51 protein-coding genes and 1 tRNA gene are annotated in these 50,059 nt (G+C 64.4%); 37 read left to right on the top strand and 15 right to left on the bottom strand.

Annotation, left to right across the window (positions count from 1 at the left end):
* The 3 genes from G3N64_RS19380 to G3N64_RS19390 form a co-directional block, all read right to left on the bottom strand.
* Nucleotides 1-634 (bottom strand): DUF3106 domain-containing protein (locus G3N64_RS19380; protein WP_205785383.1); only part of this gene is annotated, 634 nt, incomplete at its 3' end.
* A 26-nt stretch (nucleotides 635-660) separates the two neighbouring features.
* On the bottom strand, nucleotides 661-1,086 hold the full coding sequence (locus tag G3N64_RS19385) for a DUF3619 family protein (RefSeq protein ID WP_039370552.1): 426 nt from the start codon (nucleotides 1,084-1,086) through the stop codon (nucleotides 661-663).
* The gene (locus G3N64_RS19390) at nucleotides 1,083-1,646 is read right to left on the bottom strand and encodes an RNA polymerase sigma factor (protein WP_048249338.1); all 564 of its coding nucleotides are present in this window, start codon (nucleotides 1,644-1,646) and stop codon (nucleotides 1,083-1,085) included. Before G3N64_RS19390 ends, G3N64_RS19385 begins: the two co-directional genes overlap by 4 nt.
* Nucleotides 1,647-2,001: 355 nt before the next feature.
* On the opposite strand from G3N64_RS19390, the gene G3N64_RS19395 reads away from it, so the two are divergent.
* The 6 genes from G3N64_RS19395 to G3N64_RS19420 all read left to right on the top strand — a co-directional run bounded on the left by G3N64_RS19395 (nucleotide 2,002) and on the right by G3N64_RS19420 (nucleotide 9,000).
* On the top strand, nucleotides 2,002-3,765 hold the full coding sequence (locus G3N64_RS19395; protein WP_027786860.1) for an acetolactate synthase 3 catalytic subunit: 1,764 nt from the start codon (nucleotides 2,002-2,004) through the stop codon (nucleotides 3,763-3,765).
* Nucleotides 3,766-3,876: 111 nt separating this feature from the next.
* Entirely contained in the window at nucleotides 3,877-4,368 is a 492-nt protein-coding gene (ilvN, locus tag G3N64_RS19400; protein WP_011352712.1) for an acetolactate synthase small subunit, read from the top strand.
* A gap of 95 nt (nucleotides 4,369-4,463) precedes the next feature.
* The gene (gene ilvC, locus G3N64_RS19405) at nucleotides 4,464-5,480 is read left to right on the top strand and encodes a ketol-acid reductoisomerase (protein WP_034190794.1); all 1,017 of its coding nucleotides are present in this window, start codon (nucleotides 4,464-4,466) and stop codon (nucleotides 5,478-5,480) included.
* Between the two features lie 127 nt (nucleotides 5,481-5,607).
* On the top strand, nucleotides 5,608-6,252 hold the full coding sequence (locus G3N64_RS19410) for a phosphatidylserine decarboxylase (protein ID WP_011352710.1): 645 nt from the start codon (nucleotides 5,608-5,610) through the stop codon (nucleotides 6,250-6,252).
* A 15-nt stretch (nucleotides 6,253-6,267) separates the two neighbouring features.
* Nucleotides 6,268-7,140 (top strand): CDP-diacylglycerol--serine O-phosphatidyltransferase, encoded by an 873-nt coding sequence (gene pssA / locus G3N64_RS19415; protein WP_205785384.1) that lies wholly within the window; start codon nucleotides 6,268-6,270, stop codon nucleotides 7,138-7,140.
* Nucleotides 7,141-7,455: 315 nt separating this feature from the next.
* Nucleotides 7,456-9,000: a 2-isopropylmalate synthase gene (locus tag G3N64_RS19420; protein ID WP_205785385.1), complete on the top strand. Its 1,545-nt coding sequence runs from the start codon at nucleotides 7,456-7,458 to the stop codon at nucleotides 8,998-9,000.
* Between the two features lie 69 nt (nucleotides 9,001-9,069).
* On the opposite strand, the gene G3N64_RS19425 is transcribed toward G3N64_RS19420, so the two are convergent.
* From G3N64_RS19425 to G3N64_RS19435, 3 genes are all read right to left on the bottom strand, one after another.
* Entirely contained in the window at nucleotides 9,070-10,620 is a 1,551-nt protein-coding gene (locus G3N64_RS19425; RefSeq protein ID WP_205785386.1) for a SulP family inorganic anion transporter, read from the bottom strand.
* Between the two features lie 36 nt (nucleotides 10,621-10,656).
* Nucleotides 10,657-11,298, bottom strand: coding sequence for a carbonic anhydrase (locus G3N64_RS19430; RefSeq protein ID WP_205785387.1), 642 nt, complete (start codon nucleotides 11,296-11,298; stop codon nucleotides 10,657-10,659).
* Nucleotides 11,299-11,679: 381 nt separating this feature from the next.
* The gene (locus G3N64_RS19435; protein ID WP_205785388.1) at nucleotides 11,680-12,192 is read right to left on the bottom strand and encodes a hypothetical protein; all 513 of its coding nucleotides are present in this window, start codon (nucleotides 12,190-12,192) and stop codon (nucleotides 11,680-11,682) included.
* A gap of 170 nt (nucleotides 12,193-12,362) precedes the next feature.
* Here G3N64_RS19435 and G3N64_RS19440 point away from each other — a divergent pair, with 170 nt between their 5' ends.
* From G3N64_RS19440 to G3N64_RS19575, 28 genes are all read left to right on the top strand, one after another.
* Complete coding sequence (locus G3N64_RS19440; protein WP_205785389.1) at nucleotides 12,363-13,622, top strand: branched-chain amino acid ABC transporter substrate-binding protein; 1,260 nt, start codon at nucleotides 12,363-12,365, stop codon at nucleotides 13,620-13,622.
* A gap of 107 nt (nucleotides 13,623-13,729) precedes the next feature.
* The gene (rpsO, locus tag G3N64_RS19445) at nucleotides 13,730-13,999 is read left to right on the top strand and encodes a 30S ribosomal protein S15 (protein ID WP_006398792.1); all 270 of its coding nucleotides are present in this window, start codon (nucleotides 13,730-13,732) and stop codon (nucleotides 13,997-13,999) included.
* Between the two features lie 290 nt (nucleotides 14,000-14,289).
* Nucleotides 14,290-16,437 carry a polyribonucleotide nucleotidyltransferase gene (gene pnp, locus G3N64_RS19450; protein WP_205785390.1) on the top strand — a complete coding sequence of 716 codons (2,148 nt, stop codon included), beginning with the start codon at nucleotides 14,290-14,292 and terminating at the stop codon, nucleotides 16,435-16,437.
* 151 nt (nucleotides 16,438-16,588) lie between these two features.
* Nucleotides 16,589-17,608 (top strand): NAD(P)H-quinone oxidoreductase, encoded by a 1,020-nt coding sequence (locus G3N64_RS19455; RefSeq protein ID WP_205785391.1) that lies wholly within the window; start codon nucleotides 16,589-16,591, stop codon nucleotides 17,606-17,608.
* Between the two features lie 136 nt (nucleotides 17,609-17,744).
* On the top strand, nucleotides 17,745-18,500 hold the full coding sequence (gene tpiA, locus G3N64_RS19460) for a triose-phosphate isomerase (protein WP_205785392.1): 756 nt from the start codon (nucleotides 17,745-17,747) through the stop codon (nucleotides 18,498-18,500).
* Between the two features lie 72 nt (nucleotides 18,501-18,572).
* Nucleotides 18,573-18,950 carry a preprotein translocase subunit SecG gene (secG, locus tag G3N64_RS19465; RefSeq protein WP_174915883.1) on the top strand — a complete coding sequence of 126 codons (378 nt, stop codon included), beginning with the start codon at nucleotides 18,573-18,575 and terminating at the stop codon, nucleotides 18,948-18,950.
* A gap of 112 nt (nucleotides 18,951-19,062) precedes the next feature.
* A tRNA-Leu gene (locus G3N64_RS19470) sits at nucleotides 19,063-19,147 on the top strand.
* A 153-nt stretch (nucleotides 19,148-19,300) separates the two neighbouring features.
* Nucleotides 19,301-19,660 (top strand): NADH-quinone oxidoreductase subunit A, encoded by a 360-nt coding sequence (locus G3N64_RS19475; RefSeq protein ID WP_006398798.1) that lies wholly within the window; start codon nucleotides 19,301-19,303, stop codon nucleotides 19,658-19,660.
* Between the two features lie 62 nt (nucleotides 19,661-19,722).
* Nucleotides 19,723-20,202 (top strand): NADH-quinone oxidoreductase subunit B, encoded by a 480-nt coding sequence (locus tag G3N64_RS19480; RefSeq protein WP_006398799.1) that lies wholly within the window; start codon nucleotides 19,723-19,725, stop codon nucleotides 20,200-20,202.
* Between the two features lie 21 nt (nucleotides 20,203-20,223).
* Nucleotides 20,224-20,826, top strand: coding sequence for an NADH-quinone oxidoreductase subunit C (locus G3N64_RS19485; RefSeq protein WP_006478264.1), 603 nt, complete (start codon nucleotides 20,224-20,226; stop codon nucleotides 20,824-20,826).
* A 9-nt stretch (nucleotides 20,827-20,835) separates the two neighbouring features.
* Entirely contained in the window at nucleotides 20,836-22,089 is a 1,254-nt protein-coding gene (locus G3N64_RS19490; protein WP_205785393.1) for an NADH-quinone oxidoreductase subunit D, read from the top strand.
* A 173-nt stretch (nucleotides 22,090-22,262) separates the two neighbouring features.
* On the top strand, nucleotides 22,263-22,748 hold the full coding sequence (nuoE, locus tag G3N64_RS19495; RefSeq protein ID WP_006750460.1) for an NADH-quinone oxidoreductase subunit NuoE: 486 nt from the start codon (nucleotides 22,263-22,265) through the stop codon (nucleotides 22,746-22,748).
* A complete protein-coding gene (gene nuoF / locus G3N64_RS19500) occupies nucleotides 22,745-24,055 on the top strand; it encodes an NADH-quinone oxidoreductase subunit NuoF (RefSeq protein WP_006478267.1) in 1,311 nt (436 codons plus the stop codon). Before nuoE ends, nuoF begins: the two co-directional genes overlap by 4 nt.
* An 82-nt stretch (nucleotides 24,056-24,137) precedes the next feature.
* Complete coding sequence (nuoG, locus tag G3N64_RS19505; protein WP_205785394.1) at nucleotides 24,138-26,468, top strand: NADH-quinone oxidoreductase subunit NuoG; 2,331 nt, start codon at nucleotides 24,138-24,140, stop codon at nucleotides 26,466-26,468.
* On the top strand, nucleotides 26,469-27,536 hold the full coding sequence (nuoH, locus tag G3N64_RS19510) for an NADH-quinone oxidoreductase subunit NuoH (RefSeq protein ID WP_027786869.1): 1,068 nt from the start codon (nucleotides 26,469-26,471) through the stop codon (nucleotides 27,534-27,536).
* A gap of 15 nt (nucleotides 27,537-27,551) precedes the next feature.
* Nucleotides 27,552-28,040 carry an NADH-quinone oxidoreductase subunit NuoI gene (gene nuoI / locus G3N64_RS19515; RefSeq protein ID WP_009691265.1) on the top strand — a complete coding sequence of 163 codons (489 nt, stop codon included), beginning with the start codon at nucleotides 27,552-27,554 and terminating at the stop codon, nucleotides 28,038-28,040.
* Between the two features lie 112 nt (nucleotides 28,041-28,152).
* On the top strand, nucleotides 28,153-28,803 hold the full coding sequence (locus G3N64_RS19520) for an NADH-quinone oxidoreductase subunit J (RefSeq protein ID WP_011545812.1): 651 nt from the start codon (nucleotides 28,153-28,155) through the stop codon (nucleotides 28,801-28,803).
* 18 nt (nucleotides 28,804-28,821) lie between these two features.
* A complete protein-coding gene (gene nuoK / locus G3N64_RS19525) occupies nucleotides 28,822-29,127 on the top strand; it encodes an NADH-quinone oxidoreductase subunit NuoK (RefSeq protein ID WP_059233607.1) in 306 nt (101 codons plus the stop codon).
* Nucleotides 29,128-29,144: 17 nt separating this feature from the next.
* Nucleotides 29,145-31,199, top strand: a complete 2,055-nt coding sequence (nuoL, locus tag G3N64_RS19530) for an NADH-quinone oxidoreductase subunit L (protein ID WP_205785395.1) — start codon at nucleotides 29,145-29,147, stop codon at nucleotides 31,197-31,199.
* A gap of 16 nt (nucleotides 31,200-31,215) precedes the next feature.
* A complete protein-coding gene (locus G3N64_RS19535; RefSeq protein WP_205785396.1) occupies nucleotides 31,216-32,706 on the top strand; it encodes an NADH-quinone oxidoreductase subunit M in 1,491 nt (496 codons plus the stop codon).
* Between the two features lie 36 nt (nucleotides 32,707-32,742).
* Nucleotides 32,743-34,197 (top strand): NADH-quinone oxidoreductase subunit NuoN, encoded by a 1,455-nt coding sequence (gene nuoN / locus G3N64_RS19540; RefSeq protein WP_205785412.1) that lies wholly within the window; start codon nucleotides 32,743-32,745, stop codon nucleotides 34,195-34,197.
* The gene (locus tag G3N64_RS19545; protein ID WP_205785397.1) at nucleotides 34,197-34,493 is read left to right on the top strand and encodes a DUF2818 family protein; all 297 of its coding nucleotides are present in this window, start codon (nucleotides 34,197-34,199) and stop codon (nucleotides 34,491-34,493) included. Before nuoN ends, G3N64_RS19545 begins: the two co-directional genes overlap by 1 nt.
* A 36-nt stretch (nucleotides 34,494-34,529) precedes the next feature.
* Complete coding sequence (locus tag G3N64_RS19550) at nucleotides 34,530-35,120, top strand: NUDIX hydrolase (protein WP_205785398.1); 591 nt, start codon at nucleotides 34,530-34,532, stop codon at nucleotides 35,118-35,120.
* Between the two features lie 136 nt (nucleotides 35,121-35,256).
* On the top strand, nucleotides 35,257-35,679 hold the full coding sequence (locus G3N64_RS19555) for a DUF1178 family protein (protein WP_043188814.1): 423 nt from the start codon (nucleotides 35,257-35,259) through the stop codon (nucleotides 35,677-35,679).
* A 99-nt stretch (nucleotides 35,680-35,778) separates the two neighbouring features.
* Nucleotides 35,779-36,975, top strand: a complete 1,197-nt coding sequence (locus G3N64_RS19560; protein WP_205785399.1) for an acyl-CoA dehydrogenase family protein — start codon at nucleotides 35,779-35,781, stop codon at nucleotides 36,973-36,975.
* Between the two features lie 19 nt (nucleotides 36,976-36,994).
* Nucleotides 36,995-38,128, top strand: coding sequence for an acyl-CoA dehydrogenase (locus tag G3N64_RS19565; protein ID WP_205785400.1), 1,134 nt, complete (start codon nucleotides 36,995-36,997; stop codon nucleotides 38,126-38,128).
* A gap of 37 nt (nucleotides 38,129-38,165) precedes the next feature.
* Nucleotides 38,166-38,627, top strand: a complete 462-nt coding sequence (locus G3N64_RS19570; RefSeq protein WP_205785401.1) for a MaoC family dehydratase — start codon at nucleotides 38,166-38,168, stop codon at nucleotides 38,625-38,627.
* The gene (locus G3N64_RS19575; RefSeq protein WP_205785402.1) at nucleotides 38,624-39,100 is read left to right on the top strand and encodes a MaoC family dehydratase; all 477 of its coding nucleotides are present in this window, start codon (nucleotides 38,624-38,626) and stop codon (nucleotides 39,098-39,100) included. Before G3N64_RS19570 ends, G3N64_RS19575 begins: the two co-directional genes overlap by 4 nt.
* A gap of 47 nt (nucleotides 39,101-39,147) precedes the next feature.
* On the opposite strand, the gene G3N64_RS19580 is transcribed toward G3N64_RS19575, so the two are convergent.
* From G3N64_RS19580 to G3N64_RS19590, 3 genes are all read right to left on the bottom strand, one after another.
* Complete coding sequence (locus tag G3N64_RS19580) at nucleotides 39,148-39,840, bottom strand: glutathione binding-like protein (protein ID WP_205785403.1); 693 nt, start codon at nucleotides 39,838-39,840, stop codon at nucleotides 39,148-39,150.
* A gap of 258 nt (nucleotides 39,841-40,098) precedes the next feature.
* Nucleotides 40,099-40,890: an enoyl-CoA hydratase gene (locus G3N64_RS19585; RefSeq protein WP_205785404.1), complete on the bottom strand. Its 792-nt coding sequence runs from the start codon at nucleotides 40,888-40,890 to the stop codon at nucleotides 40,099-40,101.
* Complete coding sequence (locus G3N64_RS19590) at nucleotides 40,887-41,078, bottom strand: hypothetical protein (RefSeq protein WP_205785405.1); 192 nt, start codon at nucleotides 41,076-41,078, stop codon at nucleotides 40,887-40,889. The genes G3N64_RS19585 and G3N64_RS19590 overlap by 4 nt, the downstream gene beginning before the upstream one ends.
* 14 nt (nucleotides 41,079-41,092) lie before the next feature.
* Here G3N64_RS19590 and G3N64_RS19595 point away from each other — a divergent pair, with 14 nt between their 5' ends.
* On the top strand, nucleotides 41,093-41,749 hold the full coding sequence (locus tag G3N64_RS19595) for a glutathione S-transferase (protein ID WP_205785406.1): 657 nt from the start codon (nucleotides 41,093-41,095) through the stop codon (nucleotides 41,747-41,749).
* A gap of 42 nt (nucleotides 41,750-41,791) precedes the next feature.
* Here the strand turns inward: G3N64_RS19595 and G3N64_RS19600 are convergent, their stop codons facing one another.
* Nucleotides 41,792-42,964, bottom strand: a complete 1,173-nt coding sequence (locus G3N64_RS19600; RefSeq protein ID WP_205785407.1) for a pyridoxal phosphate-dependent aminotransferase — start codon at nucleotides 42,962-42,964, stop codon at nucleotides 41,792-41,794.
* 33 nt (nucleotides 42,965-42,997) lie between these two features.
* Nucleotides 42,998-43,477, bottom strand: a complete 480-nt coding sequence (locus G3N64_RS19605) for a putative toxin-antitoxin system toxin component, PIN family (protein ID WP_205785408.1) — start codon at nucleotides 43,475-43,477, stop codon at nucleotides 42,998-43,000.
* A gap of 57 nt (nucleotides 43,478-43,534) precedes the next feature.
* On the opposite strand from G3N64_RS19605, the gene yaaA reads away from it, so the two are divergent.
* The gene (yaaA, locus tag G3N64_RS19610; RefSeq protein WP_043188790.1) at nucleotides 43,535-44,317 is read left to right on the top strand and encodes a peroxide stress protein YaaA; all 783 of its coding nucleotides are present in this window, start codon (nucleotides 43,535-43,537) and stop codon (nucleotides 44,315-44,317) included.
* A 137-nt stretch (nucleotides 44,318-44,454) separates the two neighbouring features.
* Complete coding sequence (locus tag G3N64_RS19615; RefSeq protein WP_205785409.1) at nucleotides 44,455-45,609, top strand: M14-type cytosolic carboxypeptidase; 1,155 nt, start codon at nucleotides 44,455-44,457, stop codon at nucleotides 45,607-45,609.
* A gap of 82 nt (nucleotides 45,610-45,691) precedes the next feature.
* Here G3N64_RS19615 and G3N64_RS19620 read toward each other — a convergent pair whose 3' ends face one another.
* The 4 genes from G3N64_RS19620 to G3N64_RS19635 form a co-directional block, all read right to left on the bottom strand.
* Nucleotides 45,692-46,348, bottom strand: a complete 657-nt coding sequence (locus tag G3N64_RS19620; RefSeq protein ID WP_205785413.1) for a hypothetical protein — start codon at nucleotides 46,346-46,348, stop codon at nucleotides 45,692-45,694.
* A gap of 139 nt (nucleotides 46,349-46,487) precedes the next feature.
* On the bottom strand, nucleotides 46,488-47,162 hold the full coding sequence (locus G3N64_RS19625; protein ID WP_085042078.1) for an energy-coupling factor ABC transporter permease: 675 nt from the start codon (nucleotides 47,160-47,162) through the stop codon (nucleotides 46,488-46,490).
* A gap of 75 nt (nucleotides 47,163-47,237) precedes the next feature.
* Nucleotides 47,238-48,074 carry a response regulator transcription factor gene (locus G3N64_RS19630; protein ID WP_205785410.1) on the bottom strand — a complete coding sequence of 279 codons (837 nt, stop codon included), beginning with the start codon at nucleotides 48,072-48,074 and terminating at the stop codon, nucleotides 47,238-47,240.
* Nucleotides 48,075-48,287: 213 nt separating this feature from the next.
* Nucleotides 48,288-49,505, bottom strand: coding sequence for a DUF2863 family protein (locus tag G3N64_RS19635; RefSeq protein ID WP_205785411.1), 1,218 nt, complete (start codon nucleotides 49,503-49,505; stop codon nucleotides 48,288-48,290).
* Nucleotides 49,506-50,059: the final 554 nt, after the last annotated feature.

Below are 50,059 nucleotides of genomic sequence, written 5' to 3' on the forward strand. Positions count from 1 at the left end.
TCGGTACGGTGGCCGCGCCGCTTGCCGGGTGTTCGTGCGAATTGACGAGGCGGCGGACGTCGCGGTCGGCGGCGGTCGGCGGCGCGCTGACGACGCTCGGCCGGCGGCGGCGCTCGGCGGCCGCGAGACGTTCCTTCTGTTCTTCGGGGAGTTGCTGGTACGCCTTCCAGGCACGCTCGCGCGCCTGTGCGGAAAGCTCCTTCGCGCTCTGGTAGTTCTCGCGGGCGACGCGGCGCTGCTCGGGCGTCATCCGCGCCCATTCGGTCATCCGGTCCTGCAGGCGCTTTTGATCATCAGGCGTCAATTTCGCGAAACGCGATGCGATCTTCAGCCATTTGCGCTTGCGGGCGTCGCTGAAGCCGTCCCACTGGTCGGCGAACGGCGCGAGTGCCGCGTGCTGCGCCGGCGTGAGGCGCGCCCACGACAGCGGGCCGGTAGCGGCCGGCAGCGGCAGGGGCAGCGGGGGGAGTTCGGTGGTCAGCCCGGTCGCGGCCGACGCGGGCGCGGCAGGGCTGCTGGCCGCGGCGGTGGTCGTCGCGGGGGCCGGGTGGAATCGTGGGTACGTGGCGACGTAGGAAACGGCGATCGCGATTACGCATCCGAAAAATACGGCCAGGCCGCGCTTCTGACTCACCCGTGCGATCCCCTCTTTATTGTCTGTTAGTGAGCGCGTGACAGATACGCGTTGAACCCGTGATCGAGATACGCGTTGAGCGGCAGGTCGTCGCTGAGCATCGCCGCGTCAATGTCGGCGAGTTCGGCGGTGCGCTGCATGTCTTCCCAGTAGGCGATGCCGACCAGCCCCGCGAGCAGCAGGGCCAGCGGCCACGCGCGCAGCAGGCGGCGCGCGAACGACGCCTGCGGGCGGCTCGCGGGCGCCGTGCCGTACGCACCGGCCGCGCCGGCGAAGGCCGGCACGAACACCGGCACGGTCGCGGCTTCGGGCTTCTTGCGCGCGAGCGCAGCCCGGCGGGCGACGGCCAGGCGGTCGGTGGTCGCGGCGGGCAGGTCGGCCGCGCGCTCGTCCAGCGCGCGGCGCACCTTCAGCGCGAATTCGTGTTCTCGATTTGCGGGAGCGGAGCTCATAGCGTGATTCCTTTGGCCTTGAGCGCGTGCGCCAGGGTGTGGGTGGCTCGCGAGCAGTGCGTCTTCACGCTGCCCTCGGAGCACCCCATTGCGGCGGCAGTCTCGGCGACATCCATATCTTCCCAATAACGCATCAGGAACGCTTCCCGTTGACGCGCCGGAAGTTTCTGGATTTCTTCGTCGATCAGGGCCAGAACCTGCTCTCGCTCGAGGCGGTGCTCGCTGCTTTCGACGCCCGCGTTGTCGTCCGCGGATTCGAGTGTTTCGAGCGGGTCGAAGTCGTCGTCGTCGGTGTTGTTCAGCGACGAGAAGAGCGTGACCCACGTATTGCGGACTTTCTGCCGGCGGAACCAGTCGTGGATCGCGTTCTGCAGGATCCGCTGAAAAAGCAGCGGCAGCTCGGCCGCAGGCCGGTCGCCGTACTTTTCCGCAAGCTTGATCATCGCGTCCTGCACGATGTCGAGCGACGCATCGTCGTCACGCACGGCGTATGCAGCCTGCTTGAACGCGCGCCTTTCGACGCCCGCCAGAAAGTCGGCGAGTTCCTTGTCTGATGCCATTCCGTGAAGGTATGCGCTGCGGGCCGCTGCGTGGTGAAAAAGGTCGAAAAATTTCGTAAAACCCGCGGATGCTATCAAATTTTCGCGCCGCTTGGCACCGGGTTGGGCGCCGCACGTTGCGCGCGAGCCGCGGCAGCGGGGCGCCGGGCGGTGCCCATGATGCGCTGCGGGATATTTTGCTTGACGGCCCATCTGCGACCCGCTATCGTCAACGATTCGCAACATGAAGTGATGGTCTCATTTGAGGCTGGCCCAAGAAGCCTGCCCTTCAAACTGGACGCGCCGCTTGAACCCGAGCCACAAGCCCGGCAGAGAGCACCCGATCAATTTTTTGCCGAAAATTCGAAAGGTCAAAATGAACATGCCCAGCGCGGAATTCTCCACGTCGGAACCCCTTTCCCCTCCCGATAGCGACTCCATCGGCGGTACCGTGCTCATGAAGGCACTGGCCGATGAAAACGTCGAATTCATCTGGGGCTACCCCGGCGGCTCGGTACTCTACATCTACGACGAGCTTTACAAGCAGGACAAGATTCAGCACGTGCTGGTGCGCCACGAACAGGCGGCCGTGCACGCAGCCGATGCGTATGCGCGTTCCACCGGCAATGTCGGCGTCTGCCTCGTGACGTCCGGCCCCGGTGTCACCAACGCGGTGACCGGCATCGCCACGGCGTACATGGATTCGATCCCGATGGTCGTGATCAGCGGCCAGGTGCCCACGGCCGCGATCGGCCAGGATGCCTTCCAGGAGTGCGACACCGTCGGCATCACGCGTCCGTGCGTGAAGCACAACTTCCTCGTGAAGGACGTGCGCGACCTCGCGGAAACCGTCAAGAAGGCGTTCTATATCGCCCGCACCGGCCGTCCGGGCCCGGTGCTGATCGACATCCCGAAGGACATCTCGAAGACGCCGTGCCAGTACGAGCCCGTCAAGAGCGTGTCGCTGCGTTCGTACAACCCGGTCACGAAGGGCCATTCGGGTCAGATCCGCAAGGCCGTGTCGCTGCTGCTGACGGCGAAGCGTCCGTACATCTACACGGGGGGCGGCATCATCCTCGCCGACGCGTCGCGCGAACTGAACCAGTTCGCGGACCTGCTCGGCTATCCGGTCACGAACACGCTGATGGGCCTCGGCGGCTATCGCGCGTCGGACAAGAAGTTCCTCGGCATGCTCGGCATGCACGGCACCTACGAAGCGAACATGGCGATGCAGCACTGCGACGTGCTGATCGCGATCGGTGCCCGCTTCGACGACCGCGTGATCGGCGACCCGGCGCACTTCGCGTCGCGTCCACGCAAGATCATCCACATCGACATCGACCCGTCGTCGATCTCGAAGCGTGTGAAGGTCGACATCCCGATCGTCGGCGACGTGAAGGAAGTGCTGAAGGAGCTGATCGAGCAGTTGCAGACGGCCGAGCACGGCCCCGACACCGAGGCGCTCGCGCAATGGTGGAAGGACATCGAGGGCTGGCGCGCGAAGGACTGCCTGAAGTACGACCGCGAAAGCGAGATCATCAAGCCGCAGTACGTGGTCGAGAAGGCATGGGAGCTGACGGACGGCAATGCGTTCGTGTGCTCGGATGTCGGCCAGCACCAGATGTGGGCGGCGCAGTTCTACCGTTTCAACAAGCCGCGTCGCTGGATCAACTCCGGCGGCCTCGGCACGATGGGCTTCGGCCTGCCGGCAGCGATGGGCGTCAAGATGGCGCACCCGGACGACGACGTGCTGTGCATCACGGGCGAAGGCTCGATCCAGATGTGCATCCAGGAACTGTCGACCTGCCTGCAGTACGACACGCCCGTGAAGATCATTTCGCTGAACAACCGCTATCTCGGCATGGTTCGCCAGTGGCAGCAGATCGAATACAGCAAGCGCTATTCGCATTCGTACATGGATGCGCTGCCGGATTTCGTGAAGCTCGCCGAAGCGTACGGCCATGTCGGCATGCGGATCGAAAAGACCTCGGATGTGGAGCCGGCCCTGAAGGAAGCGCTGCGCCTGAAGGACCGCACCGTGTTTCTCGACTTCCAGACCGATCCGACCGAAAACGTCTGGCCGATGGTACAGGCCGGCAAGGGCATCACCGAGATGCTGCTCGGATCGGAAGATCTGTAACGGCGCGACGCGCGCCTGAGCCCGATGCGGCCGCCTTCACGAAAGGCGGTGCGGCACGCGGCGGCGCGCGGCGCGAGTGAATCGACACGGCACATTCTGGAAGAAGCGAACATGAGACACATCATTTCCGTCCTGCTGGAGAACGAACCGGGCGCGCTGTCGCGCGTGGTCGGTCTGTTTTCCGCACGCGGCTACAACATCGAAACCTTGACGGTGGCGCCGACCGAAGACCAATCGCTGTCGCGGCTCACCATCGTTTCCATTGGCTCCGACGACGTGATCGAACAGATCACGAAGCATCTGAACCGCCTGATCGAGGTGGTGAAAGTGGTGGACCTGACCGACGGTGCACACATCGAACGCGAGCTGATGCTGATCAAGGTACGTGCAGTGGGCAAGGAGCGCGAAGAAATGAAGCGGATGGCGGACATTTTCCGCGGCCGCATCATCGACGTGACCGAAAAGACCTACACGATCGAATTGACGGGCGCGAGCGACAAGCTCGACGCATTCATCCAGGGGCTGGACGCGGGCGCGATCCTGGAGACCGTGCGCACCGGCAGCTCCGGCATCGGACGCGGCGAGCGCATCCTGAAGGTGTGATGCCAGACAGGCACGCCGGGTGCGCCGTCATGTCCCGGCTCGCAGTACTCCATCCGAACGAATTGTTGAATTTTTGAATTAGCGAAGGAACCATCATGAACGTTTTCTACGACAAAGACGCTGACCTCTCCCTCATCAAGGGCAAGCAAGTCACGATCATCGGCTACGGCTCGCAAGGCCATGCACACGCACTGAACCTGAAGGAAAGCGGCGTGAACGTGACGGTTGGCCTGCGCAAGGACGGCGCGTCGTGGAGCAAGGCCGAAAACGCCGGCCTGTCGGTCAAGGAAGTCGCGGAAGCGGTGAAGGGCGCAGACGTCGTCATGATGCTGCTGCCGGACGAGCAGATCGCCGACGTGTACGCGAAGGAAGTGCACGCGAACATCAAGCAAGGCGCGGCGCTGGCGTTCGCGCACGGCTTCAACGTCCACTACGGCCAGGTGATCCCGCGCGCCGATCTCGACGTGATCATGATCGCGCCGAAGGCACCGGGCCACACGGTTCGCGGCACGTACTCGCAAGGTGGCGGCGTGCCGCACCTGATCGCGGTTGCACAGAACAAGTCGGGCGCGGCACGCGACATCGCGCTGTCGTACGCGGCAGCGAACGGCGGCGGCCGTGCAGGCATCATCGAAACCAACTTCCGTGAAGAAACGGAAACCGACCTGTTCGGCGAGCAGGCCGTGCTGTGCGGCGGTACCGTCGAGCTGATCAAGGCTGGCTTCGAGACGCTGGTCGAAGCAGGTTACGCGCCGGAAATGGCGTACTTCGAGTGCCTGCACGAACTGAAGCTGATCGTCGACCTGATCTACGAAGGCGGCATCGCGAACATGAACTACTCGATCTCGAACAACGCCGAGTACGGCGAGTACGTGACGGGCCCGCGCGTCGTCACGGAAGAGACGAAGAAGGCGATGAAGCAGTGCCTGACCGACATCCAGACGGGCGAGTACGCGAAGAGCTTCATTCTCGAGAACAAGGCAGGTGCGCCGACGCTGCAGTCGCGCCGCCGCCTGACGGCCGAGCACCAGATCGAGCAGGTCGGTGCGAAGCTGCGCGCGATGATGCCGTGGATCGCGAAGAACAAGCTCGTCGACCAGACGAAGAACTAAGCTCCGCGCGCTGTTCCGGCCCTTCGAGTGGAGGGTCGGTATCAAAAAGCCGTCCGAAGGCAGCAGTGCCCCGGGCGGCTTTTGCTATCCTACGGGCTTTGCAATTCACCGAACACAGAACGAATCCATGAACTATCCTCATCCGATCATCGCGCGCGAAGGCTGGCCGTTCATCGCGATTGCAGCCGTCATCGCGCTGTTGATCCACGCCGTCGGGGGCTTCGGCTTCGCGTGGCCGTTCTGGCTGCTGCTCGTCTTCGTCGTCCAGTTCTTCCGCGATCCGCAGCGCCCGATCCCGGCGCAGCCGAACGCCGTGCTGTGCCCGGCGGACGGCCGCATCGTCGCGGTCGAGACCGCGCAGGACCCGTACGCGAACCGCGAAGCGCTGAAGATCAGCGTGTTCATGAATGTCTTCAACGTCCATTCGCAGCGTTCGCCGGTCGATGGCGCGATCTCCAAGGTCGAGTACTTCCCGGGCGCGTTCCTGAACGCGGCGATCGACAAGGCGTCGACCGAGAACGAGCGCAATGCGGTCGTGATCCAGACGGCGAGCGGCAAGACCGTGACCGCCGTGCAGATAGCCGGCCTCGTCGCACGCCGGATTCTCTGCTACGTGCGCGCCGGCGAACCGCTGTCGCGCGGCCAGCGCTACGGTTTCATCCGCTTCGGTTCGCGCGTCGACGTGTACCTGCCGCTCGGCAGCCGCGCGAAGGTGTCGATTGGCGAGAAGGTCTACGCGTCGTCGACGATCCTCGCCGAGCTCGAGCAGTAAGCGGCGGGGCGCACGATGGCCGCATTCAAACCGCGCCGGTCGCGCAACGGCTCCAGCCAGACGCCACGGCCGTTCCGTCGCAACAAGGTGATGGCGCCCGATCCGGCGCCGCTCGAAAGCCGCCGCGCCGCACGCCAGCGGTTCCTGAAGACGCGCGGCATCTACCTGCTGCCGAACGCATTCACGACCGCCGCGCTGTTCTGCGGCTTCTTCGCGGTCGTGCAGGCGATGAACGTGCGCTTCGAGATCGCCGCGATCGCGATTTTCGTCGCGATGGTGCTCGACGGGATGGACGGGCGCGTCGCACGCATGACGCATACGCAGAGCGCGTTCGGCGAGCAGTTCGACAGCCTGTCGGACATGGTGTCGTTCGGTGTCGCGCCTGCGCTCGTGATGTACGAGTGGGTGCTGAAGGATCTCGGCCGCTGGGGCTGGCTCGCCGCGTTCGTCTACTGCTCGGGCGCCGCGCTGCGGCTCGCGCGTTTCAATACGAACATCGGCGTTGTCGACAAGCGCTTCTTCCAGGGGCTGCCGAGCCCGGCCGCCGCCGCGCTGATCGCGGGCTTCGTGTGGCTCGCCACCGATAACCGCGTGCCGATGAAGCTCGGCTGGCTGCCGTGGGTCGCGTTCGTGCTGACGATCTACGCGGGTGTGACGATGGTGTCGAACGCGCCGTTCTACAGCGGCAAGGCGCTCGACGTGCGGCACCGCGTGCCGTTCGCGGCGATCCTGCTGGTCGTCGTCGCATTCGTGCTCGTGTCGTCCGACCCGCCGCTGATGCTGTTCTGCCTGTTCGTGCTGTACGGGCTGTCCGGCTACGTGTTCTGGGCCTACATGGCCGTCCGCGGGCGCGCGAATCCGGCGCGCTCGTCGCAGCGCGATCACTGACGCGCGTTTTTCGCCCGGAAACGGCGGCCTCGGGGCCGCCATTTTCTTTTGCCCCTTTTTCGAACCGGGCCGCCGGAAACCCCGGGTGCCGTCCGATTGCGCACCCAACGGAATGCCGCTATAGTCTTTGGCATGACTGCATTTTCCCGCCTCTCCCTCCTTCTAGCCGGTGCGCCGCTACGCGCGCTAGCTTTGGCGCGCCTGCCGCGCTGACCGTTCTCGCCCTCCGTCAAGCCTCGTCTGTTGTTGAGCGTCGCCAACGGTGGCGCGATCTCGTTACGTTTGACTTCCGTATAAAGAGCCCTGGAGCCCCCCATGACAGACAAGCTGATCATTTTCGATACGACGTTGCGTGACGGCGAACAATCGCCCGGCGCGTCGATGACGAAGGAAGAGAAAATCCGCATCGCGAAGCATCTCGAGCGGATGAAGGTGGACGTGATCGAGGCCGGCTTCGCGGCCAGCTCGAACGGCGATTTCGACGCGATCCACACGATCGCCGGTCTCGTGAAGGACAGCACGATCTGCTCGCTGGCGCGGGCCAACGACAAGGACATCCAGCGTGCGGCCGACGCGCTGAAGCCGGCCGAGAGCTTCCGGATCCACACGTTCATCGCGACGTCGCCGCTGCACATGGAGAAGAAGCTGCGGATGACGCCCGACCAGGTGTTCGAGCAGGCGCGCCTCGCAGTGCGCTTCGCGCGCAAGTTCACCGACAACGTCGAATTCTCGCCGGAAGACGGCAGCCGCTCCGACATGGATTTCCTGTGCCGCGTGCTGGAAGCCGTGATCGCCGAAGGTGCGACGACGATCAACATCGCCGACACGGTCGGCTACGGCGTGCCGGAGCTGTACGGCAACCTCGTGAAGACGCTGCGCGAACGCATTCCGAACTCGGACAAGGCGATCTTCTCGGTGCATTGCCATAACGATCTCGGGATGGCCGTCGCGAACTCGCTCGCCGGCGTGAAGATCGGCGGCGCGCGTCAGGTCGAGTGCACGATCAACGGTCTCGGCGAGCGTGCGGGCAATACGTCGCTCGAGGAAATCGTGATGGCCGTGAAGACGCGCAAGGACTACTTCGGTCTCGACGTCGGCATCGACACGTCGCAGATCGTGCCGACGTCGAAGCTCGTGTCGCAGATCACCGGTTTCGTCGTGCAGCCGAACAAGGCTGTGGTCGGCGCAAATGCGTTCGCGCACGCATCGGGCATCCACCAGGACGGCGTGCTGAAGGCGCGCGACACCTACGAGATCATGCGTGCGGAAGACGTGGGCTGGACCGCGAACAAGATCGTGCTCGGCAAGCTGTCGGGCCGTAACGCGTTCAAGCAGCGCCTGCAGGAGCTCGGCGTGTCGCTCGACAGCGAGAGCGAACTGAACGCCGCGTTCATGCGCTTCAAGGATCTGGCCGACCGCAAGGCCGAGATCTTCGACGAGGACATCATCGCGATCGTGTCCGAGGAATCGGCGCTCGCGCACGAGCACGAGCACTTCAAGTTCGTGTCGCTGTCGCAGCACTCGGAAACCGGCGAGCAGCCGCACGCGAAGGTCGTGTTCGGGGTCGAAGGCAAGGAAGTGACCGGCGAGGCGCGCGGCAACGGTCCGGTCGATGCGACGTTCAATGCGATCGAGAGCGAAGTCGGCAGCGGTTCCGAACTGCTGCTGTACTCGGTGAACGCGATCACGACCGGCACGCAGGCGCAGGGTGAAGTGACTGTCCGGCTGTCGAAGAGCGGGCGGATCGTCAACGGGGTCGGCACCGATCCGGACATCGTCGCCGCATCCGCGAAGGCGTACATCTCCGCACTGAACAAGCTGCATTCGAAGGACGACAAGCTCAATCCGCAGCGCTCGTAAGCACTCGCGCGCTGTGCATCCCTGAAACGCCCCGGCTGCCCTGCGCCGGGGCGTTTTTTCATTCACCGCTCATTCGGCGGCCGGCGCCCGGAACAGCCAGCGGCGTGTGGCTGCGCGCGGCGCCGGGCTGCGCCGCCGGAACTCCACCGCGATGCCGCGTCGCGGTGCATCGGCGACGAACGCGTCGAGCAGTTCGAGCACGTCGTGATCGATGTAGTCGGCGCGCGTCGCGTCGATGATCACCGCGGCCCGGTCGGGGATGTGCCGCAGGTGGTGCTTGACCTGCACCTTGCCGAGAAACGACACGTCCTTGCGGAACGACAGCAGGAAGTGGTCGTCGTGCTGTGCGAGCGTGACGGGGCTCTTCAGGTTCGCGACGGCGACTGCCAGCACGCTGCACGCGAGGCCGAGCGCGATGCCGAACAGCAGGTCGACCGCGAGCACGCCGGCGATCGTCGCGGCGAACGGCACGAATGCGGCCGGGCCCTGTTTCAACACCGAGCGGAACAGTGCCGGTTTCGCGAGCTTGATGCCGGTGTGGATCAGGATCGCGGCCAGGCTCGCGAGCGGGATCAGGTTGATCAGGCCGGTGAGCGCGAACACGCTTGCGAGCAGCAGCATCCCGTGGACGATCGCCGACATCCGGCTTTGTGCGCCCGCATTGACGTTCACCGAGCTGCGCACGATCACCGACGTGATCGGCAGTCCGCCGACCGCGCCCGCGACGAGGTTGCCGACGCCTTGGGCCTTGAGCTCGCGATCAGGCAGGGTCGGCCGGCGCTTCGGGTCGATCTGCTCGACCGCTTCGAGGCTCAGCAGCGTCTCGAGGCTCGCGACGACCGCGAGCGTGATCGCGACGCGCCACACGTCCGGATTGACGAGCTGCGCGAAGTTCGGGCCGAGCTCCGCATGCTTGAGCGACGCCGCGAAGGCCGCGAACGATCCGAGTTCGGGCAGCGTCACGCGATGGGCGGCGCCCGGCGCGACCGACGGTGCGACGACGCTCAGCACGAGCGTGGCGCCGATACCCAGCACGACCACCGCGAGCGGGGCCGGCACCGAGCGCACCAGCGCGAAGCGGCGCAGTGCGGGCGTGTCCCACGCGACCAGCAGCGCGAGCGATGCGAGTGCGATGGCCGTCGCGGCCCACGCGACCGGCAGGCCCGGCCAGTTTGCAAACGATTGCGCGGCCGAGCCGCCGATGCCGAACGCGAACGGAATCTGCTTCACGATCAGCAGCAGGCCGATCGCGGCGAGCATGCCCTTGATGACGGGCGACGGCACATAGGCGGCGAAACGGCCGGCGCGCAGCATGCCGAACCCGAACTGCAGTACGCCGGACAGCAGTACCGCGAGCAGGAACGCGGAGAAGCTGCCGAGTTGTGCGATGCCTTCGACGACGATCACGACGAGGCCGGCGGCCGGCCCGCTGACGGACAGCGACGAGCCGCTCAGCAGCGCGACGACGATGCCGCCGACGATGCCGGACACGAGCCCGGCGAACGGCTCGACGCCGGATGCATTCGCGATGCCGAGACACAGCGGCAGCGCGACGAGGAAAACGACGACGCCGGCGACGATGTCGCGCGGCAGGGTGGACAGGCGCTCGTTCAGTTTCATGGTTGGGGCGATTTCGTTGGCTTGGGGCGGGGGAGGTCAGCCGATCGCGCCGGCCGTCGCGGCCGGCACGGGTTCGACGTCGGCGGGCGGCGTGGTATAGCCGGAATCGAGTTCCTGCAGGCGGCCGTCGGCGAGCGAAAAGATCCAGCCGTGCACGAGCGGCGGCCGTTCGCGGCCCTGCACGATCGGGGATGCGCGCAGCAGCCGCACCTGTTCGAGCACGTTGAGTTCGGCGAGGCGGTCGGCGGCGGCGGTTTCGTCGAGCCCGTCGAGCGTGTCGCGATGGCGCCGTGCGAGCGCACAGAGCGGCGCAATGCGGCGCGCGACGTGCGGCAGATCCGACGGGGGCGGCAGCAGCGACGCGCGTACGCCGCCGCACCCGTAGTGGCCGCACACGATCACGTGGTCGACCTGCAGCACGCGCACCGCGTACTCGAGCACGCTGGCGGAATTGTCGTCGTCGGGATGGAACAGGTTCGCGATGTTGCGATGGACGAACAGCTCGCCGGGTGCGCAGTGCGTGATGGTTTCGGCCGGCACGCGGCTGTCGGCGCAGCCGATCCACAGCACGCGCGGGTTCTGGCCGCGCGCCAGCGCGTCGAAGAAACCGGGCGTGTATTCACGCGTTTCGCGGGCCCAGGCGATGTTGGCAACCAGCATGCTCTTGGGGCGATTCATAAGGACTCCTTTCTGATAAAGGCAAACGAATATTGACAGAAATGATGCAGCGGCATTCTTTCTAAATTGAAAGGTTCTATTTCGACTGATATTAGGGGTATGCCCTAGCACTTCGGGTGTACTGAAACAAATTGTTTCAAATTGGCTTGACGTAGTGCATTGCATGCACCAATTCGCCGCATGACATGTACTGCGCGTGCCTGTTTCCGCGCAGAGGCCCGCATGACGGGGATGTCAGCGTGTTGCCATTTGAATGTAACGATCGGAAAAGATTTCCGCGGAATTTTCCGAAATAATCGGAATGCGGAAAAAAGGAAATGGCCATTCACGAAATGATTCGTGAATGGCCATGGTGAAAATTGCGTATAAATGCGTAATCGGTCAGAACAGGTTGCGGCGGTCGGGGTCGTGCAGCGGGTCGGGTGTTTTCTGCGTGATGCGCAGGATGCCCTGCGGATCGAAGTAGAAGCTGTACATCATGTACCAGACGTTGTCCTCGAGATACCGGTAGGTCCACACCTCGCGCTTCATCAGCGGGAAGTAGGACGTCTCGACGGGGCGTCCGAAGTTGACGAGCACGTCGGTCTTCGTCCACTTGCCGATCTCCGCACGATAGAACTCGCTCGGCTGCAGGACCTGGCGCACGTTGACGATCTTGTGGGCCGCGTCGACGTCGGCCGCGATGGTGATTTCGCCCATCGGCTGGGTCGGCCACATCAGGCGCTTGCCGCCGCCGGGCAGGTCGTAGATCTCGCGCGGCGGGCCCATGCGTGCAACGATCGCCGACTCGTCCTGGCCGGCCTGGTATTGCTGCCACGGTTGCGCGCAACCGGCCAGCAGCGCGGCAGCGCTGGCGAGCAGCACCGGCAGGCGCGCGGAAATGCGAATGCGCATGGGGATTCTCCAGAACACGGAAACAAGTCCCGTTTTATCACGGACGGCGCGCGACCGCGCATCGCGCGAAAAAAAATCGGTGCGGATCGCCGGCGCCGTCACGCTTGCGGGCGGCGGGGGCGCCGGCCTATGATCCGCGCTTCTCGGGCAGATTGAAGGGCAGGTGGCCGATGCTGGGGTGGAAGCGGTGCGCGCTCGCGTTGAGCGCGGGGTGGATGATGGTGTCGTCCGCGTTTGCCGGCGGCGAGCCGGTGCGGATCGCGCTGATCGAAGGGATGTCGGGCCCGTTCGCGAATGCGGGCGCGGCGGTCGAGCACAACCTGCGCTTCGGCGTCGAGCAGGTCAACGCGGCGGGCGGCGTGAAGCTGCGCGACGGCGCGCATCCCCTCGAACTCGTCGTGCTCGACAGCAAGGGCAGCCCCGAGGAGGCGCTCGTGCAGTTGCGCGCGGCCGCGGACCGCCATCTCGGTTTCGTCACGCAGGGCAACAGCTCGGCCGTCGCGGCCGCGCTCGTCGCGGCGCTCGACAAGCTGAACGCGCGCGATCCGGACAACCGGATGCTGTTCCTCAACTATTCGGCCGACGATCCTGCACTGACCGGCGCGCGCTGCAGTTTCTGGCATTTCCGCTTCGATGCGCATGCGGGCATGCGGATGGCCGCGCTCGCGGACGTAATGGCGCGCGACCGCGCGCTGCGCAAGGTCTACCTGCTGAACCAGGACTACAGTTTCGGCCACGACGTCAGCACGCTCGCACGGCAGGCGCTGGCCGCGCGGCGCCCGGACGTGACGATCGCCGGCGACGAATTCCACCCGATCGGCCGGATCAAGGATTTCTCACCGTACATTGCGAAGATCCGCGCGAGCGGCGCCGACGCCGTCGTGACCGGCAACTGGGGCAACGACCTCACGCTGCTCGTGAAGGCGGCGCGCGAGCAGGGGCTGAATGCGAAGTTCTATACGTTTTACGGCAACAGCCTTGGCGCCCCGGCGGCACTCGGCGACGCCGGTGTCGGGCGCGTCGTGGCCGTGGCGGACTGGCATCCGAACGCGGGCGGCGCGAAATCCGATGCGTTCTACCACGCGTTCCGGAACCGTTTTCCGGCCGCCCAGGACGACTATCCGGTGCGGCGGATGAGCCTGATGATCGAGATGCTGGCTGCTGCGATGAGCCGCGCGGGGTCGGCCGACCCCGTCGCAGTCGCGCGCGCGCTCGAGGGCCTGTCGTTCGACGACGGCTTCCACGCGTCGCGGATGCGCGCGCAGGATCATCAGTTGATCCAGCCCCTTTACGTGATGGAGATGGACAAGGCCGGCACGCCCGGCGTGCGCTTCGACAACGAGGGGTCGGGCTATGGCTTCCGGACGGTGCTGGCAGTGCCGGCGCAGCGCACGGAGATGCCGTCCGCCTGCTCGATGACGCGCCCGTGACAGGAGGCGGTAAGAACGGCGCGGAGTTGTGCTACAATGCCCGCCGGTTGTAAGTCACGGCACGGCCATTCTTCCGTGTCCGCCTGTTCAGTTAGAAAGGAAATCACATGTCTGTTGCAGATATCAAGAAGTCGGAAGTCGTTGCTCAGTTCGCCCGCGGTACCAACGACACGGGGTCGCCCGAAGTCCAGGTCGCACTGCTGACCGCACGTATCGTCGAACTGACGGGTCACTTCAAGACCCACGCGAAGGATCACCACAGCCGCCGCGGCCTGCTGCGCATGGTGAGCCGCCGCCGCAAGCTGCTCGACTACCTCAAGGGCAAGGATGCCGACCGTTACCGCGCACTGATCGAGAAGCTGGGTCTGCGTAAGTAATCGAGGCGATTGCCGCCAGCAAGATGCCTGTGTCAGTCCGCTGATACAGGCATTTTGTTTTTGCGCGGTGCGTAGCGTCACACGCACCGCAGGCTGTCCGGCACGGTCGTGCCGGGCTGCCGCAACGACCGATACCGGGGCAGGATTTGTGTCATTCCAGCGCGCCGCTGCACGAGCGCCGCGCTGGAATGGCATAAAAAACACACCTTGCTCCGGGTGATTCGGTCGGGACGCCGCCGCGCGGGATGGCCGGCGCGGCGAATGAAATGCATGAATTCAAAGGAGCAACCATGTCCATGTTCAACAAGGTCGTGAAGGAATTCCAGTGGGGCCAGCACAAGGTGCGCCTCGAAACCGGTGAAGTCGCTCGCCAGGCGAGCGGCGCCGTGATCGTCGACGTCGAAGACACCGTCGTGCTGGCAACCGTCGTCGGTGCGAAGTCGGCGAAGCCGGGCCAGGATTTCTTCCCGCTGACCGTCGACTACCTCGAGAAGACCTACTCGGCCGGCAAGATCCCGGGCGGCTTCTTCCGTCGCGAAGGCCGTCCGTCGGAGCACGAGACGCTGACGTCGCGCCTGATCGACCGTCCGCTGCGCCCGCTGTTCCCGGAAGGCTTCTACAACGAAGTCCAGGTCGTGATCCACGTGCTGTCCGTGAACCCGGACATCCCGGCGGACATCCCCGCGCTGATCGGCGCATCGGCTGCGCTCGCCGTGTCGGGCCTGCCGTTCAACGGTCCGGTCGGTGCCGCGCGCGTCGCGTACATCGACAACGCCTACGTGCTGAACCCGACGCGTGACCAGATCAAGGCATCGAGCCTCGACCTCGTCGTCGCGGGTACGGAACGCGCCGTGCTGATGGTCGAGTCGGAAGCCGACCAGCTGTCGGAAGACGTGATGCTGGGCGCCGTGGTGTTCGGCCACGAGCAGATGCAGGTCGCGATCGACGCGATCCACGAACTGGTGCGCGAAGGCGGCAAGCCCGAGTGGGACTGGCAGCCGGCACCGAAGAACGAAGCGCTGATCGCGCGCGTGACCGAGCTGGCACAGAACGACCTGCTCGCGGCTTACCAGCTCCGCGACAAGCAAGCGCGCTCGGCGAAGCTGAAGGAAGTGTACGCAGCGACCTCGGCGAAGCTCGAGGAAGACGCGCTGGCGGCCGGTACGGTCGCAGCGGACAAGGCGACCGTCGGCAACGTGCTGTTCGACATCGAAGCCAAGATCGTCCGTTCGCAGATCCTGAACGGCGAGCCGCGCATCGACGGCCGCGACACGCGCACCGTGCGCCCGATCGAGATCCGCACCGGCGTGCTGCCGCGTACCCACGGCTCGGCGCTGTTCACGCGCGGCGAGACGCAGGCGCTGGTCGTTGCGACGCTCGGCACGAAGGGTGACGAGCAGATTATCGACGCGCTCGAAGGCGAGTACCGCGAGCGCTTCATGCTCCACTACAACATGCCCCCGTTCGCGACCGGCGAAACGGGCCGCGTCGGCTCGCCGAAGCGCCGCGAAATCGGCCACGGCCGCCTCGCGAAGCGTGCACTGGTCAAGTGCCTGCCGAGCGCCGACGAATTCGGCTACTCGATCCGCGTCGTGTCGGAAATCACCGAATCGAACGGTTCGTCGTCGATGGCATCGGTGTGCGGCGGCTGCCTCGCACTGATGGACGCCGGCGTGCCGATGAAGGCGCACGTCGCGGGTATCGCGATGGGCCTGATCCTCGAAGGCAACAAGTTCGCTGTGCTGACCGACATCCTCGGCGACGAAGATCACCTCGGCGACATGGACTTCAAGGTGGCCGGCACGGAGCAGGGCGTGACGGCGCTGCAGATGGACATCAAGATCCAGGGCATCACGAAGGAAATCATGCAGGTCGCGCTCGCGCAGGCGAAGGAAGGCCGCATGCACATCCTCGGCAAGATGACGTCTGCCGTCTCGGGTGCGAACACGCAACTGTCGGAGTTCGCGCCGCGCATGATCACGATCAAGATCAACCCGGAAAAGATCCGCGACGTGATCGGCAAGGGCGGTTCGGTGATCCGCGCGCTGACGGAAGAAACCGGCACGACCATCGACATCTCCGACGACGGCGTCGTGACGATCGCGAGCACGAACAGCGACGGCATGGCCGAAGCGAAGAAGCGCATCGAGAACATCACGGCCGAGATCGAAGTCGGCCAGGTGTACGAAGGCACGGTTCTGAAGCTGCTCGATTTCGGCGCGATCGTGAACCTGCTGCCGGGCAAGGACGGCCTGCTGCACATCTCGGAAATCGTCAACGAGCGTGTGAAGGACATCAACGACTACCTGAAGGAAGGCCAGCACGTGAAGGTCAAGGTCATCCAGACGGACGAAAAGGGTCGCGTGCGTCTGTCGGCGAAGGCGCTGCTGAATGAAGCAGCGGCGGCGGCACAGTCGGACACGCCGCCGCAGCAGTAAGCGGGCAGGCGGACCAACGGCCGGCAGTGCGAAAGCGTGCCGGCCGTTTTTTCTGTAGCATCGTTGTGCGGCGCAGCAGCGCCGGCCAGGCGCCCGTGCCGCGCGCGGGCGCGCCATCCGATCCGATCCTGACCCCGGAGCGACCCTCACCATGAAAGCCATCGAAATCACCGAGTTCGGCGCCCCCGACGTGCTGAAGATTGCGGAGCGTCCGCGCCCCGAGCCGAAGCGCGGCGAAGTGCTGATCAAGGTGGCGGCTTCCGGTGTGAACCGGCCCGACGTGTTCCAGCGCAAGGGCGCCTATGCGCCGCCGCCGGGTGCGTCGGATCTGCCGGGCCTCGAGATCGCGGGCGAGATCGTCGGCGGCGACCTGTCCGACGCCGCGCTGAATCCGTTCGGCCTGAAGCTCGGCGATCGCGTATGTGCGCTGCTCGCGGGCGGCGGCTATGCCGAGTATGCGGTCGCACCGCTGCCGCAATGCCTGCCGGTGCCCGACGAGCTGACCGATATCGAGGCCGCGTCGCTGCCCGAAACGTTTTTCACCGTGTGGAGCAACGTGTTCGACCGTGCGCAGCTCGGCGCGGGCGAGGGCGGCGAGCAGGAGACGCTGCTCGTGCAGGGCGGCTCGAGCGGCATCGGCGTGACGGCAATCCAGATCGCGCATGCGCTCGGCTTTCGCGTGTTCGCGACGGCCGGTACCGCCGACAAGTGCCGCGCGTGCGAGGCGCTCGGCGCCGAACGCGCGATCAACTACAAGACGGAGGACTTCGTCGAGGTCGTGAAGTCGCTGACGCACGATCGCGGCGTCGACGTGATCCTCGACATGGTGGCGGGCTCGTACGTGCCGCGCGAACTGTCCGCGCTCGCGGATGGCGGCCGTCTCGTGCTGATCGCGTTGCTCGGCGGCGCGAAGGCCGACGTCAACCTGGGCGAGATCCTGCGCCGCCGGCTGACGATCACGGGTTCGACGCTGCGCCCGCGTCCGGTCGAGTTCAAGGCGCAGATCGCCGCGCAACTGAAGGCGCGCGTGTGGCCGCTGATTGCCGACGGCCGCATCAAGCCGGTGATCTATCGCGTATTGCCCGCCGCGGAAGCCGCGCAGGCGCATGCGCTGATGGAAAGCAGCGAGCACACCGGCAAGATCGTGCTCGATTGGGGTACGAACGCCTGACGGCCCGTGCGGCCGGGCTTGACATGCGCGGTTTGACCGGTTCAAGCCGCGCGCAGTAAAATCGCCGGTTTGCTTCGCCAGATCAAACCTGACGGCCGGTTTCCGGCGCGTTAATGACCAAGCGGTGACGGACACGATGTCGAAACAGAGAACTAAGCGTGTGATCGGCAACTGGAAGATGCACGGCCGGCTGGCCGGCAACAAGGCGTTGCTGAACGAAGTGGTGCAGGGCGCGGGCGCGGTGGCGGCCGAAACGTCGGTCGGCGTGTGCGTGCCGTTCCCATATCTCGCACAGGTTCAGGCGCAACTCGACGGCGGCCGTGTCGCCTGGGGGGCGCAGGACGTGTCGGCGCACGAGCAGGGCGCGTTCACCGGCGAAGTGGCGGCCGCGATGGTTGCGGAGTTCGGCGCGCGCTATGCGATCGTCGGTCACTCGGAGCGTCGCGCGTATCACGGCGAGCGTAATGAGACGGTCGCGGCGAAGACGCAGCGCGCGCTCGCGGCGGGGCTCACGCCTGTCGTGTGCGTCGGCGAGACGCTCGACGAGCGCGAGTCGGGGGCGACCGAGCAGGTGGTCGGTGCCCAGCTCGATGCAGTGCTGGCCGTGCTGACGGCCGACGAGGCTGCGCGCATCGTCGTCGCGTACGAGCCGGTCTGGGCGATCGGTACGGGCAAGAGCGCGACGTCGGCGCAGGCACAGGACGTGCACGCGTTCCTGCGTGCGCGTCTCGCGGCAAAGGGCGCGGGGGGCGTATCCGTGCTGTACGGCGGCAGTGTGAAGCCGGACAACGCGGAAGAGCTGTTTGCGCAGCCGGACATCGACGGTGGCCTGATCGGCGGCGCGTCGCTGAAGGCGGAAGATTTCCTGGCGATCTGCCGGGCCGCGCGCTGAGCGGTTCGCGATCGAATTGAACCATGACGGCGGCCGGTCGTTCCGGTCGCCCGAACCATTCGGGTGGGTGTGATGCTGTTATTCAAGACGCTGATTATTGTGGTGCAGGTGCTGTCTGCACTCGGTGTGATTGGTCTCGTGCTCCTGCAGCACGGCAAGGGTGCCGACATGGGCGCTGCGTTCGGCAGCGGCGCGTCGGGCAGCCTGTTCGGTGCAACGGGCTCGGCCAACTTCCTGTCGCGCACGACGGGTATTCTCGCGACGATTTTCTTCGTCGCGACGCTCGCGCTGACGTACCTCGGTTCGTACAAGTCGACGCCGTCGGCGGGCGTGCTTGGCGCGGTCTCGACCGCACCGGCATCGGCGCCTGCTGCGTCGGCGCCGGCTGTCGCGGCATCTGCTGCCGCCGGTTCGGCTGCAAGCGCGCCGGGCCAGGATGTCCCGAAATAAAAAGTTAAATTTTTCGCGTTTGTGCGTTGAACAAATCCCGGAGTCGGGTTAGAATCTAATTCTTGAAGCGATTCGCGGGAAACAAGTAGTTACAACCCCGGTTGCATGCAGTGCCGACGTGGTGAAATTGGTAGACACGCTATCTTGAGGGGGTAGTGGCGAAAGCTGTGCGAGTTCGAGTCTCGCCGTCGGCACCAAAGTTACTCAATGCCAGCCGCTTCTAGTGGCTGGCATTTTTCATTTCTGGGGTGGGCTTGCGGTTGTCTTGCGATCGCCTGCACTCCGAAATGATTCCTTCCGCCGGAAGTGGTATTCTCCGGACGCTCAGAACCAACCGATAGAGGATTGCCTTGAACCTCGCAGCCTATTACCCCGTCTTGTTGTTCCTCCTCGTGGGCACTGGTTTAGGTATAGCGCTGGTCAGCATCGGCAAGCTCCTTGGTCCCAACAAGCCGGACGTCGAGAAGAACGCACCGTACGAGTGCGGCTTCGAAGCCTTTGAAGACGCCCGGATGAAGTTCGACGTCCGGTACTACCTCGTCGCCATCCTGTTCATCATCTTCGATCTCGAAACCGCATTCCTGTTCCCGTGGGGCGTCGCGCTCCGGGATATCGGCTGGCCGGGTTTCATCGCAATGATGATTTTTCTGCTCGAATTCCTGCTGGGCTTTGCCTATATCTGGAAGAAAGGCGGCCTCGACTGGGAGTGATGGGTTAATCGCCGGTTTGCATGGGCGGCCACGCTCGGTCGCTCGTCTGGAGTGGAAAGCAAATGAGTATCGAAGGGGTCTTGAAGGAAGGGTTTGTCACCACGACGGCTGACAAGCTGATCAACTGGACGCGTACCGGCTCGCTGTGGCCGATGACGTTCGGGCTCGCGTGTTGCGCCGTCGAAATGATGCATGCGGGCGCGGCCCGTTACGACCTGGACCGGTTCGGCGTCGTGTTTCGCCCGAGCCCGCGCCAGTCGGACGTGATGATCGTCGCCGGCACGCTCTGCAACAAGATGGCACCCGCGCTGCGTCGCGTGTACGACCAGATGGCCGAGCCGCGCTGGGTGATCTCGATGGGGTCGTGCGCGAACGGCGGCGGCTACTACCACTACTCGTATTCGGTGGTTCGCGGTTGCGACCGGATCGTGCCGGTCGACGTCTACGTGCCGGGCTGTCCGCCCACGGCCGAGGCGCTGGTCTACGGCGTGATCCAGCTTCAGGCGAAGATCCGCCGCACCAATACCATCGCCCGTCAATAAAGCCCCGAGCGTCCCCTCAATATGGCAAGCAAAATCGAGACCCTCAAGGCCAACCTCGAAGCCGCGCTCGGCGCGCGCGTGGTGAGCCTCACCGAAGCGATCGGTGAACTGACGCTCGTCGTGAAGGCGAGCGATTACCTCGAAGTCGCAAAGACGCTGCGCGACGATCCGAAGCTCCGTTTCGAGCAGCTGATCGACCTGTGCGGCGTCGACTACCAGACCTTCGGCGACGGCGCCTACGACGGCCCGCGCTTCGCGGCCGTGTCGCACCTGCTGTCGGTCACGAACAACTGGCGTCTGCGCCTGCGCGCATTCGCGCCGGACGACGACCTGCCGATCGTGGCATCGCTGGTCGACATCTGGACCTCCGCGAACTGGTACGAGCGCGAAGCGTTCGACCTGTACGGCATCGTGTTCGAAGGCCACCCCGACCTGCGCCGCATCCTCACCGACTACGGCTTCATCGGCCACCCGTTCCGCAAGGACTTCCCGGTGTCGGGCTACGTCGAAATGCGTTACGACCCGGAAGAGAAGCGGGTCGTGTACCAGCCGGTGACGATCGAGCCGCGCGAAATCACGCCGCGCGTGATCCGCGAGGATCGCTATGGCGGTCTGAAACATTAAGGGGGCGTCATGGCAGAAATCAAGAACTACACGCTCAACTTCGGCCCGCAGCACCCGGCAGCGCACGGCGTGCTGCGCCTCGTGCTCGAGCTCGACGGCGAAGTCATCCAGCGTGCCGATCCGCACATCGGCCTGCTGCACCGCGCGACGGAAAAGCTCGCGGAATCCAAAACGTTCATCCAGTCCGTGCCGTACATGGACCGTCTCGACTACGTGTCGATGATGGTCAACGAGCACGGCTACGTGCTCGCGATCGAAAAGCTGCTCGGCATCGAAGTGCCGGAGCGCGCGCAGTACATCCGCGTGCTGTTCGACGAGGTCACGCGCGTGCTGAACCACCTGATGTGGATCGGCGCGCACGCGCTCGACGTCGGCGCGATGGCCGTGTTCCTGTATGCGTTCCGCGAGCGCGAAGACCTGATGGACGTGTACGAAGCGGTGTCCGGCGCCCGGATGCACGCGGCGTACTACCGTCCGGGCGGCGTCTACCGCGACTTGCCTGACGCAATGCCGCAATACAAGGCGTCGAAGATCCGCAACGAGAAGGCGCTCGCGAAGATGAACGAAGCGCGTAGCGGCTCGGTGCTCGATTTCATCGACGACTTCTTCACGCGCTTCCCGAAGTGCGTCGACGAATACGAAACGCTGCTCACCGACAACCGGATCTGGAAGCAGCGTCTGGTCGGGATCGGCGTGGTCAGCCCGGAACGTGCGCTGCAGATGGGCCTGACGGGCCCGATGCTGCGCGGCTCGGGCATCGCGTGGGATCTGCGCAAGAAACAGCCGTACGAAGTGTACGATCGCATGGATTTCGACGTGCCGGTCGGCGTGAACGGCGATTGCTACGACCGCTATCTGGTGCGTGTCGAAGAAATGCGCCAGTCGATCCGCATCGCGAAACAGTGTATTGAGTGGCTCCGCAAGAATCCGGGCCCGGTGATGACGGACAATCACAAGGTTGCCCCGCCGTCGCGCGTCGGCATGAAGACCAACATGGAAGACTTGATTCACCACTTCAAGCTCTTCACCGAAGGTTTCCATGTGCCGGAAGGCGAAGCGTACGCGGCGGTCGAGCATCCGAAGGGTGAGTTCGGCATCTACCTCGTGTCGGACGGCGCCAACAAGCCGTATCGCCTCAAGATTCGCGCACCGGGTTTCGCGCACCTGGCGTCGCTCGACGAAATGGCGCGCGGTCACATGATCGCCGACGCCGTCACGATCATCGGTACGCAGGACATCGTGTTCGGCGAAATCGATCGCTAATGGTTAGCGCCGCCCGCGCGAGCGGGCGGCGAGCAGTCAGTCACACGCGATGCGCGCTGAACCGGCGCGGCTTCGCAAGCTGTCAACAGAGTGAGCGCCAGGTCTGCCGTCCATGCACCCCAGTGTGCGGCAGGTTGTTCGTTCGGTAGGAATTGAAAGAGTCGTGTCTGAAAATGATCTCAGCTGAAGGCCTGAAGGAAATCGATCGAGCGTTGACGAAGTATCCCGCCGATCAGAAGCAGTCCGCCGTGATGTCGGCGTTGGCCGTTGCTCAGGAAGAGCACGGCTGGCTGTCGCCCGAACTGATGCAGTTCGTTGCGGACTATCTCGGCATGCCGGCCGTTGCCGTGCAGGAAGTCGCGACGTTCTACACGATGTACGAGCTCAACCCGGTCGGCAAGCACAAGATCACGCTCTGCACGAACCTGCCGTGCCAGCTCGGGCCGGACGGCGGCGCCGAAGCGACCGCCGACTACCTGAAACAGAAGCTGGGCATCGGCTTCGGCGAGACCACGCCCGACGGCAAGTTCACGCTGAAGGAAGGCGAATGCATGGGCTCGTGCGGCGATGCGCCGGTGCTGCTGGTGAACAATCACAGAATGTGCAGCTTCATGAGCCGCGAGAAGATCGACCAGCTGCTTGAGGAGCTCTCGAAATGACGTCCCTCCACGACCGTCACATCAAACCGCTGATCCTCGCTGGTCTGAACGGCGAGAACTGGCATCTCGAAGATTACGTCGCGCGCGGCGGCTACAAGCAGCTGCGCCGCATTCTCGAAGAAAAGATTCCGCCCGAGCAGGTGATCGCCGACGTCAAGGCGTCGGGCCTGCGTGGCCGTGGCGGTGCGGGCTTCCCGACCGGCCTGAAGTGGAGCTTCATGCCGCGCCAGTTCCCGGGGCAGAAGTACCTCGTCTGCAACTCGGACGAAGGCGAGCCGGGCACGTTCAAGGATCGCGACATCCTGCGCTGGAACCCGCATGCGCTGATCGAAGGCATGGCCATCGGCGCGTACGCGATGGGCATCACCGTCGGCTACAACTACATCCACGGCGAAATCTTCGAAGTGTATCGACGCTTCGAAGCCGCGCTCGATGAAGCGCGCGCCGCCGGGTTCCTCGGCGACAACATCATGGGCTCGGAATTCTCGTTCCAGCTGCACGCGCACCACGGTTACGGCGCGTACATCTGCGGCGAGGAAACGGCGCTGCTCGAGTCGCTCGAAGGCAAGAAGGGCCAGCCGCGCTTCAAGCCGCCGTTCCCGGCGAGCTTCGGCGTGTACGGCAAGCCCACCACGATCAACAACACCGAGACGTTCGCCGCGGTGCCGTTCCTGCTGTCCATCGGGCCGCAGAATTACCTCGAGATCGGCAAGCCGAACAACGGCGGCACGAAGATTTTCTCGGTGTCGGGCGACGTCGAGCGTCCGGGCAACTACGAAGTGCCGCTCGGCACGCCGTTCGCGACGCTGATGGAGCTCGCCGGCGGAATGCGCGGCGGCAAGAAGATCAAGGCCGTGATTCCGGGCGGTTCGTCGGCGCCGGTGATCCCGGGCGACATCATGATGCAGACGGATCTCGACTACGATTCGATCGCGAAGGCGGGCTCGATGCTCGGTTCCGGCGCGGTGATCGTGATGGACGAGACGCGCTGCATGGTGCGCTCGCTGCTGCGCCTGTCGTACTTCTACTACGAGGAATCGTGCGGCCAGTGCACGCCGTGCCGCGAAGGCACCGGCTGGCTGTATCGCGTCGTGAACCGTATCGAGCATGGCGAAGGCCGCCAGGAAGATCTGGACCTGCTGAACTCGGTTGCCGAGAACATCATGGGCCGCACGATCTGTGCACTCGGCGATGCGGCGGCGATGCCGGTACGCGGGATGCTCAAGCACTACTGGGACGAATTCGCGTACCACGTCGAGCACAAGCACTGCATGGTCGGCGGCCACGCGCACGCGGCGGCGGCCTGAAGCGAACCCGGTTGCGGAATTTGAGCGCACGGTCGGGCGAAGGCGCGAACGGGCGGAAATAGGTTAAGGACCATTCACCATCATGGTTGAACTTGAAATAGACGGCAAGAAGGTCGAGGTGCCCGAAGGCAGCATGGTGATCCAGGCTGCGCACAAGGCGGATACGTACATTCCTCACTTCTGCTATCACAAGAAACTGTCGGTTGCGGCCAACTGCCGGATGTGTCTCGTCGAAGTCGAGAAGATGCCGAAGGCCGTGCCTGCCTGCGCGACCCCCGTGTCGGCCGGCATGATCGTCCATACGCAATCCGACAAGGCCGTGAAGGCGCAGCAGTCGGTGATGGAATTCCTCCTCATCAACCACCCGCTCGACTGCCCGATCTGCGATCAGGGCGGCGAATGCCAGCTGCAGGATCTGGCGGTCGGCTACGGCAAGTCGTCGTCGCGCTACTCGGAAGAGAAGCGCGTGGTGTTCCACAAGAACGTGGGACCGCTGATCTCGATGGAAGAAATGTCGCGCTGCATCCACTGCACGCGCTGCGTCCGCTTCGGCCAGGAAATCGCCGGCGTGATGGAGTTCGGCATGCTGGGCCGCGGCGAGCACTCGGAAATCACGACGTTCGTCGGCAAGACGGTCGACTCCGAGATGTCGGGCAACATGATCGACCTGTGCCCGGTCGGCGCGCTGACCAGCAAGCCGTTCCGCTACAGCGCCCGTACGTGGGAGCTGTCGCGCCGCAAGTCGGTGAGCCCGCACGATTCCGTCGGTGCGAACCTCGTGGTGCAGGTGAAGAACAACCGCGTGATGCGCGTGCTGCCGTTCGAGAACGAAGCCATCAACGAATGCTGGATCTCGGACAAGGATCGCTTCTCGTATGAAGGCCTCAACAGCGAAGAGCGCCTGACGAAGCCGATGTTGAAGCAGGGCGGCCAGTGGATCGAGACCGACTGGCAGACCGCGCTCGAATACGTCGCGAAGGGCCTGAAGGGCATCGCCGCGGATCACGGCGCGAACGCGCTGGCGATGCTCGCGAGCGCGCACAGCACCGCTGAAGAGCTGTTCCTCGTGAAGCAGCTCGCCGACGAACTGAAGACGCCGAACGTCGACTTCCGCCTGCGTCAGCAGGATTTCTCGGCGCCGGTCCAGGGCGCACCGTGGCTCGGCATGCCGATCGCCGACCTGTCGAACGTGGACGCCGCGTTCGTCGTCGGTTCGTTCCTGCGCCGCGACCACCCGCTGTTCGCCGCCCGCCTGCGTCAGGCCGCGAAGAACGGCGCGAAGCTGCACTTCCTGCACGCGACCGCCGACGACTCGCTGATCCCGACCGCGAAGCGCATCGTCGCCGCGCCGTCGGCATGGCTCGACGAGCTGGCCGGCGTTGCTGCTGCCGTCGCGCAACTGCGCGGCGTCGCGCTGCCGGACACGCTCGCGGGCGTCACGGCATCGCCAGCTGCGCAAGCCGTCGCCCAGTCGCTCGCGAACGGCGAGCGCCGCGCGGTGCTGCTCGGCAACGTGGCCGTCCGTCACCCGCAATTCGCGAAGCTGCACGCCGTCGCACAGTGGATCGCCGACAACACCGGCGCCACGTTCGGCTTCCTGACGGAAGCGGCGAACACGGTCGGTGCGCACGTCGTCGGCGCACTGCCGGGCGAGGGCGGCCTGAATGCACGCGAAGCGTTCGCGCAGCCGCGCAAGGGCTACGTGCTGCTGAACGTCGAACCGGAATTCGACACGGCCGATCCGGCGCAGGCGCTTGCCGCGCTGAACCAGGCCGAAATGGTCGTCGTGATGTCGCCGTTCAAGCACGGCCTCGACTACGCCGACGTGCTGCTGCCGGTTGCGCCGTTCACGGAAACGGCCGGCACGTACGTGAATGCGGAAGGCACCGTGCAGAGCTTCAACGGCGTCGTGCGCCCGCTCGGCGACACGCGTCCGGGCTGGAAGGTGCTGCGCGTGCTCGGCAGCCTGCTCGGCCTGCCGAACTTCGAATACGAGACCTCGGAAGAAGTGCGTCTCGCCGCGCTCGGCGACGCCGGCGTCGCGGGTCGCCTGTCGAACCAGACGTCGGTCGCGCCGGTGCGCGTCGCGACGAATGCCGCGAACGGCGGCTTCGAGCGTCTGGCCGATGTGCCGATCTATCACGCCGACGCGCTCGTGCGCCGCGCAGGTGCGCTGCACCTGACGGCCGCCGCGAAGGCGGCGAATGCCGCAGCCCTGCCGGCCGCGCTGTTCGACAAGCTGGGCTTGAAGGAAGGCGACGCCGTGCGCGTGCGCCAGGGCGAGCGTGCGGTGCAGTTGCCGGCCGTGCGCGACGCGAATCTTGCGGAGACGGTCGTTCGCGTGTCGGCGGCGACGCCTGCCGGCGCAGCGCTCGGCAGCCTGTCCGGTGAACTGGTGGTGGAGAAGGCGTAAATGAGCTTGTTCGATACGATCAACGCGGGCGGGTCCCAGCTTCTCGGCTTCGCGTGGCCGACGGTGTGGGCAGTCGTGCGCATCCTCGTCGTCTCCGTCGTCATCCTGCTGTGCGTCGCGTACCTGATTCTGTGGGAGCGCAAGCTGATCGGCTGGATGCACGTGCGTCTCGGCCCGAACCGCGTCGGCCCCGGCGGCTTGCTGCAGCCGATCGCCGACGTGCTGAAGCTGCTGCTGAAGGAAGTCATTCAACCGAGCGCGGCGAGCCGCTGGCTGTACCTGATCGCGCCGGTGATGACCGTCGTGCCGGCGTTCGCCGTGTGGGCCGTGATCCCGTTCCAGGCCGAAGCGGTCCTCGCGAACGTGAACGCGGGCCTGCTGTACGCGATGGCGATCTCGTCGATCGGCGTGTACGCGGTGATTCTCGCGGGCTGGGCATCGAACTCGAAGTACGCGTTCCTCGGCGCGATGCGCGCTGCGGCACAGATGGTGTCGTACGAAATCTCGATGGGCTTCGCGCTGGTGCTGGTGCTGATGACGGCCGGCAGCCTGAACCTGTCGGAAATCGTCGGTTCGCAGCAGCATGGCTTCTTCGCCGGCCACGGCGTGAACTTCCTGTCGTGGAACTGGCTGCCGCTCCTGCCGGCGTTCGTCGTGTACTTCATCTCGGGCATCGCCGAAACGAACCGTCACCCGTTCGACGTGGTGGAAGGGGAGTCGGAAATCGTCGCGGGTCACATGATCGATTACTCGGGTATGGCGTTCGCGCTGTTTTTCCTCGCCGAGTACATCAACATGATCGTGATCTCGGCGCTGGCTGCGACGCTGTTCCTCGGTGGCTGGGATGCACCGTTCGAATTCCTGTCGTTCATCCCGGGCATCTTCTGGCTGGTGCTGAAGGTCTTCGCACTGCTGTCGGTGTTCATCTGGGTCCGCGCGACGTTCCCGCGCTACCGTTACGACCAGATCATGCGTCTGGGCTGGAAGGTGTTCCTGCCCGTCACGGTGATCTGGGTGGTCGTGGTCGGCTGCTGGATGATGTCGCCGCTGAACATCTGGGTGAAGTAAAGATCGGACGAAATCATGACGGCTATCCAACACTTCTTTAAGACTTTCTTCCTGACCGAGCTGCTGAAGGGGCTCGCGCTGACCGGTCGCTACACGTTCAAGCGCAAGTTCACCGTGCAGTTCCCGGAAGAGAAGACCCCGATTTCGCCGCGCTTCCGCGGGCTGCATGCGCTGCGCCGCTATGAAAACGGCGAAGAGCGCTGCATTGCGTGCAAGCTGTGCGAGGCCGTATGCCCTGCGATGGCGATCACGATCGAATCGGAAACGCGCGCGGACAACACGCGCCGCACGACGCGCTACGACATCGACCTGACGAAGTGCATCTTCTGCGGTTTCTGCGAAGAGAGCTGCCCGGTCGATTCGATCGTCGAGACGCAGATTCTCGAGTACCACGGCGAAAAGCGCGGCGACCTGTATTTCACGAAGGAAATGCTGCTCGCGGTGGGCGATCGCTACGAGAAGGACATCGCCGCGGCGAAGGCTGCCGACGCGCCGTATCGTTGATTGTGTTTGCAGTGCCGGCCCGAAGCCAGGGCCGAGCCGCCGCGACGGGTGCGGCACGCGAGAGCGTCCCGCAAGCCGCGCCTGACTATGGCCTAACGATGAACCGGTAATCATGGAATTCACGACCGTACTGTTCTACATCTTCGCGCTGCTCCTGGTGGTATCAGGGCTGAAGGTGATCACTTCGCGCAACCCGGTGGCGTCTGCGCTTTTCCTTGTGCTGGCGTTCTTCAACGCCGCCGCGATCTGGATGCTGCTGGAAGCGGAGTTCCTCGCGATCCTGCTGGTGCTGGTCTACGTGGGCGCCGTGATGGTGCTGTTCCTGTTCGTCGTGATGATGCTGGACATCAACATCGACTACCTGCGCCGCGACTTCAAGCGCTTCGTCCCGATGGCGACCGTGGTCGGCGCGATCATCGTGATCGAAACCGCGCTGATCCTGTGGCGCGGCTACGGCGATACGCATACGGTGCATGCGATGGCGACGGGCGAGATGGCCAACTGGTCGAACACGCGACTGATCGGCAAGGTGATCTACACCGACTACATCTTCGCGTTCGAAATCGCCGGCCTCGTGCTGCTGGTCGCGATCATTGCCGCGATCGGTCTGACCGAGCGCAAGGGCAAGGACAGCAAGCGCCAGCGCGTGTCGGATCAGGTCAAGGTGCGCCGCAATGACCGCGTGCGCCTCGTGAAGATGGAAGCGGACAAGCCGCAGCCGGAAACGGCGCAGAGCGAAGCCGGTTCGGGCACCAACGGCTAAGCGGAGGAAAAGAAAACCATGCTGACTCTTGCTCACTACCTTGTGCTCGGCGCGATCCTGTTTGCGATCGCGATCGTCGGGATCTTCCTGAACCGCCGCAACATCATCATCATCCTGATGTCGATCGAACTGATGCTGCTGGCGGTGAACACCAACTTCGTCGCGTTCTCGCATTACCTCGGCGATGTGCACGGCCAGATCTTCGTGTTCTTCGTACTGACCGTCGCCGCCGCGGAAGCCGCGATCGGTCTGGCGATTCTGGTGACCCTGTTCCGTAAGCTCGACACGATCAATGTCGAGGATCTCGATCAGCTCAAAGGTTAATTTCAGGCAACGCTGTTATGTCAACGACACTCAATGAAAACCTGCTGCTGGCGATTCCGCTCGCTCCGCTGGCCGGCTCGCTGATTGCGGGGCTGTTCGGGAACGCAGTCGGGCGCAAGGGCGCACACCGGATCACGATCCTCGGCGTCATGATCGCGTTCCTCCTGTCGGCGAAAGTCTTCTTCGACGTGATGGGCGGCGCAAGCTTCAATGCGACCGTCTACGAATGGATGAACGTCGGCTCGCTGAAGCTCGAAATCGGCTTCCTCGTCGATTCGCTGACCGCGATGATGATGGTCGTCGTGACCTTCGTCTCGCTGATGGTGCACGTGTACACGATCGGCTACATGGCGGAAGAAGACGGCTACCAGCGCTTCTTCTCGTACATCTCGCTGTTCACGTTCTCGATGCTGATGCTCGTGATGAGCAACAACTTCCTGCAGCTGTTCTTCGGCTGGGAAGCGGTGGGTCTGGTGTCGTACCTGCTGATCGGCTTCTACTTCACGCGTGAGAGCGCGATCTACGCGAACATGAAGGCGTTCCTCGTGAACCGCGTGGGCGACTTCGGCTTCCTGCTCGGGATCGGCCTGCTGCTCGCATTCGCCGGCTCGATGAATTACGGCGAAGTGTTCGCGAAGCGCGCGGAACTCGCGAGCCTGCACTTCCCGGGCACCGACTGGGGCCTGCTGACCGTGGCCTGTATCTGCCTGTTCATCGGTGCGATGGGCAAGTCGGCACAGTTCCCGCTGCACGTGTGGCTGCCGGACTCGATGGAAGGCCCGACCCCGATCTCGGCGCTGATTCACGCGGCGACGATGGTGACGGCCGGCATCTTCATGGTGTCGCGCATGTCGCCGCTGTTCGAGCTGTCGGACACCGCGCTGTCGTTCATCACGGTGATCGGCGCGATCACGGCGCTCTTCATGGGCTTCCTCGGCATCGTCCAAAACGACATCAAGCGCGTGGTTGCATACTCGACGCTGTCGCAGCTCGGCTACATGACCGTCGCGCTCGGCGTGTCCGCTTACCCGGTCGCCGTGTTCCACCTGATGACGCACGCGTTCTTCAAGGCGCTGCTGTTCCTCGGCGCCGGCTCGGTCATCATGGGCATGCACCACGACCAGGACATGCGCAACATGGGCGGCCTGCGCAAGTACATGCCGATCACGTGGATCACGTCGCTCGTCGGTTCGCTCGCGCTGATCGGCACGCCGTTCTTCTCGGGCTTCTACTCGAAGGACTCGATCATCGACGCGGTGAAGCTGTCGCACCTGCCGGGTTCGGGCTTCGCGTACTTCGCGGTCGTCGCGAGCGTGTTCGTCACGGCGCTGTACTCGTTCCGCATGTACTTCCTGGTGTTCCACGGCGAAGAGCGCTTCCGCAAGCCGAAGCATCCGGAATCGCCGATGGGCATGGCAGCTGCGCACGGCCACGACGATCACGGCCATGGCCACGGTCATGACGACCATGCGCACGAACCGCACGAGACCCCGTGGGTCGTGTGGGTGCCGCTGGTCCTGCTGGCGATCCCGTCGGTCATCATCGGCGCGATCGCGATCAGCCCGATGCTGTTCGGCGACTTCTTCCAGCACGGCGTTGCATTCGACAAGGTGATCTTCATCGGCGAAAACCATCCGGCACTGGCCGAGATGGCCGAAGAGTTCCACGGCTGGGTGGGCATGGGCCTGCACTCGATTTCGGGCCTGCCGGTCTGGCTTGCGCTCGCCGGTGTCGTGGTCGCCTGGTTCCTGTACCTGAAGCGTCCGGAACTGCCGGCGTCGATCCGCCGCGCGTTCGGTCCGATCTACACGCTGCTGGACAACAAGTACTACATGGACAAGATCAACGAAGTGGTGTTCGCCCGTGGTTCGGTGGCGATCGGCCGCGGCCTGTGGAAGGAGGGTGACGTCGTGGTGATCGACGGCCTCGTCAACGGCAGCGCCCGGTTCATCGGCTGGTTCGCCAGCGTGATCCGCTTCCTCCAATCCGGTTACATCTATCACTACGCGTTCGCCATGATCATCGGCATGCTGGGGCTCCTGACCCTGTTTGTAACGCTCGGCGGCAAATAAGGCGGGGGACAACTTAATGCACGCTTTTCCGATTCTCAGTACCGCGATCTGGTTGCCGATCGTTTTCGGCCTCCTCGTGCTTGCGGTGGGTAACGATAAAAATCCGGGGACGGCCCGCTGGATCGCGCTGATCGGTTCGGTGCTCGGTCTTGCGGTCACGATCCCGCTGATCACGGGCTTCGATTCGAGCACGGCTGCGCTTCAGTTCGTCGAGAAGTCGACCTGGATCGAGCGCTTCGACATTGCGTATCACCTCGGCGTCGACGGCATCTCGATGTGGTTCGTCGTGCTGACCGCGCTGATTACGGTGATCGTCGTGATCGCCGCATGGGAAGTGATCACCGAGAACGTCGCGCAGTACCTCGCGGCGTTCCTGATCCTGTCCGGGATCATGATCGGCGTATTCTCGGCGGCCGACGGCCTGCTGTTCTACGTGTTCTTCGAAGCGACCCTGATCCCGATGTACATCATCATCGGCGTGTGGGGTGGCCCGAACCGCGTGTACGCGGCATTCAAGTTCTTCCTGTACACGCTGGCCGGCTCGCTGCTGATGCTGGTCGCGCTGATCTACCTGTACACGGAAACGCACTCGTTCGACCTCGCGACGTGGCAGAACGCGAAGATCGCGATGACGCCGCAGATACTGTTGTTCATTGCCTTTTTCCTCGCATTCGCGGTGAAGGTGCCGATGTGGCCGGTCCACACCTGGCTGCCGGATGCGCACGTGGAAGCGCCGACGGGCGGCTCGGTCGTGCTGGCGGCGATCATGCTGAAGCTCGGTGCGTACGGTTTCCTGCGCTTCTCGCTGCCGATCACGCCTGACGCAAGCCACTTCCTGGCACCCGTCGTGATCACGCTGTCGCTGATCGCGGTGATCTACATCGGCCTCGTCGCGATGGTGCAGTCCGACATGAAGAAGCTGGTCGCGTATTCGTCGATCGCGCACATGGGCTTCGTCACGCTCGGCTTCTTCATCTTCAACCAGCTCGGCGTCGAAGGCGCGATCATCCAGATGATTTCGCACGGCTTCGTGTCGGGCGCGATGTTCCTCTGCATCGGCGTGCTGTACGACCGCGTGCACTCGCGCCAGATCGCCGACTACGGTGGCGTCGTCAACGTGATGCCGAAGTTCGCGGCCTTCGCGATGCTGTTCTCGATGGCCAACTGCGGCCTGCCGGGCACGTCGGGTTTCGTCGGCGAGTTCATGGTGATTCTCGCTGCCGTCCAGTACAACTTCTGGATCGCATTCGGTGCGGCATTCACGCTGATCCTCGGTGCTGCCTACACGCTGTGGATGTACAAGCGCGTGTACTTCGGCGCGGTTGCGAACGATCACGTTGCCAAGCTGAAGGACATCGGCCGTCGCGAATTCCTGATGCTCGCCGTGCTCGCCGCGTTCACGATGCTGATGGGCCTGTATCCGAAGCCTTTCACCGACGTGATGCACGTTTCCGTGGAAAACCTCCTCTCCCATGTCGCGCAGTCGAAGCTGCCGCTGGCCCAGTAATCGCGAGCGGAGGAAATCAAGATCATGAACGCTCCTATGAATGTCCTGTTGCCTGACGCGCTGGTGATGGCCGCCATCGTCGTCGCATGGCTGAACGACACCTTTACCGGTGCTTCCGGCCGCCGCCTGACCTATCTGATCGCGGTCGTATCGTCGGTCGTCGCCGGCGTGTGGTTCGCAGTGCAGGCGCTCGACCCGCAGCAGTACTACTTCTTTTCGAAGATGGTCGTCGTCGACTCGTTCGCGAGCATGATGAAGGCTGTCGTGTCGTTCGGTTTCGCTGTCTCGCTCGTCTATTCGCGCAAGTACCTCGAAGATCGCGACATGTTCCGCGGCGACGTGTTCCTGCTCGGCATGTTCTCGCTGCTCGGCCAGCTGGTCATGGTGTCGGGCAACAACTTCCTGACGCTGTACCTCGGTCTCGAACTCATGTCGCTGTCGCTGTACGCAGTCATCGCGCTGCGCCGCGACGCCGCACAGTCGAGCGAAGCCGCGATGAAGTACTACGTGCTGGGTGCGCTCGCGTCGGGCTTCGTGCTGTACGGTATCTCGATGCTGTACGGTGCGACCGGCTCGCTCGAGCTGGGCGAGGTGTACAAGGCGGTCGGCGGCAACACCGACGCAGCCGTGCTGATGTTCGGCGTGGTCTTCATCGTCGCCGGTATCGCGTTCAAGCTCGGCGCCGTGCCGTTCCACATGTGGGTGCCGGACGTCTACCAGGGCGCACCGACCGCGATGACGCTGTTCGTCGGCGGCGGCCCGAAGGTTGCCGCGTTCGCGTGGGGCCTGCGCTTCCTGGTGATGGGCCTGCTGCCGCTCGCACAGAACTGGCAGACCGCGCTCGTGATCCTCGCCGCGCTGTCGCTGATCGTCGGTAACATCACCGGTATCGTCCAGCGCAACATCAAGCGGATGCTCGCGTACTCGGCGATCTCGAACATGGGCTTCGTGCTGCTCGGCCTGCTCGCGGGCATCGTGAAGGGCGACGCGGCGGCACCGGCGAACGCCTACAGCTCGGCGATGTTCTACGCGATCGTCTACCTGATCACGACGCTCGGCTCGTTCGGCGTGGTGATGCTGCTCGCGCGCCGCGACTTCGAAGCCGAAACGATCGACGACTTCAAGGGCCTCAACAAGCGCAGCCCGGTGTTCGCGTTCGTGATGATGGTCATGATGTTCTCGCTGGCAGGCATCCCGCCGACCGTCGGCTTCTACGCGAAGCTCGCCGTGCTCGAGGCGACCGTCAACGCGGGCCTCACGTGGCTGGCCGTGCTGGCCGTGATCACGTCGCTGTTCGGCGCGTTCTACTACCTGCGCATCGTGAAGCTGATGTACTTCGATGCACCGCAGGATGCGACGCCGATTTCGGGCGATTTCTGCAAGCGCACGATCCTCGTGCTGAACGGCCTGGCAGTCGTCGTGCTCGGCCTGATCCCGAGCCCGCTGCTGACGGCCTGCCTGCAGGCAATTCGTCACACGCTGCCGCTGTAATGTCGGCAGCCGGCTGGTTTATCGTGCTGTTGGCGTTTGTCTGCGCCAACCTGCCGTTCCTGAACCAACGCCTCTTCGCCGTCGTGCCGTTCGGCGCGGCGAAGAAGAGTGCGTGGGTGCGGATCGGCGAGCTGATCGTGCTGTACTTCATCGTTGGCGCGCTCGGCTTCTGGCTCGAGTCGCGCGCCGGCAACCGCTTCGAGCAGGGCTGGCAGTTCTACGCGATCACGTTCAGTCTGTTCGTCGTGTTCGCGTTTCCCGGCTTCACGTTCCAGTATCTCGTCAAACGACGCTGACGGCTCCGGCCGTCACGCTCATTCCCGGAGCCGCCGATGGCCGAACTACCCAATCACGACGCCGCACTGACCGAAACCTGCCTCGAAAGCGAGGCGATCTTCGACGGCGCGTTCCTCAAGCTCAAGCGCGATACCGTCCGCTTGCCGGACGGCAAGAAAGCCACGCGCGAATACGTGCAGCACCCGGGCGCGGTGATGGTGATCCCGCTGTTCGACGACGGCCGCGTGCTGATGGAAAGCCAGTATCGCTATCCGATCGGCAAGGTGATGGCCGAATTCCCGGCCGGCAAGCTCGATCCGAACGAAGGCGCGCTTGCATGCGCCGTGCGCGAACTGCGCGAGGAAACGGGGTACACCGCACGCGAGTACGTGTTCCTGGCCCGGATTCACCCGATCATCTCCTATTCGACCGAATTCATCGACCTGTACCTGGCGCGCGGGCTGACGGCCGGCGAGCGCAAGCTCGATGAAGGCGAATTCCTCGAGACCTTTACCGCGACGCTGGCCGATCTGCAGGAATGGGTGCGCACGGGCCAGATCTCCGACGTGAAGACGATCATCGGCACGATGTGGCTCGACAAGGTGCTGTCCGGCACGTGGCCGCTCGGGCCCGTCCTGGCCCCCTGAATGCGGCGTCGGCGACGGGTGGGGCGCCGCGTTACAATTCGGTGACGCGGTGCCTCCGCGTCGCACGATCGGTATTTAGCACGATCGTTCACAAAACCGCTTTTTGCGCTACACTCGTCACACGCCCTGATTCAGCATGAAGGTCCTCGATTTACAGTGCCCGCACGGTCATCGGTTCGAAGGCTGGTTCGCTTCCGCCGATGAATTCGAAGCGCAGTTGTCCCGCAAGCTGGTCGAATGTCCGGTGTGCGGAACGACCGAGGTCAACCGTCTGCCGTCGGCGCCGCGCCTGAACCTGTCGGGCGCGACGCAGGCACAGCCGGCCGATCCGCGTGCACTGCAGGCGCAGGTGATGCGTGCGCTGCGCGAGGTGCTGGAGAAAACCGAGAATGTGGGCGAGCGCTTCGCCGAGGAAGCGCGGCGCATCCATTACAACGAGGCGCCGGCACGCAGCATTCGTGGCGTCACGACGCCCGAAGATGCGCAATCCTTGGCCGAAGAAGGCATCGACGTGATGCCGCTGCCGATTCCTGCCGCGCTGAAAGAACCGCTGCAATAACGTACGCAGTGAGTCTTTGTCGGGCCGGATGGCTGCGGACAGCGTTGCATGACCGGAGTAACCGCTGAACCTCACTCCGGTCGACAGGAGACACTGCGCATGGATCTGGATTATTCCCCCGCCGACGACGCGTTCCGCGTCGACGTTCGCGCCTGGCTCGAGGCCAACCTGCCTCACGCACTGCGCACCAAGGTACTCGATCACAAACGACTCGACCGCGAGGATTACGCGAGCTGGCACCGGATTCTCGGCCAGCGCGGCTGGTCCGCGCCCGCCTGGCCGGTTGAATATGGCGGCCCGGGCTGGAGCGCGACGCAACGGCACATCTGGGATGAGGAGTGCGCGCGGATCGGGGCGCCGACCGTGTTGCCGTTCGGCGTATCGATGGTCGCGCCGGTGCTGATGAAATACGGCAGCGAAGTGCAGAAACGTCATTATCTGCCGCGCATTCTCGACGGCTCGGACTGGTGGTGCCAGGGCTACTCGGAGCCGGGTTCGGGATCCGACCTCGCATCGTTGCGCACGCGCGCCGAGCGCCAGGGCGACCACTACGTCGTCAATGGCCAGAAGACCTGGACGACGCTCGGCCAGTACGCCGACATGATGTTCTGCCTCGTGCGCACCGATCCGGCTGCGAAGAAACAGGAGGGCATCTCGTTCCTGCTGATCGACATGAAGACACCCGGCATCACGGTGCGCCCGATCGTCATGCTCGATGAGGACCACGAGGTCAACGAGGTGTTCTTCGAGGATGTGAAGGTGCCGGTCGAGAACCTCGTCGGCGACGAGAACCGCGGCTGGACCTACGCGAAATACCTGCTTGGCCATGAGCGCACCGGCATCGCGCGCGTTGGCGCGTCGAAGCGCGAGCTCGCGTTCCTGAAGCGCGTCGCGTCGAACCAGCGCAAGAACGGCAAGCCGTTGCTGGCCGATCCCGTGTTCGCCGCGAAGGTTGCCGCGCTCGAGGTCGAGCTGATGGCGCTCGAGGTGACGGTGCTGCGCGTCGTCAGCCGCGAGACGAGCGGCAAGGGGCCGGGCCCCGAGGCGTCGATGCTGAAGATCAAGGGCACGGAAGTGCAGCAGGCGCTCACCGAGCTGATGGTCGACGCGATCGGCCCGCTTGCCGCACCTTTCGACGTACCGTTCCTCGATGGGCAGCGCGCGCACAGCATCGCGGGCGACGACGATGCGGCGCCGCTCGCCGCCTACTACTTCAATTACCGGAAGACGTCGATCTACGGCGGTTCGAACGAGATCCAGAAGAACATCATCGCGCAGATGATTCTGGGGCTGTGATCAGGGAACGGAGACAACCATGGATTTCAGCTTTACCGATGAGCAGCAGCAGTTCGCCGACGCGCTGCGCCGTTATCTCGGCGAACAATACGGTTTCGACGCACGCCAGGCAATCGTGCGCAGCGACGCGGGCGTGTCGGACACGCAATGGAGCGCGTTCGCCGAACTGGGGTTGACCGCGCTGCCCGTGCCGGACGCACAGGGCGGCTTCGGCGGCGGCCCGGTCGACATGCTGGTCGTGATGCAGGAGCTCGGTCGCGCGCTCGTGATCGAGCCGTACTGGGCAACGGCGGTGGGCGTCGAGGCCTTGCGCATCGCGGGCTCCGGCGCCGGTGAGGACGCGGCGCTGCTGGAGGCGATCGCGCAGGGGCAGAAGCGTGTGGCGGTTGCGTTCCACGAGCCGCATGCGCGCTACGACCTGTTCGAACTCGACACGCATGCGCGCGAGCAAGACGGCACGTACCGGCTGACCGGCACGAAGTCGGTCGTTCAGCATGGCGCACAGGCGGATGCGTGGATCGTGCCCGCGCGGGTCGACGGCGGCGGCATCGGCCTGTTTGTCGTCGAACGGGATGCCGCGAATGTGAAGGTGGTCGACTACCGGACGATCGACGGCCAGCGTGCCGCGACGATCGGGTTCAGTGAAACGCCGGCGCGGCTGTTGACGGGCGGTGCGCGCGACGCTGCAGCCCTCGAGCAGGTTGCCGATTACGCGGCGTTCCTGTTGTGCGCGGAAGCGGTCGGTGCGCTCGACGAACTGAATCGCGCGACGGTCGAATACACGAAGACGCGCGAGCAGTTCGGCGTGCCGATCGCGCGCTTCCAGGCGCTGCAGCACCGAATGGTCGACATGCTGATCCATGCCGAGCAGGCGCGTTCGCTCACCTACCTGGCAGCCGTACGTTACGCGAGCGGCGATGTCGATGCGCGGCGCAAGGCCGTGTCGGCCGCGAAGGCGCGTGTCGGTGCCGCCGCGCGCTTCGTCGGCCAGCAGGCCGTTCAACTGCACGGCGGCATGGGCGTGACCAACGAGGTCGCCGCCGCGCACCTGTTCAAACGGCTGACGATCATCGAGACGACGCTCGGCGACACCGACCATCATCTTGCGCGCATCGCGGCGTTGCCCGATTTCGCGCAGGCCGACGCGGCATGACGGCGACGCGCAAGCGCGCCGGACAAGGAGACACCTAGTGGGCATCAGTTACGAAGACCTGGTGGTCGGCAGCACCACCGAAGTGGGCCGCTACACGTTCGAGCCCGACGACATCAAGGCGTTCGCGCAACGCTACGACCCGCAGCCGTTCCATCTCGACGAAGAAGCCGGGAAAGCATCGCATTTCGGCGGGCTCGTCGCGAGCGGCTGGCACACGTGTTCGGTGTTCATGAGCCTGCTCATCAAGAAGCTCGGCCAGGACTCGACCAGCATGGGCTCGCCGGGCATCGACTCGATCCGCTGGCTCAAGCCGGTGCGCGCCGGCGACACGATCACGATGTATCAGAAGGTCCACGACAAGCGCGTGTCCGAGAGCAAGCCCGACCGCGGCATCGTGTCGACGGAGTGGGTCGGCGTGAACGGCGCCGGCGAGACGGTGATTACCGTGCATACCAAGGTGATCTTCGGGCTGCGTTATCCGGGAGGCACGCACGCATGACGGACGTGACCTTGCCGCTGATCGCATCGGCGCAGGCGCTGCAGGCGCGTGTCGGTGCAGAGCCGCTCGCGAGCGGCTGGCTCGCGATCGACCAGCGTCGTGTCGATGGCTTTGCCGATGCGACCGGCGATCATCAATGGATTCACGTCGATCCCGAGCGCGCGCGGCGCGAGTCGCCGTTCGGCGGCCCGATCGCGCACGGGTTCCTGACGCTGTCGCTGATTCCGGCGTTGATGGCCGACGCGATGCGTTTCGACCAGAAGATGGGCGTGAATTACGGACTGAACCGCGTGCGGTTCCTGAAGCCGGTGCCGGTCGGCGCGCGTGTGCGTGCGCTGTTTGCGGTAAAGGAAACTGCCGAGGCTGCGCGGGACGGCGTGCAGGTGACGTGGTCGGTGACGATGCAGGTCGAACGTCCCGACGCGCCGCTGCCTGTCTGTGCGGCGGAATTCATCACGCTGCATTACTTCTGAAGCGCGGGGCGGCATGCATGGATGCCGCCCCGCCCGTCACATGCGTGTCAGTGCTTTGCGTATTGCGTCGCGCCGAACAGCACCTCGCGCGCCTTGTCGTCCTGCAGCGCCTTGCGCATCGATGCGAGCACTTCGACGCCGCGTTGCACGGCCGGTCGTGCGGCGATCGTGTCGTACCAGCGCTTCACGTTCGGCAATTCGTCGAGCACGATGCCCTGGTTCTGCCACGAGCGCGTCCACGGGAACGTCGCAATGTCCGCGATCGTGTACGCGTCGCCCGCGAGATATTCGGATTCGCCGAGGCGCTTGTCCATCACGTTGTACAGGCGCTTCGCCTCGTTCGTGTAGCGGTTGACCGCATACTCGATTTTCTCCGGCGCATACAGGCGGAAGTGGTGCGCCTGCCCGAGCATCGGGCCGACACCGCCCATCTGGAACATCAGCCATTCGAGCGTCGCATAGCGTGCGGCCGGATCGGCCGGCAGGAACTTGCCGGTCTTCTCCGCGAGGTAGATCAGGATCGCGCCCGATTCGAACAGCGCGATCGGCTGGCCGCCGGGGCCTTCCGGATCGACGATCGCGGGGATCTTGTTGTTCGGGCTGATCTTCAGGAATTCCGGCTTGAACTGGTCGCCTGCGCCGATATCGACCGGATGGACACGATAGGCGAGGCCCGTTTCCTCGAGCATGATGTGCACCTTGTGGCCGTTCGGGGTCGCCCAGCTATAGACGTCGATCATCGTGAACTCCTTTGTTGCATGCGCGAAAACGGCGCCGGCAGCGCCGTGACAGGCGGTCATTAGAGCATGGATCGATGCGGGCTGCTGGCGACGGAAATGTGCGTGCCGATGCGTGCGTGCGCGAGCGTGCGCGCGTGTTGAGCGCCATGGCGTCGGGGGCGATTGCGTGTCGTTCAGAGTCGTCGAGATGGGGGCGTCGCCGTGCCGCATCGGGTCGAGGCGGTGGCGACGCGTTCATTCGAAAGCGGGCGCGACGGTTCAGCGCTTGTAGCGGGGCGGGCGTTTCTCGAGAAATGCGGTGATGCCTTCGAGCCCGTCCGCATGATGCAGCGATGCGACGAAATGATCGCGCTCGGTGCCGAGATGCGCGTCGAGCGGTTGCATCGTTGCATCGTCGAGCAGCGACTTGATGCGCGTGAGTGCGTTCGGCGAGATGCCGGCGAGCGCATCGGCCCATGCCAGTGCGTCGGTCAGCGCCGCGCCCGGCACGGCGAGCCGGTTGACGACACCGAGCGTGTGCAGACGTTCGGCTGCGACGGGTTTGCCTTCGAACAGGATCTCGGCCGCGATCGCACGCGGCAGCGCGCGCGCGATGAACCACGAACCGCCTCCGTCGGGTGTCAGGCCGACACGGGCGTACGACATCACGAACTTTGCATCGTGCGCGGCGACGATCAGGTCGCACGCGAGCGCGAGCGAGAAGCCCGCGCCGGCCGCGGCGCCTTCGACCGCTGCGATCACCGGCTTCGACGAAGCATGAATCGCCGTGACCCATGCAGCGAGCTGATCGATGCTGTCGGCCTGGTAGGACGGATCCTTCGAGCGGTTGTCGAGCAACCGGTTCAGGTTGCCGCCCGCGCAGAAGAAGCGATCGGCGCCGGTGAGCACGACTGCGCGAATCCCGGGATCGCGTTCCGCGGTGGCGAGCGCTTCGATGCCGGCCGCGTACATGTCGGGATGCAGCGCGTTGCGTGCGCCGGGATTCGATAGCGTGAGGACGAGCGTCGAATCGCTCTCGGGCGGCCGCGAGGCCAGCAGTTCAGCACTCATGCGAGCGTGTCTCCATCGGATGGCGGGGCTGCGGCGGCGGGCGCATCGCGCACGCTGATGCGGCCGATGCCGTAGCAGATGTATTGTTGTCGTGACGAACGCAAAACTTGCTTTAGACTAGCACGAACGTGCTTTTCAGCGTGATGAATCCCGATGCGGCCGACATCGATGCGGCCGCGCTTCAGCAAGGAAGGAGACTCCGATGCTACAGCTGTGCGGTATTCCGTTGTCCAACTACTACAACAAGGTGAAGTTCGTCCTGCTCGAACACGACATTCCGTTCGAGGAGTCGGTATGCGGTTTGCCGATCAGCGATCCGGCGCAGCTCGCCGATTCGCCGCTCGGCAAGATTCCATTTCTGAAGACCGAAGAAGGCGCGCTGTTCGAGTCGCAGGTGATCATCGAGTACCTGGCGGCGCGCTATCCCGAGAAAGGCATTTTTCCGGCCAGCCCGTTTGCAGGCGCGAAGGTGCGCGAACTGATCGAGACGCTCGAACTGTATCTCGAATGGATGGCGCGTGAGGTCTATACCGAAGCGTTTTTCGGCGGCAAGGTCAGCGACGGGATGAAGGCGCACGTCGAGAAGCGCCTGCCGCGCGCGATCGATGCGTTCAAGCAGATGACGCAGTTTTCGCCGTATGTGCTCGGTGAATCGTTCAGCCTCGCGGACATCGCTGCCTGGGTCCATCTGCCCGTCATCGGAATGGCGACGAAGGCCATATTCGGACGCGATTTCCTGCTCGACGCAGGCATCGACTGGAAGGCGCATGCGAAGAAGGTGGGCGAGCGCCCTGCCGCGCAGCGCGTGGCGGCCGAGCGCAAGGCGTATATCGACGCGACGAGCGTCGCGCATCCGTAAGCGCGACTCCCGGAGGGCGGCGTGCGGCCGCCCGTGCGGGTCTTACAGGCGCGAGAGCCGTTCGAGCGCGGACGCGAGCGTGCTTTCCTGCTTCGCGAAGCAGAATCGGACGACACCCGATTCGTGCGTCTCGTGATAGAACGCCGACACCGGAATGGCGGCCACGCCGATCTCCGACGTGAGCCACTTCGAGAATTCCGCTTCCGGCAGGTCGCTGATCGCCGAATAATCGACGCACTGGAAGTACGTGCCCGTGCAGGGCAGCAGCTTGAAGCGCGTGCGCTCGAGGCCTGCCCGGAAGAAGTCGCGCTTCTTCTGGTAGAAGTCGGCAAGCGTCAGGTACGGCGCCGGGTCGCGCAGATAGTCGGCGAGCCCGATCTGCATCGGCGTGTTCACCGTGAACACGTTGAACTGGTGGACCTTGCGGAATTCCGCGGTCAGCGCGGCAGGCGCCGCGACATAGCCGACCTTCCAGCCCGTCACGTGATAGGTCTTGCCGAAGCTCGACACGATGAAGCTGCGCGCGGCCAGTTCCGGATAGCGTGCGACGCTCTCGTGGCGCGCGCCGTCATAGACCATGTGCTCGTAGACCTCGTCGGACAGGATCAGCACGTTGGTGCCGCGCACGATCTCCTCGAGCTTGCGCATGTCCGCCTCGCGCCACACGGTTCCCGTCGGGTTATGCGGCGTATTGATCAGGATCATGCGTGTTTTCGGCGTGATCGCGGCTGCGAGACGGTCGAACGGGATCGCGTAGTCGGGCGCCTCCAGCGTGACGAACACAGGCTTGCCGCCCGCGAGTTCGATCGATGGCAGGTAGCTGTCGTAGGTCGGTTCGACGACGATCACTTCATCGCCCGGATGCACCGTGCACAGGATCGCCGTCAGCAGCGCCTGCGTCGCACCGGCCGTCACGGTGATTTCGGTAGCCGGATCGTAGCGCCGGCCGTAGACCTGCGCGATCTTGTCTGCGATCGCGTCGCGCAGCGGCGCGACACCGGCCATCGGCGGATACTGGTTGTGCCCGTTGCGCATCGCGGCGGCAACCGCGTCGACGATGCGCGGATCGCAGTCGAAATCCGGAAAGCCCTGGCCGAGGTTCACTGCGCCTTTTTCTGCGGCAAGCGCGCTCATGACCGTGAAGATCGTCGTGCCGACGTTCGGCAGGCGCGAGGGGAAAGCGGGAGTCGTTGGCATGTCTGAAGGAGCGTTCATCGATACGGTCGAAATCGGGTGGTCGTGCGTGCGTCAGGCCGGCGTAGCGTCGAGCGCGCAGGCCTCGGCAAAGGGCGCGGGTTGCGCGATCCGGAAGCCGAAGTCGCGTGCGGTGCGCTTCGCGAGCTTCAGCAGCGCACGGTCTTTCGACACGAGCCACTCGGCCTGGGCGGCGCGGGCGAGTTCGAGAAACTTCTGGTCGTCGCGGTCCTTGCACTTCGGCAGTGGCGGCGCGTCGGCGTCGACGGCCGGCGGCTCGACGAGGCACGCCAGGCGGGCGACGGTCGCGAGCGCGGCCGCCTTGTCGACCGCGCGCGCCTGGAACTGCGGATAATCGAGCACATACTCGAGCTCGGTCAGGCAGCGGCCGTCGATCACGGCGGCAAGCGTGCCGCGTTCGAGCGCGGCACGGATCGGGCGCGTTGCGGGGTCGTCGAATACGAGGATGTCGATCCAGACGTTCGAGTCGAGCACGACGCGATGCGCGGCATGCGGGGCGAGAGAGCGGGTCATTCGTTACAATCGGTGGTTTTCGTCTGACCGCAAGGCACGGCGTGCCAGCGAGCCTCTATGATAATCGTTCTCTCTCCAGCCAAATCCCTCGACTACGATACGCCCGCGCACGTCCAGTCTTACACGAAGCCTGCATTCGTCGACGACGCGTCCGAGCTGATCGACGGCCTGCGCAAGCTTTCGCCGCAGGACATCGCGACGCTGATGGATATCTCCGATCCGCTCGCACGCCTGAATTTCCAGCGCTACGCGGATTGGTCGCCGACCTTTACGCCGGCCAACGCGAAGCAGGCCGTGCTCGCGTTCAACGGCGACGTCTATGAAGGATTCGACGCCAAATCGCTGTCGTCCGCCGATCTCGACTATGCGCAGCAGCACGTGCGCGTGCTGTCGGGCCTGTACGGGCTGTTGCGTCCGCTCGACCTGCTGCAGCCGTACCGGCTCGAGATGGGTACGCGCTTCGCGAACGCGCGCGGCAAGGATCTGTACGCGTTCTGGGGCGACCGCATCACGCGGGCGCTGAACGAACAGCTCGAAACGCGCAGCGGCGCAGCGCGCGTGCTGGTCAACTGCGCGTCGACCGAATACTTCAAGTCGGTCAAGCCGAAACTGCTGGCCGCACCCGTCATCACGCCGGTGTTCGAGGACTGGAAGGGCGGCCGCTACAAGATCATCAGCTTCCATGCGAAGCGTGCGCGCGGCCTGATGGCGCGTTTTATCGTCGAGAACCGTATTACCGACCCGAAGGCGCTGAAGGATTTCGCGACGGAAGGCTATGCGTTCGATGCGGCTGCGTCGAACGATTCGACTTACGTATATCGCCGGCGAGTCGGCGAGTGACCCTGCCGGCCGTTCACGAGACGGCCGGCGCATGCATGCGGCCGGGCAAGCGCTACACCGCCTGCTCCGGTCGCCAGCTTTACATGGGACCGGCGTAAGCGCTAAAGCGCTAACGCCGGTCGACAAAGGAGAGACAGATGGCCCTTTCGATCACCAGCAATTTCGACGCAGGCGCAATCGACGTCGTGTCGTGCGACAGCCCCGATGCGATTCGGCTGCGTGTGCGTGGCGACAACCGCTCGGAATTCGCGCAATGGTTTTACTACCGCTTGACCGGCGCGCGCGGCGAGCGCTGCGTGATGACGTTCGAGAATGCTGCCGAATGCGCGTATCCGTCGGGCTGGCGCAATTACAGCGCGGTGGCGAGCTATGACCGGGTCGACTGGTTCCGCGTGCCGACGACGTTCGACGGCAAGACGATGACCATCGACCATACGCCGGAATTCGACAGCATCTACTACGCGTATTTCGAACCGTATTCGGAAGAGCGTCACGCCGCATTTCTGGGCGCGGTCCAGCAGTTGCCGCAGGCGAGCGTCGTCGAACTCGGCCGCACGGTCGAAGGCCGTCCGATGTCGCTGCTGACGCTCGGTACGCCGGAAACCGACGGCGCGCCGAAGAAGAAGGTGTGGATCATCGCGCGCCAGCATCCCGGCGAGTCGATGGCCGAGTGGTTCGTCGAAGGTCTCGTCAAGCGGCTGGCCGGATGGGGCGACTGGGCCGGCGATCCGGTCGCGCGCAAGCTCTACGATCGCGTGACGTTCCACATCGTCCCGAACATGAACCCGGACGGCAGCGTTCATGGCAACCTGCGCACCAACGCGGCGGGCGCGAACCTGAACCGCGAGTGGATGGCGCCCGATGCAGAACGCAGCCCCGAGGTGCTGGCCGTGCGCGATGCGATCCATGCGACCGGCTGCGACATGTTCTTCGACATTCATGGCGACGAGGATCTGCCGTACGTGTTCGTTGCCGGGTCGGAGATGCTGCCGAGCTTTACCGAGCAGCAGGGCAAGGAGCAGACCGCGTTCATCGACGCGTTCAAGGTCGCGAGCCCCGACTTCCAGACCGAGCATGGCTATGCGGCGAGCAAGTACAAGGAAGACGCGCTCAAGCTCGCGTCGAAGTACATCGGCCACCGGTTCGGCTGCCTGTCGCTGACGCTCGAGATGCCGTTCAAGGACAACGCGAACCTGCCTGACGAGCGAGTCGGCTGGAACGGCGAGCGCAGTGCGGCGCTTGGCGCGGCGATGCTGGCTGCGATCCTGGTGCACGTCGACACGTTCGCGTAAGCGTAGCGGCGCCGTATGAAAAAAGCCGGGACATCTCAGGATGCCCCGGCTTTTTTGCTTCAGTCGATGTCGCTTCGTCGTATCAGGACTTCTTCGCGGTTTTCTTTTTCACGACCTTCTTCTGGCCGCTCGACTGTTTCGTTGCGACGGCCTTCTTGCTGCCGGTGCGGCCCGATGCCTTTGCCTTGACCTTGCCTCGGTGCGACTTGCCCTTGAATTTCTTCGTCGAAGACGTGGATCGTTCGACGCGCGGCTTCAGCGGCGGAACCGGGTCGTTCCAGCTGAACGCGAGCATTTGCTGACCGACGTAGCCGCATCGGAATTTCAGCGGCGTCGGGTCGCTGCCGTCGCTGTGGATGCCGAGGCCGTCGACAGTGACGATGTTGTCGACCTTCACGCGCTGCTTGCCCTGGTCGAACGAGTCGTTCCATGGCGTGATCGTCGCGTTGCTGCTGTCGAATGCGTTCGGCGCGAAGTCGACGCGGTCGAAGGCCGACGACGTGCTGGCGATGAAGCTGCCGTGCGCCGCACAATCGGCGGCGAGCGGATCGGCATGCATTTCGTTGACGAATTTGTTGATCAGTTCGGAGCGCTGGTCGAGCAGGTCGGCGAATGCCGGTGTCGGAAGCGCAAGCGACAGGCCCGCAATACAGGCTGCCAGCTTGCCGAGCGCCCGGAAAATCCGGAGCGACGCAGGAGAGCTGTCCATCTGGTTATTGGTGAGGAGCGAATGAGACATCGGGCACGTATAGATGCCCGATGAAGAACCGGAGTTCAATCTTAGCGTAAAAAAGTTGTGCGGCAGTAGACGTCGCATTCTGCCGCACCGCGCGAAGTATTACCGGCACGTGATGTCGGTACCGCCGCCAGAGGGCAATTCAGGCGCGTGGGCCGCCGAGGCGATAGCGCCTGACGTCGAAGGTCGTGACCCATGCGGGGCGATAGACGGCGATGAGTGCCGTCGCCATGCCGGTGAACCACGCTTCGCCGAGTGCGAGTAGCGCGGTGTTCAGCAGATAGCCGGCCGGAATCACGACGGGCACGCCATCCGCAAGCGCGAGCTGGACCCCGGCCGCGGCCGCGGCGACCGCGATGATCGCGATGGCCGGTGACAGGAATCCCTGCCCGGTGATGAACGACGCGAGATTGTGCGGCAACCATGCGAGCGCGGCGCGCTGCAGCAATGCCGACACGGCAACCGGCAGCGCGCCGTAGATCAGATAGGTCAGGCCAATACCCTGCCAAGGCGCGTCGAAGATGATCGCGGCAACCGCCGTGATGACGCCCATCGCGATCAATGCGAGTGTCCAGTCGAACAGTGTGACGAGCAGCGTCGCGCCAAGCAGATGCATGACGATGCCGTCTTCGAGCCACGCATTCGAGGCCCAGAGGACCGCAATGGCGGTGACGAGCGCGAGCCACACGTGCTGGAGCGTGGCGTCCTGCAGGCGCACGAAGGGACGATTCCAGATCGCGAGCGCGAGCAGGGCCACGGCGGCGATCCAGCCACCGATGCCAACCCAGAGCGGAAGCGGTGTGAAAAGAAAACCCATGCGTCCATATTACTCGTTGAGCATCAAAGGTGGGAATCCGCACACGCCGACCGTCGCAATATCGAGACTGTTTGCCTAGCGTTCGCGCCGGAACCGCGCCGGCGGCTCGGCAGCCATCGGCAGGTCCTGTGCGCCGTCGATCGAGGCCGGCAACGGGTACGGGCGGTCGTTCCGTTGCGTACGCAGCGGAACCGGGCCGTGTTCGCCGATGGGTGGCTTGCGCGCACGACTGCGGTTCGCCAGCAGCACCTCGAGGTGGGGCGATAGCCAGCCGTTGTAGATCGCGACCGCGGCGGCGCGGTTGGCAGCACCGAGTTGCTGAAAGATGCTGGCGAGGTGGATCTTGACGGTGCCTTCGCTGATGCCGAGCGTACGGGCGATCATCTTGTTGGTGCTGCCCATGTGGACGAAGCGCATGATCTGCGCTTGCCGCGGCGACAAGAGTCCGCTTGGCGGCCGGCGGGGAAGCGACCCGGCGAGTGTCTGGAAATGGGCATCGTAGCGCGCCGCAGCAGTGGAAGGCAGCAGACGGAGCGCGATCGGCGGGATGTAATGCCCGCCCAGCAGCACGATCTCGAGCGCACGCACGATCAGGTGCGGCCGTGTGGAATGCGGGATCACGCCGGCGACTCCGTAGTTGAAGAAGCGCTGGATGGCCTCCGGCGATGTTTCATCGACCAGGACGGCGACGGGTGTCGGCGAGCACGCGCTGCAGAGCGCTTGAAGCTCGCTGAGCCGGCCGACGTCGAGCCAGTCGATCGCGACGAGATCGAAACGCTGATTGCGCAGCAGCCTGCGCGCCTGGAAACTGTCGGGCGCATCATTGATGCCGGCGTGACGGTCGATCTGTCGCAACAGGGCCTTCAGTCCGTCACGCCGCTCGGCGTCTGAATTGAGCATCAGGAACCGCATATTCAACCTCCGTAAATGTGAGCCATTGATCTGCCGTCTGGCATGCCTTGGGTCTGATGATGACAAAGACCTTACACGATGTCTGCTTGGCTGAAAGGCTTAGGAAAAGTATGAAATTTCGGGCGGCAGGGTGGCAGACAAGAAAAAAGCCGCTCCGGCGGGTACCGTGAGCGGCTTCGGGCGGGCAGGCCGTCGGGGCCTGCTGTGCGCGGGTCAGTGGAAGTGCGGCTGGGCGGGTGACGCGTCTTCCGGCATTTCCGCGTGGACGATTTCGCCGAGCGGATCTGCGTAAAGCGGCACGCCGCAGTCATCGCAATATTCGGGTTCGAAGCGGCCCGCATGCCGCCGGACGTCGGTTACGCCGCATTCCTTCAGCAGGCTCACGATTTCCTCGAGCGGTCCTTCGATCGGTGCTTCGCCTTCGAGCGTCGCGCTGTCGATCGACACGTCGCCGTTTTCACGGCCGTAAAGCGGCCATACGACGCCGTAGATTACGTCGTTGCTGGCACGGCGCGTGAAGCCGACGCGATACTCGTCGATACGGCGTTCGCCGAAGCCGGCGACCACCGCGCGAAGCTCTTGCGGTGCTGCACCAAGTGTGTCGAAAAGATAACGAATGGCCGTTCTCACCGTGTGCGGACGCACGCGTTCGTCCGCATCCCGGCAGGCCGAATAGTACGCGTCCGGAAGCAGGCATTCGAACTCGCAGCCGGGCAGGGCGATCGACAGGTTCGGGCCGCCCTGGGCCGTCCATTGCTCGAGGCACTGGCCACGTTCGATCCGGCTGCCGCTTTCTTCCTCCTGCCAGCGGAACAGCGGTGCGCCGGCGGGCGCGGCGACGACGGCGAGCAAGAAGCGCGGGTCGGCCAGGATCGGCGAGGTTTCGGGCAGGTCGCCGAAGCCGAGCTTGGGTGTGTGCTGGCTGATCGCCGCATGTGCGAGCTGCTGGGCCAGCCGGTAGGTTTCGACATGGTGTCGCGGCAACTGGTCGATGCTGTAGAGGAACGGGGCGAGCCCGACCAGGGTGCCGTTCGCAAGGACGTGAGCCTGCAGATGCGTTCGCAGTGCGTCGGCAACGTCACTCTTGAGCGGGCCTGACGGAATCATGTAGCGCGTCCATGCGAGGACCGGGACGGCGACCAGCAGCGCATCGAACGGTTGGCCGTCGTGCTCGATCACCATCGACTCGCTGTGCGTCTCGGCCATGTCGGCGAGCGCGCCATAGGCGTCGGGATGATTCTGCTGTAGATGGTCGAGCGCTGCGTCGAGCGTGGTCTGGTTGCCGTTGCGGACGATCTTGGCGAGCAGCGCGTCGAGCTTCGCTTCCCAGAAGCGATCCTCGATGCGGCTGCCCGAGGCGAAGAGCGCAAGCGACAGACCGACCAGTTTGTCGGCATCGGGGGGGAGGCGTTTGGCGATTCGCTGGCGCATATTAAAGACGTATATAGAAAGAGGCGAAGAGCCTCACATTCTAGTCCGTTCTTTGCACCATAAGCGGTCTCGTGCCGGGGCATGGCCAGTCGGCCGAATTGCGGCTTTTGTAAAAAAGTTGCTTCAAACTCCTTGCGCAGATCGAGGCGGATGCTTAGAATCACGCCTCTTTCGCGCTAACGGAAACGCGGCGCGGAAGGGGAAGCAGGGTCGGTGGTGTGCGGCAGTGTGGCGCGCGCAACTGGCTTGGAAGTTGAGCCCCGCAGTCGCAACGATGCAGTGTTAAAAAGTTGTTGACGAGCTGCGAAACACGGTTCATAATCTCGCTTCTCTGCTGCTGAAAACGCAGCGCTGCCGGGAGCCACGAAGTTCCTCGCAGAATGCTCTTTAAAAATTAACAGCCGATAAGTGTGGGCGCTTGATGGCCGCGAGCTGATCCTCGGATCAGATAGCGAAAGTATCAAGAGTCTCACACTAAAGTAAGTCAGGTTTATGAAGTGATTCATATTCCTGTCAGCTTTGAGTGAGCGACCGGTTCTTAACCGAACCGAAAA

It is taken from the genome of Burkholderia sp. Ac-20344 (genome assembly GCF_017104975.1).
In the GTDB taxonomy this organism is placed as follows: domain Bacteria; phylum Pseudomonadota; class Gammaproteobacteria; order Burkholderiales; family Burkholderiaceae; genus Burkholderia.

Excerpts from the sequence above, each read along its gene's own strand:
- G3N64_RS19420 (WP_205785385.1), top strand. The coding sequence starts at position 7,456 with ATGACAGACAAGCTGATCATTTTCGATACGACGTTGCGTGACGGCGAA.
- G3N64_RS19430 (WP_205785387.1), bottom strand. The coding sequence starts at position 11,298 with ATGAATCGCCCCAAGAGCATGCTGGTTGCCAACATCGCCTGGGCCCGC.
- G3N64_RS19455 (WP_205785391.1), top strand. The coding sequence starts at position 16,589 with ATGAAAGCCATCGAAATCACCGAGTTCGGCGCCCCCGACGTGCTGAAG.
- G3N64_RS19615 (WP_205785409.1), top strand. The coding sequence starts at position 44,455 with ATGGCCCTTTCGATCACCAGCAATTTCGACGCAGGCGCAATCGACGTC.
- G3N64_RS19425 (WP_205785386.1), bottom strand. The coding sequence starts at position 10,620 with ATGAAACTGAACGAGCGCCTGTCCACCCTGCCGCGCGACATCGTCGCC.
- G3N64_RS19520 (WP_011545812.1), top strand. The coding sequence starts at position 28,153 with ATGGAATTCACGACCGTACTGTTCTACATCTTCGCGCTGCTCCTGGTG.
- G3N64_RS19480 (WP_006398799.1), top strand. The coding sequence starts at position 19,723 with ATGAGTATCGAAGGGGTCTTGAAGGAAGGGTTTGTCACCACGACGGCT.
- G3N64_RS19600 (WP_205785407.1), bottom strand. The coding sequence starts at position 42,964 with ATGAACGCTCCTTCAGACATGCCAACGACTCCCGCTTTCCCCTCGCGC.
- G3N64_RS19395 (WP_027786860.1), top strand. The coding sequence starts at position 2,002 with ATGAACATGCCCAGCGCGGAATTCTCCACGTCGGAACCCCTTTCCCCT.
- nuoN (WP_205785412.1), top strand. The coding sequence starts at position 32,743 with ATGAATGTCCTGTTGCCTGACGCGCTGGTGATGGCCGCCATCGTCGTC.
- ilvN (WP_011352712.1), top strand. The coding sequence starts at position 3,877 with ATGAGACACATCATTTCCGTCCTGCTGGAGAACGAACCGGGCGCGCTG.
- secG (WP_174915883.1), top strand. The coding sequence starts at position 18,573 with ATGCTGTTATTCAAGACGCTGATTATTGTGGTGCAGGTGCTGTCTGCA.
- G3N64_RS19635 (WP_205785411.1), bottom strand. The coding sequence starts at position 49,505 with ATGCGCCAGCGAATCGCCAAACGCCTCCCCCCCGATGCCGACAAACTG.
- rpsO (WP_006398792.1), top strand. The coding sequence starts at position 13,730 with ATGTCTGTTGCAGATATCAAGAAGTCGGAAGTCGTTGCTCAGTTCGCC.
- G3N64_RS19605 (WP_205785408.1), bottom strand. The coding sequence starts at position 43,477 with ATGACCCGCTCTCTCGCCCCGCATGCCGCGCATCGCGTCGTGCTCGAC.
- pssA (WP_205785384.1), top strand. The coding sequence starts at position 6,268 with ATGGCCGCATTCAAACCGCGCCGGTCGCGCAACGGCTCCAGCCAGACG.
- nuoE (WP_006750460.1), top strand. The coding sequence starts at position 22,263 with ATGATCTCAGCTGAAGGCCTGAAGGAAATCGATCGAGCGTTGACGAAG.
- nuoG (WP_205785394.1), top strand. The coding sequence starts at position 24,138 with ATGGTTGAACTTGAAATAGACGGCAAGAAGGTCGAGGTGCCCGAAGGC.
- yaaA (WP_043188790.1), top strand. The coding sequence starts at position 43,535 with ATGATAATCGTTCTCTCTCCAGCCAAATCCCTCGACTACGATACGCCC.
- G3N64_RS19565 (WP_205785400.1), top strand. The coding sequence starts at position 36,995 with ATGGATTTCAGCTTTACCGATGAGCAGCAGCAGTTCGCCGACGCGCTG.
- G3N64_RS19440 (WP_205785389.1), top strand. The coding sequence starts at position 12,363 with ATGCTGGGGTGGAAGCGGTGCGCGCTCGCGTTGAGCGCGGGGTGGATG.
- G3N64_RS19390 (WP_048249338.1), bottom strand. The coding sequence starts at position 1,646 with ATGGCATCAGACAAGGAACTCGCCGACTTTCTGGCGGGCGTCGAAAGG.
- ilvC (WP_034190794.1), top strand. The coding sequence starts at position 4,464 with ATGAACGTTTTCTACGACAAAGACGCTGACCTCTCCCTCATCAAGGGC.
- G3N64_RS19625 (WP_085042078.1), bottom strand. The coding sequence starts at position 47,162 with ATGGGTTTTCTTTTCACACCGCTTCCGCTCTGGGTTGGCATCGGTGGC.
- G3N64_RS19435 (WP_205785388.1), bottom strand. The coding sequence starts at position 12,192 with ATGCGCATTCGCATTTCCGCGCGCCTGCCGGTGCTGCTCGCCAGCGCT.
- G3N64_RS19410 (WP_011352710.1), top strand. The coding sequence starts at position 5,608 with ATGAACTATCCTCATCCGATCATCGCGCGCGAAGGCTGGCCGTTCATC.
- tpiA (WP_205785392.1), top strand. The coding sequence starts at position 17,745 with ATGTCGAAACAGAGAACTAAGCGTGTGATCGGCAACTGGAAGATGCAC.
- nuoK (WP_059233607.1), top strand. The coding sequence starts at position 28,822 with ATGCTGACTCTTGCTCACTACCTTGTGCTCGGCGCGATCCTGTTTGCG.
- G3N64_RS19485 (WP_006478264.1), top strand. The coding sequence starts at position 20,224 with ATGGCAAGCAAAATCGAGACCCTCAAGGCCAACCTCGAAGCCGCGCTC.
- nuoL (WP_205785395.1), top strand. The coding sequence starts at position 29,145 with ATGTCAACGACACTCAATGAAAACCTGCTGCTGGCGATTCCGCTCGCT.
- G3N64_RS19585 (WP_205785404.1), bottom strand. The coding sequence starts at position 40,890 with ATGAGTGCTGAACTGCTGGCCTCGCGGCCGCCCGAGAGCGATTCGACG.
- G3N64_RS19560 (WP_205785399.1), top strand. The coding sequence starts at position 35,779 with ATGGATCTGGATTATTCCCCCGCCGACGACGCGTTCCGCGTCGACGTT.
- nuoI (WP_009691265.1), top strand. The coding sequence starts at position 27,552 with ATGACGGCTATCCAACACTTCTTTAAGACTTTCTTCCTGACCGAGCTG.
- pnp (WP_205785390.1), top strand. The coding sequence starts at position 14,290 with ATGTCCATGTTCAACAAGGTCGTGAAGGAATTCCAGTGGGGCCAGCAC.
- G3N64_RS19555 (WP_043188814.1), top strand. The coding sequence starts at position 35,257 with ATGAAGGTCCTCGATTTACAGTGCCCGCACGGTCATCGGTTCGAAGGC.
- G3N64_RS19385 (WP_039370552.1), bottom strand. The coding sequence starts at position 1,086 with ATGAGCTCCGCTCCCGCAAATCGAGAACACGAATTCGCGCTGAAGGTG.
- G3N64_RS19535 (WP_205785396.1), top strand. The coding sequence starts at position 31,216 with ATGCACGCTTTTCCGATTCTCAGTACCGCGATCTGGTTGCCGATCGTT.
- G3N64_RS19630 (WP_205785410.1), bottom strand. The coding sequence starts at position 48,074 with ATGCGGTTCCTGATGCTCAATTCAGACGCCGAGCGGCGTGACGGACTG.
- G3N64_RS19550 (WP_205785398.1), top strand. The coding sequence starts at position 34,530 with ATGGCCGAACTACCCAATCACGACGCCGCACTGACCGAAACCTGCCTC.
- G3N64_RS19575 (WP_205785402.1), top strand. The coding sequence starts at position 38,624 with ATGACGGACGTGACCTTGCCGCTGATCGCATCGGCGCAGGCGCTGCAG.
- nuoH (WP_027786869.1), top strand. The coding sequence starts at position 26,469 with ATGAGCTTGTTCGATACGATCAACGCGGGCGGGTCCCAGCTTCTCGGC.
- G3N64_RS19490 (WP_205785393.1), top strand. The coding sequence starts at position 20,836 with ATGGCAGAAATCAAGAACTACACGCTCAACTTCGGCCCGCAGCACCCG.
- G3N64_RS19580 (WP_205785403.1), bottom strand. The coding sequence starts at position 39,840 with ATGATCGACGTCTATAGCTGGGCGACCCCGAACGGCCACAAGGTGCAC.
- G3N64_RS19545 (WP_205785397.1), top strand. The coding sequence starts at position 34,197 with ATGTCGGCAGCCGGCTGGTTTATCGTGCTGTTGGCGTTTGTCTGCGCC.
- G3N64_RS19620 (WP_205785413.1), bottom strand. The coding sequence starts at position 46,348 with ATGTCTCATTCGCTCCTCACCAATAACCAGATGGACAGCTCTCCTGCG.
- G3N64_RS19595 (WP_205785406.1), top strand. The coding sequence starts at position 41,093 with ATGCTACAGCTGTGCGGTATTCCGTTGTCCAACTACTACAACAAGGTG.
- nuoF (WP_006478267.1), top strand. The coding sequence starts at position 22,745 with ATGACGTCCCTCCACGACCGTCACATCAAACCGCTGATCCTCGCTGGT.